The organism is Streptomyces sp. NPDC051064 (genome assembly GCF_044455985.1).
Taxonomy (GTDB): domain Bacteria; phylum Actinomycetota; class Actinomycetes; order Streptomycetales; family Streptomycetaceae; genus Streptomyces.
Window position 1 is genome coordinate 1 of the sequence record NZ_JBITFK010000019.1, and the last position, 54,601, is coordinate 54,601.

A 54,601-nucleotide genomic window follows, 5' to 3' on the forward strand; every position below is an offset into this window, starting at 1 on the left:
AATCATTTATGCGCGCGGACTCCTCCGGAGGAACGACGCACGACCCTACGGGTCGTAAAGACGATAAAGCCCTACGGGCTTTCAATCCCATTCCTCCGGAATGGGATTGGGAATTCCTCCGGAATTCCCGCATCGGTGCGGGAATTGGTGCGGGCGTGCTCGGCGGCTGCGGGTGTCGGGGGTGACACGAGGCCAGAAGGTGGTAGGGGCCTGCCCGCACGGCTCCGCAGTGCGGGCAGGCCGAGCCCGGAAAACACCTGCGGCAGCACCCGACGCACCGTCACAGACAACTACGCACCAACAAGAGGGGGGTCGGTCGTCTCGGCCGGAGCGTGAGCCGCGTGCATCATTCTCGGCGGTAGCTAAGAACTGGACTCAGCACACACCACCCTGCATCACTGGCAGCCCGGGGTAGAGACCGTTAATCTGCCCCACCGCCACCACGGACTTCGGCGTCACGAACCGAGGCTCTCCAGCTCCCTCCGGCGACACCGAAAAAGGCGTGCCGATTGGTTCTTGAATTCACGTCAGCATTCACCGTAAGGTTAGATCAGTCAGGAAGGGCGGCAACCTTTCCTGACGGTCAGTCCACTCGTCCAAATCAGGAGAAAAATCATGCAGATCATTCCCGCGTACATGCACTACTCGGAATTCAACTCCGGCTGGGTCGTGGCTGAGGACGCGATGCGTCTGCTGCTCGCGGAGCTGGCTCCGGGGTCGCACACCATGACGGTGGTCGTGGACGGCGAGTCGCTGACCCTGACGGACCGTCTGACCCTCACGGCTCAGGTCGAGGTCCCCACGGACGGCGGCGGGCACGTCGTCGACGAGGAGGCGTGGGAGGCCGTGATCTGCCTGCTGGCGGTCGGGGTGGCTGACGCGGAGCGGGAAGGGCAGATCGTGGTGGTCTCACCGGCCAGCAGCCACGTCACGCGCTCCTGGGACCTCTGGGAGGGCGAGATCACGCCCCTGCCGGTCGCGGCCCTGAGCGCCTAGCCCACGGGCGGTGGTGCGGCCCTCTCGGGGCGCACCACCGCACAGTCCGCGACCGGTGCGCCGCCATCCCTGCCGCAGCACCCGCCAGGTGCTGGCGAGGATTCCGGAGGAATCGGTTTCTGAACCCCGTAGGGGGTCTATCGTCTGACGACCCGTAGGGTCGTGCGCCGTTCCTCCGGAGGAGGCCGCGCGCATAAATGTTTTAGGCTGGCGGGGAATTACTGCAATTGGAATGGGCGGCAACCCGAATTCCAATTTAATTCCCCACCAGCTGCGCCCACTCGTCCGAGCGGAGCGCCTCCATTCTACGCATGGATCGGGAGCGGAATTGATGGAGCCGACCGGCGAAAATGATGTCCGTCTGCGTCGCGTCGTCGGGGGGAGGGCGCTGGTTAGTCGTGCGTGGATTACCCGGTACACCGGGGCGGGTCGCTCGACCGTGGCCCGGTGGTACGCGCTGCGCCACGAGCAGCCGCAGGAGCGCCGTCACCCGGAGCGGGTGGTCACGATCGACCGGGTCGACTACTACGACCAAGCCGAGGTGGAGCGGTTCTGGGCCGCACACCAGGAAGCCGTGGGAACGGCCCTGCTGGGCGTCTCCGGGCGCAAGAGCGGCGTGGAGCATGGAGAGCCCCGGGGAGGCCGTCCGGTGTCCGCAGAGCGCGCTCAGGCCGTCCAGGTCGCCCTCGGGGAGCTGCGCCGGGCCGGTGAGCACCAGCGGGGCCTGGCCGGGCGGCTGGCCCGCACGCACGGCGGGAACGAACGCACCTGGGCACGGGCCGTCACCGACGCGAGGGCGATCCACGCATCCGAGCTCGGTGCGGACAGCGAAGCGCAGCGGCCGGCGTCGCAGCCGAAGTAGGACCACCAGCACCGCCGCCTGGTCCTCGGTCTCGTCGCCGGTCCGGAGCCTGCGACGGGCCGGGAGAACGGGCCAGCGCAGCGCCGCCCGGTTCCCCGAAACCACGCCCGCCACCAGCCCACACCACCCACCCCACACAGCAGGACAGGCCAGGTAGAAGAGGGGAAGTCTGAGCACTCACCACGCGAAAACTGGGGCCTGACCTGCGGTTGCGCGAAGCACGGCGGGCGGGCGGTGTCACACATAGCGTCACAGATCTTGTCGCACATACCGTGACAGATGTCGTCACCCATAGCGTCGCAGCTGTTGTGCACGCCGCGCCCAGGGGTCCGGCGGGGCGAGGAGCACCAGGCGGTGCCGCCCTTCGGCGAGCAGGCGCCCCGCGCTGCGCCGGCCTCCGGTCCGGAGCTCCGCGACGGGCCGGAGACAAGGGCGAGCGCAGCGCCGCCGGTTCCCCGCCGCCGACCAGTCCAGCCCCCACCCACCCACCTCCATATCCAGAGCGGGCAGGCCAGGAGCCAAGGGGAAGTCTGAGTACTCACCACACGAAATCCGGGGGTTGACCTGCGGTTGTGCGGGCGGTGGGCGTGATCGTGCGCGTGGGATGTTGGGGGGAATGCTGGAGGGGATGTTGGGGGGGATGTTGCGCCCCGCCTGGGGCCCCTGTCCGCTGCGGCGCCCACCGGGCCGCCGCAGTCCCCCGTGAGGCCAGCGCAGCGCCGCCCGTCTTCCCCGAGACCACGCCCGCCCACCAGCCACCACCACCCCGCCCCCACAGCAGGACAGGCCGGGTAGAAGAGGGGAAGTCTGAGCACTCACCACACGAAAACAGGGGGTTGACCTGCCGTTATGCGGAGGTCCGCTCCCGGGAGGCGTCGGTCATAGTGTCGGTCATGCTCTCGGTCATACCGTCGGTCATGGTGTCGGGATTGGTGTCGGGCCCATGCCGGCTGCGCAGCGGACCGTCCGGCGCTTCAGCGGCGGTGCTCGAGGACCAGCGCGGGGCCGCGGCCCGGCAGACTCTGCGGTTGTCGTGTGGCAGGGTGTCGGGGCCCGGAGCGGGTGGCTGGTCTCTGGCGCCGGCGACGGAACTCCCGCTCCGGGCATCTGGCGATCGCCGCCCCTGTCGACCACCTGCGCGTCACGCGCCAGATTCGACAAGGATCGTTTCCAGTGAGCGGGGTGCCGTGGTGAGTGGCCGCGCACGCGTCTGACCTGCGGTGGTGAGTTTCCGACCGGGAAACTCACTACGCCCCGGGGCCTACTCACCATGGCGGGGTCCACTCACCGCGAAACTCACCACGGCTCGGCCGAACTCACCGTGAAAACTCACCATCGCTGGTCAGGGGCGTGCCGGGTCAGTTGACGACCTGGACCTCGTGGACGGCGGCGGTGAACGCCGTCTGCCGGGTCTCGGTGAACTGGCCGCCGTCGCCCAGGGCGGGGGCGGTCCAGGTGACGGTCCAGGTCGCGGTCGCGGTGCCCTGGTACCGGCCGCCCGGCTCTTCGTAGGAGGGCCGCTCGTACAGGTGCCCGCAGTCCGGCGATGAGGTCACCTCCTGCGACTTCCGGTACGGAGTCCCGGGGCCGCGGCAGGTGACGGTGGTGCCGTCGCCCATCGCCCACCGCACGCTCGTGACCCTGGCGGTGGCGCTCACGGTGACGCCGCCGGCCGTGGCCGAGGCGGTCGCCGGCCCGAACGTCGACGTCGAGGGCGTCGCCCACATCCACATCGGCATCCCGACCACATACGTCCCGGCCGCGCGAGGGCTGGCGACCTTCGGGCCGTCCAGGCGCATCGAGGCCACCGCCCGCCGGGCCAGGACCTCCGGGTCGATGACCGGCGCGGCGGTCGGCGCCTGGCCGTCCGCGATCCACACGGTCCGCGCTCCCTGCTGTCCCGGACAGTTCACCCCGTAGACGGAGCCCTTCTCCGAGCGGTCGTGTCCCTTCCAGAACATGTTCTCGGCCGGAGGCTGCGGGTCGAGGCGGGTGTACGTGCACGAGGGCGTCGACGAGCCCGTGCCCGGCGAGCTGGCGGGGGTGGCAGCGGCGCCGGCCGAACCGTGCGCGGCGGCGCTGTCCGAGGCGCAGACCGTGATGGTCAGCGCCGTCCCCTCGCAGACCCCGCCGCTCTTGCCGCCGTCGGCGTGCGCGGCCGGGGCGAGGACGCCCGCCAGGACCACCGCGGCCGCCGCCGCTCGCCTCAGCACGTCTGCGATCCGTCCGGGGTGAACTCGGTGATGATCCAGCCGTCGTCCCACTTCTCCGCCGTGGCCGTGGCGAGGTATCGGCGCGGCTGGTCGCTCGGCATGGGCAGCACCTGGTCCTTCTTGGTGCTGTACGTCTGCCACTTCGAGATGTCCATGCAGTCCTGAACCGTGGCCGTGGGCGTCTGCGCCTCCATGTCCACGGAAGTCACGGTGGTGTCGTCGTGGGCCAGGTCGCCGCGCACCACGGTCCCGGCCTCCTTCATCCGCGCCAAGTCGTTGCGGAACTGGCCGAGCGCCTCCGCCGTGACGTACCGCTCCAGCTCGGTGCCCTCGGCATCGGCCTTCCGGTACGCCTTCATCTGCTCCACCCACATCGACGAGTACGACGCCAGCACCGCGGCATTCACCGCCTCATCCGGATCCGCCGACGCCGACGCGGAGGGCGTGGCCGAGGAGGCCGCAGACGGAGCCGTCTGCGGCCTCGCATCGTCGCTGCCGCCACCGCAACCGGTCAGGGCCAGAGAGAGCCCCACGGCGCCACACAGCGCCATTGCGCGTGTGCCGGGCCGTGTCTGTCGAGCCGTCACCATCAGATCCCCCACGGGTTCGCAATCAGAATCCGATCACCGTAGCCGCCCGGTCGCGGGCAGTTACATGAATTCAGCCGGGCAACGAGCAAACGAAGCCGGGGGGCGTGGCGCGTCATCAGGTGGTCAGGGCGACGACGGCAACCAGGCCCACGACGATCGCGACGAGGACGCCGGCACCCCCGATCGCGACACCCAGCGGCTTCTCCAGGCGGGGGTGGCGGTGGGTGACATAGGCCAGGCCGGCCAGGACGAGACCGGACACCAGGACCAGGAGCAGCACGACGAACAGGGCGAGAGCGAACACGATCAGGGCGGGCGTGGACACGGCGGGATCTCCATTTCGGTGGTGCGCTCCGGTTGAGCGCGGGGCCACAGTCCGCGAACCAGCCCGTCGAATCGAGCTCTCGCGAAAATCCGTTCCGAGCCGTCGCAGAGCGGTCTCTGACGGGGCGTGGCACGGATTCGCGAGCGCTTGACGAACGGGTGTCGCGGGGTGGTGGGCAGCACTGTCGAATGCCGAGGGGTTAGCTCCGCAAGCCCGGTGCGAGGGAATCCAGATTTCCGGTCCAGCGCCTCCCGTTCAAGGTTTCCAATAGGCAAGATTCATACCTATATAAAGCCTTGAATGGACGACGTGGCGGTGCTACTGGCTGCGCCCTCGAAGTCTTCGAGGGAGTGGAACGCCCGGTACATCGAGGGGCACTGTTACTTGTACTGGGGGCGGGTGGTTCTCTGCGGATCCCGGCGCACCCGGGCCGGCCGCCAGGAGAGCAGCGAGTCCGGCGAGCCGGGCGGTGATATGCCGGGGCACCGGTACGCAGTGCTCATGGGCGGACCGCTGAACGGGCAGCGCATCAACGTCACCGGCTGACCGAAGAGCAGCTGCTGGACGGCGCGGCGCTCATCGCACTGCTCGGCGCCTACGGACCGGGCGGACGGTCCCACTACGAAGGACGGCCCGGCGACCCGGACCGCCTCCACTGGGTCGGCGACACCCCCTGACGCACTGTTGCGCAAAGTTGGACCGCAGCGACCCTGGTCCTCCGTCACAAGGACTTCGCGCAGATCACTGCTTCCCAGCCTGCTTCCTTCGAGCCCGGTAGGCCGCTTGCTTGCAGGCATTCGAGCAGTAGCGCTTGGGGCGGCCGCCAGTGGTGAGGAAGAAGCTCTCGGGCAGAAATTTGAGCCCACAGGGGCAGGTGACAACTATCGACTGGGCCACCGCGTTGGCCCACCTGCGAAGCTCCCGTGACCGGGCGACGGAGTCGCCATCGAGCTCTACCCGGAGGTTCGCCGCCATGCTGGGATGCCGGAGCCGGCTCAACGCATTGACCAGCAAATGCTGAGCCTGGGTCTCTGTGACACCCATGCGTCGGGCGGTGTCCTGGAGTGACAGCCCCCAGACCACCATGTGGATCACGACGCCGACCTCGCGGCGGTTTCTGATGCTGTTCAGCACAAGACCGATGCTGCTGGTGCTGGCCCGCTCTGCCGTGGTGTCGCGATAGGGACGCTGCCGCTTCATCGGTTCGCCTCCCCAGGAATAACAGGCGGGTTGATCGCGGGAGCCGTCGCCAGTTGGCCAGCCACGATAGTGACCGGCGCAGCCAGTGTCTCGCCGGGACTCGACTCGGCAGTCGTACTGTCCCGCGTCTTTCCCCAGGGAAGGAAGCAGGCAAGGCTGGCGACGACCTCGCCCAGTCCGGTCAGGACCGCAGGAAGATCTTCCGGACGTGCCTTGTCGACCACGCGCCGCACAATTACAAACACCAGCGTCGCTAGGAGCGCAAGCGCCGCGATCACGACGCAAGCGCCGCTTACGAACCACCACGGGTCGAACACGAAGGACCTCCGGAAACGAAAAAAGGCCCCGGGGAACCGGGGCCTGCTCATGGATACGGGCACAAAAAAAGCCCCCGTCTCAGGTAAGGAAGACGAGAGCATCATGTCTGCGGACAGAATCGTGCCGCACTGGGGTCAGTGTCGCCTGCCAGGGCTTGCCCTGTCAAGCCCTCCAAATCCGCAGGTAGTTGGCCTGAGGACCTGAACACCATGTCCACGCGGTTTCGTAACGCGCCCGCTTCGCGGGTCCGAGTGCATCCAGCGCCCCGGGTCAGCGACACCCCCTGCCCGGCTGACAGTCACCACACCTCCCCATGACTATCGCGTGAAGGAGGTGTCGGCGTGCGAGACCGGCTTGCCCACGAGGTCTGACCTGGGGAAACGACACGGTCCCGGAATGGGGGGTTCACACCTGCGGCCCTACCTCCGGTGCACCCCTGAATCCCCCTGTGGAGACAACGATGGGAGCAACCGTGGGAACAACCCCCACCAGGCCCCCAGGACGCCTCGACACGAGCCCACCCCCGGGCTTGCCCAGGGGTGGGCAAGCCCGGCTTGCCCACCACACCCGGAGGCTTGCCCAGTGGTCCCCGAGGCTTGCCCACCGGCCCGTACGAAGGGGCATCCTGTGAGACGTGAGCAGGAAAGCCTCGCGGTGCCGTCAGTGCGGAGCGCCTCTTCCCGATGGGTCGAGGAAGAGCCGCCGGTACTGCTCCGCGACGTGCAGAACAAGGGCCTGGCGCACGATGAAGGCGCGCCGCGAGGCGATCGAGGCCGGCGGGGCGGCCCTCAAAGCAGTCCTCGAAGGACGCCGCCATCCCTGGCCCCAATTCACGTGCCCGGAGTGCGGCAGCACCTGGTACTCCGCGGACACCCCGTTCGGGAAGACGAAGCGATCCGACAGCCGGTACTGCTCACCACGCTGCCGAACCCGCGCATGGCGCCGACGATCGCGTTCAACAGGCGTCACCGAGTGACGCCTCCTCGTGACGCCAACTCGGCCCGAGACCACCGCCACCCCTGCCCGTTTTGACCGTCATGCGACCGTCACCCTGCCCGTTTTGCACCGTCACGACCGCCGCCACCCGACCGGCCCCATCCGCGGATTTTTTTCGCCCTCAGGCAGGCCCCAGGGCGGGAAAAGCTCTCCACCCGACTCGCCGGGCGGTCCGGCGGGCTGCGAGGGCCCGTCGCGGCGGGCGGAAGGCCGGCTGCTTCCCCGGGCGATAGCGCCGGATCGTCCGTCCAGACATCTGCCAGGGGCCTGTCCGGAGAGCTCATTCATCTGTCCGCCGGACAGAGCCCGGACAGACCCCCGGCAGACCGTCGGCGGATGTCTGGACAGACCCCCACCGGCCGCCACGACGACTGCCCGCGCGGCCGTGTACGGCGATCTCCCGGAACGAGCCGCCCCCGACCGGACAGGGGAGAGGCCGGGGACGGCTGACGTGCGCTCAGAAGCGCGTCAGGGGCGGCTTGCGCGTTGATGTCGCCTGCTGCATGACGGACCGCTAGACGGGCGGGCCGCTTCTACGGCGCGCGAGACGAAGCGAGCCAGTCATCCACCATTGCTCGTAGGCAGGGTTCGAATGCGTAGAAGGCCGTCGATGCCGCCGGTGGCGAAGAGTCTGCTGTCGGGTGAGAACGCTGACGCCGTTACATGGCCGCTGTGGCCGATCTGCGGGCTGGGCAGTTCAGTCCAGGTGGTTGTGTCCCAGAGGTTGAAGCTGAAGTCCGGTTCTTCCGGTTCACCCGATACCCGGTCGCCGCTGATGGCTACGAGGAGATGCCCGTCCTGAGAGAACGCCATCTCCGTGACGGTGTCTCCTGAGCACGGCAGAGGTTCGTGCATCATCTGGTGTGTGCGCAGGTCCCACAGTTGGATGTCGTCACTGCCGGTGGCGAGCACGTCGCCGCTTGGGGCGAGGGCCAAGGCGGTGACGTCTGACGCATGGCCTCGTAGGGGCGCGTCAATCTTCTTCTGCTCCCGTGCATCCCAGAGCTGGGCCAGGCCTCCAGCGTGGCCGGTGATCAGCAGGCCATCAGGGGAAAGGACTGGCGCGCTGGTGAGGCCGTTGGCGAAGTGCTTCTCAGCCTTGCGTGGCCGGCGAGGGTCGGTGAGTTCCCACCGGCGGATCGAGCGGCCTATGACGTAAAGGGACTGGCCATCGGGAGTGAAGAGGAGGCTGTCGACGAAGCCAGCGCTGTCGAGCGGTTCTGTGACGAGGGTTCGGCTGTCCACGTTCCAGAGCCGGGCGGTTCCGTCGTGGCTCCCCGTTGCCAAGAGCCGGCCGTCAGGTGAGAAGGCCACGCTTGACACGCGATCCGTGTGTCCAAAGAGTGCTGGGCCTGCCCTGCGCTGTTCGACGGTGTTCCACAGCTGCACGGTTTTCGCGCCGTGGCCGGTGGCGAGGAGATGGCCGTCGGGAGAGAAAGCCATGGCCCAGACCCCGCCCAGTTCGGTGGCAGTCGGCGGCAGCTGGACGTGCTCACCTCGTCGTAGAGCGGCCAGAACCACCTGCTCGGACAGGGCAGCATGACTGCTGATCGGGAGGGCGGCTGGGGCGCGGTTGCTCTGTGCGTGGCGCAGCAGGGACAACCGCTGCCAGCGGTCGCGCCACTCAGGTATTTCCGGATGCTGAAGTGAAGCGATCTTGTTGGCGTCGTAGGCCAACAAGACGCGGACCAGCGTGAGGTAGTAGTCGCGGCTGGGCAGGCTGTGGCCTCGCAATGCCGCACTGATGCCTGACGGGGAAAGGCGTTGGCCCTGCGGGGCCCGGGCCACAATCTGTTCGAGCGCCGGGTCGCCGTGCCGTGCCCTGAGCGTGCGCAGTTCTGCAGCCGCGAGTTGCAGTTCTCGTCCGAAGTCGCCTCCAGCTGTACGCATGTCGCCCCCGTTACTCGTGTACGGCAGCAGCTCTTCCGACCATCCGCCAAGGTTGGAGAGCAGCTTCTGCAGATTGTCGAAAAGTACTGCAGTGTGCTGGAACCAGCTGGAGAACGGTGCAACTGCACGCCTGGCCAGCGCTCTGTGCATCCCTTCGCGCTGTGCGGAAGAACAGCCCCGGTCGGGCTCGAATGGCCACCAAGGAGGTAACACTTGATGACCACCCGCTATATGGCCGGGGCACCGAACGCACCGATCACCCCTATCCTGAAGACGCCACCCTGGGCCAGGGCCGAGACGCCACGGGGACGCTCTCAGGCAGAGAGCAGCAGGACCGCCGACCGCGCGGCGCACACTCCCGCGGACGACACCACACAGGTGTCCGTCGTCTCTGCTCCTCCGTCTTCAGGAGACTCCCGATGAACCGGGAACCGCATACCCCCGCACCAGCTCGCCCTCCGTCGCCAAGCCTGCCCGACACCAGGCGGCCGTCCGAAATGCCGCCGCTCCTGTCAACGCGCGCCACCGTCGTATTCCTGGCAGCCGGCTTCATCGGCGTAATCATGGGAGGGCTCATGTTCCTCTCCGAGAAGTCCGCGCCCAGGGCCATCGTCGCGGGCATCGCAGCTGCGGGCGCAAGCATCCCAGTACTCCACAACCTGATTGGATAGCCGTCAGCGGGTGCTGCTGTCTCGCAAGGCCGAGCCAGCAGCACCGCGTCATGGCCGCAACGGACTGCGGCAGTCCTGGTCGGGTCGGTGGTGGGACACTGCGGCGCATGTCTGGTTTCGCGAGAGATCCGAAGTACTACGGCGACCGGCTGGTGTACGAGCCGCTGGAGCGGAAGTGGGCCGGGTATCACGCCCGGCACTGCGGGTGCGGCCTGGACTGGCTCGAAGCCCATGCCGTCCCGGCCGGCTTCACGGTGATCCCGCGGGGCAAGACCGGCTACTACGGAATCGTCGGACCCGGCCTGACCGAAGGCGTCGACGAGGAGAAGCTGACGGCGGACGCCCTGTGGGAAGCGGTGACCGGCAAGCCGGGCACCCAGACCTGGTACGAGAGCGTGCACATCACCTGCCGCAGCCCGGAGTCGGAGGCGGCGCTCAAGGAGCACTACAAGCAGATCTACGCCCCCGCGCAGGAGCGGCGGAAGCAGGCGAAGACCCAGTCGGCCACCGAAGCGCAGGTGAAGTACCTGACCACGCTCGCGGAGAAAGTCGGCAAGGAGCGGTTCGACGCCGAGTTCGCCAAGGTCGTCAAGGGCAGCGACATCGCGCTGAGGGCTCCCCGGCAGCGGTGCGCGACGGCCGCGAAGCGGCTGACCAAAGAGAGGGCCCGCAAGCTCATCACCGCCCTGGTCGGCCACCCGTAACGCTGGCCTGCAATGCCACGGCAGACAGCGGGCACGGCGCGGTGGCTGCTAGGCCGTGTATCGAAAGTGGATCTTGGCCTGTGAATGATCACAGTTCATGGGTCGGGGTGATCTCACGGACGAGCAGTGGGCGGTATTGGAGCCGTTGCTACCGAAGGGAATGAGGGCGGGGCGGCCGCCCGTCTGGTCCCGGCGGCAGTTGATCGACGGCATACGCTTCCGAGTTCGGACCGGTGTTCCGTGGCGGGACGTCCCCGTCGAGTACGGACCGTGGGGCCGGGTCTACGACCTCTTCCGCCGGTGGCAGCGGAACGGAACCTGGCAGCGGATCCTTACCCGGCTCCAGTCCCTGGCCGACGCGAAGGGTGCGATCACGTGGGACCTGAGCGTCGACTCCACGGTCTGCCGCGCCCACCAGCACGCGGCCGGAGCCCGAAGGAAGGGCGGTCTGCAGAAGGAACCACCGGGCGGTGTCTTCGCAGAGCCCGGAGACCACGGACTGGGACGCTCGCGCGGCGGGTTCACCACCAAGCTGCACCTGGCTGTCGAGCAGGGCCAAAAGCCCATGTCGATCGTGATCACAGCCGGGCAACGCGGAGACTCGCCGCAGTTCGAACCGGTACTGGAGAAAGTCCGCGTGCCCCGCATCGGGCCGGGCCGGCCACGTGTCCGTCCTCATCGGGTGCGTGCCGACAAGGCGTACGCCTCCCGCAAAAACCGCGCTTACCTGCGGCGCCGGGGAATCCGCTGCACCATCCCCGACAAGGCCGACCAGGCCCGCAACCGCCAGAAGCTCGGCTCCAGCGGCGGCCGACCACCTCGTTTCGACCCGGCCGACTACCGCAAGCGCCACGCGGTCGAGTGCGGGATCAACCGCCTCAAGAGGCACCGCGCTGTCGCCACGCGCTACGACAAGCAGGCGGTCCGCTACGAGGCGACCGTCCTGATCGCCGCCATCAACGAGTGGCTGTGATCGGCACCCGTCGCTAGAGCTCATAGTCCTGGGCCAGTTCTTCCCAGCGAATGCTGCGCAGCACAAGGTCGGCGTCCTTGCCCGACGGGACATCCAAGCCGGTCTGGAACCAGACCACGGTGAGAGCGGAACGGTGCAGCACCGGGTCGAGTTCGGGGGCGACCGTTGTCGAGCGGAAGGCGCCGATGCAAGCCACGGAAGGCAGCACCTCAACGGGGCCGAAGGCGCCGGCAGTCTGGTCCGGGTACTCGCGGGAGGGGGGAACCAGATGGACCGGCGTGGAGGGGAACGCACGTTCAGCCTGCCGCTGGAGACTGCTGACCTTCATGTCATTGATGGGCTTGCACGGGTAGCCCTCCAGCATCCCTCCGTAGGTCGAAGACATTCGCAGCTCGGTGAGCTCGATCGAACGTCCGGACGAGGTGGCTATGTGGCTCAGTGACATGCCGTCACCCTATGTGCAAGATTCACTTCCGATACACGACCTAGGGAGCAGCCACATGCCGGCAGCCGTAGGACAGCGCCGTCGCGAAGCGGTTCTGATCAGGGCTTTACCTGGGGCCGAGCCGTCGGGTGATACCTGGCGTCCACCCCGTTGAGTCCCTGTCGCGAAGCGCTCTTGCGCACATGAGGGTTGTGGGTCACCTTGAGCGGATAACGACGGTTCAGGGGCACGGTGTGGTGCCAGGGGTGGGGGTCGGCTCTTGTCGAACGGGCGTGTGCGGCTCAGTGGCGGGGCAGAGTGGCAGACCGATTTCCGGCGCCGCACAACGGGCCGTCCGATGCTGAGCGCGATGGATATCGCGATGATTCGTCGCTCGCTGAACGGCACGCTCACCGAATTGCAGCGTGCGATCGACCGCTTCGACGTGACCAAGGCAGCGGACTTGTTCGAGTGGGCCTGGCATCAGGCCTCGCAGGCCCCGCCGCGCGAAACCCGGGAGCAGCGGGCCCAACTGAAGGACCTCAAGGAAGTGCTGGGCTCTCGCCGGTGGCGGGAGGAGGAGCGGCGCCTGGCCGCACAGGAGCCGCTGCCGCTGCCGGACAAGGCCCCGCCGGCTCCGAGTCAGAGGTCCACGAAGCGGCCGGTCTCCACACAGGCCCCCGTCGTGCGGCCGAGGACGGTGTGGTCCTCCGACGCACCTCGCGTCCCCGCGCCGACTCCGGTGCAATCCACGGTGCCGACGACGCCGCCCCCCGTGCCGGTGACCCGCGCTGCTCTGCCCATGCCTGCGCAGGGACGTCCCGTTCCTCGGGACGGTCAGCCAGGGCATCTGGGAGCGGGACGGCTCGCGGAGCTCGCGACCGACCTGCGGCCATTGCTGGAACAGACCGCCCGGGCCGGTAGCACCACCACGTGGACGGTGATCCGCAAGCGCCTGCCCGCCCTTACGAGTCTGCACCGCAACGACGAGAGCGTCCTGCTGTGGCTCGTCGACGACGACCGCGACCAGAGCGAGCCGCTGCTGTCAGCTCTGGTAACGGTCGGCGACCGGCAGATGCACCCCCGGTTCCCCACCATCGCCGAACAACTCGGAGTCCCGGCCGGCCACTCTTCGACGCAGCAGCGCTCCACCTGGAACTACGAGGTGCTGAAAGCGCACCAGCACTGGCGTCACCGGCACTGATGCCAGGCGCGCTGAACAGGCTCGGCGCTGTCCGTCTACCCGGGTGGTCCCGCAGCGGGTGACGGCGATCGCAGTCCCAAAGCTGGGGGCCAACAGTTGCCCTGTGGCGCCGGCCCCATCTCGCATGCGCACTTTCGTGAGAATCAGCGACCTGCCGCGGTTGCGACGTCAGGCGCCCCGTCCTTGGCAGCTGCAATACCGGAGACGAAGCGCTTGTACATCTGTTCAGGCGGCCCAGCCGATGGAGGAGACGTTGCTGTACGCGTCGTACTCGGAGCCGATGTCTTCGATGATCTGATCCCAGATCGCGTCAAGCTCGGCCAGGTCCTCCTCGAGCCAGGCGTCGACGGCGCGGTCCCATACGCCGCGGACGTTGATGCTGCGGCTGGCCACATCACGCTGGTGCCTGCGCTCGACCCCGGACTGGTCGACCGGGTTGATCTCCACCCGGGTACCCCGGCCCTCGTTGTTCAGCCGGTGCTTGAGGTCGGTGGCAACGTTGCGACGCCGCAGATCCCAGTACGCGGCATCCAGGCGGGTCCGGTTCGCCTTGTTCGGGGTGCGCTCCTCGGCAAGCCAGGCCATCAGGGTGCGCGGGGAGACGTGGATGCCGGCCCGGTCCATGGCCTCGTATCCGGCGTCCGTCTTGGTGAGGTAGCGCAGACGGGCGGAAAGACCGCGGTCGCTGTCCACCGGTGAGGTGATGCCGGTGACCATGTTCTCGATCGCCGCGCCCAACGCGTCCGCGCCCGGAACGCCGTGGGCGTTGTACATGCCCAGGTCCATCCAGCGGCCGGCCATCAGCGGGCCACCGTCCCAACCGTGTACTCACCGGACGCCTTGCCGTCACCGTGCTTGATCTTCATCTGCGAGACGCCCCGGCCCTCGGGGAACACCTTGCGCCAGTCGCCCGTCAGGTGGAGTTCGTCGGTGCCCATCATCGCGACGACATCCAGACCGGCCTGGCTGGCCTTGTACGCCTTGCCCCACAGGTTCGCGTACGCCTGCGAGTGGATGATGTGCATCCAATCCGGGCGGACCATCTCCCTGTTGTGGATCGACTCCCCCATGGTGCTGATGAACTTGCTGTACATCGCCTTGACGTACTCCAGGGTCAGGGTGTCATTGTCCTCGATCGCCTCGTCGCGGGCGGCGGACAGCAGCTTGCGCAGCGCGTCCAGGAAGTTCTCCGTCGCGCCGGACGTCCACGACTCGTGGATGACCGGAGCGTCCGTGAGGCCGTACTTCGGACCGGAAAGGCGCTGCAACAGGCGCAGCGTGCTGTTCGTGACCCACAGGGCGCCGGGCTCGTCGCGGTCGCCGATCGGGTCCGGCAGGTGCGGGTGCGTCCACTCGGCGGGGGTGATCAGGTGGACCCCGGAACGCTTCGGCTCGACACCATCACTGCCGGTGCTGTGCTCCAGCTTCCCGATCGGCAGCCAGCACTTGAGCGCGGACAAGTAGGCCGCGTTCACGTCCAGCGCGGTCACCCGAATATCGCCCGGGGCGCGCAGGGAGTAGCCGGGGTGGTGGAACTTGGGGCGGGCCTCCCAGATCTGATCAGGGTCCTTCTTGGACGGCTTCTTCAGGATGTCCGGGAGGGCCGGGTAGGCGGTGTAGTCGTAGCGGGCGGTGGCCCGGGTCTCGTTGAACAGGTGCATCACATCGGGAATCGCCCTTTTGATGAGCGCCTTCAGTGCCGCTTCCTCGTCCCCGCCGGCGCGCTCGGCTTCCTCCTGGACAGCGCGGCTGATGAGGAGGGTGGTGTCGGCCTGGGCGCGGGCGGCGCTGCGGGCGCGGCGCTCCGGCCGGTTAGGCAGGGGCGCCGGGGTCGGTGAGGCGGGGGCGGGCGCCGCCGCAGAGCTGGCGACGGCGGGGGCGGTCTGCGGGGCGGCGGGGCCGGCGGGCTGACACAAGCCGCCGGAGTGCAGCGGGCGGCCGTCCGTCGACTGGTAGGTCGTCTCGACACCGCACCGGATGCAGGGGCCGGGGTCACCCTCGATAGCCCGCCCATCCGGGCCGCGCAGCGTCTCCGGGGCCGCGAACGCGGGCGGCACCGGATCCGCGGTGGATTCAGGGGCGGCTCCGGGGGTGGCTGCGGCTGCGGAGGTGGCCGGGTAGATCTCGGCCAGGCCCTTCAGCAGCTTCAGGTACGGCAGGCGTCCGGGCGGGGTCGGATCCGAGTGACCGGTCTCCCAGTTGGCAACCGTGGTGCGCCCGACACCGACGGCTGCGGCGACCTGGGCGCGAGACAGGTTTGCGGCCTCGCGCAGACGCTGACGCTCAGCGGGAGACGGGATCGAGGCGTTCAGGCGTGCTTCCTCAAGCAGCGCTTCCACGCTGTTCTCTTGGCTCATACCGCGACCCTAGCGCGCTTGAACGACTTCCGGCGTCAGATTGGACGTTTAGTAAACAAGTTTTGTGCGAGTGCGCTACGGTCGTCGTCAGCACAACGGAACGGCGCTGCGGGAAGCAATGGCGTCCCGTGCTTCGGATGTCGATCTCGGGAGTGATGGGTATGCAGGGCGTTATCTCGCTTCGGCCGCATCAGGTCGAGGCCGTGGACTCGATCATCGAGGGCCTGTCGCTCCCCACGGGCGGCTCCGTGCCGGCGCCGGGTCAGCGCGGACAGGTCCACATGTCCACCGGCTCCGGCAAGACGATCACTGCGGCCGTGGCCGCCCTGCGCATGGTCCCCCGGGGCGTGGTCGGCGTCCTGGTCCCGACCCTCGATCTCCTGACCCAGACCGTGGAAGCCTGGCGGGCGGTCGGGCATAAGGCCCCGGCGGTTGCGGTGTGCAGCCTCGGCGCCGATCCACTGCTGGACGCCCTCGATGTGCGGTGCACGACCAACCCCACCCAACTCGCCCTCTGGACCGCGCAGCACGGGCCCATGCTCGTGTTCGCGACGTACGCCAGCCTGTCCCCACAGGGCCTCATCGACGACCAGGACGACGAGGAAAACGGCGCGGCACCCGGCGCCCTGGAGAGGGCCCTGCGCGGCTCGTACGGGCAGCGGATGCGGCCCTTCGACCTCCTGGTGGTCGACGAGGCGCACCGCACCTCGGGTGATCTTGGGAAGGCGTGGGGGGCCGTGCATGACCAGGCGCGGATCCCTGCGGAGCGGCGCCTGTACATGACGGCCACCCCCCGCTTGTGGGAGGCCGCGCCCGGGAGTGCCGGCGCGGACGAGACGGGCGGGCGCCTGGTGGCGTCGATGGACGACGTCGGTCTGTACGGGCCGGTGCTGTTCGAGTTCGGGCTGATGGAAAGTGTCGAGCGCGGCGTCCTCGCCCGCTTCGAGATCGACGTCCTGGAGATCCGCGACCCGCAGGCACCCGGACCGGACGCCGCCCCGGAGGAGCGGCGCGGCCGGCGGCTCGCCGCACTCCAGGAAGCGCTGCTCAAGCACGCCGACACCACCGGGGTGCGGTCGTTCATGACGTTCCACGCCCGGACCCTGGACGCCATGGCCTTTGCCCGTGCGCTGCCGGAGACGGCGGCGGAGCTCCACGCCACGGACCCGGTCGCCTATCCGGGGCGGGTTGGTGCGGAGTGGCTGTGCGGCGAGCACCCAGCCGCGCACCGCCGGGTCGTGCTGGACCGGTTCGCGGACGGCATCGACGTGGACGGCTGGGTCACCGAGCTCGGTGTCCTCTCCAGCTGCCGCGTCCTCGGTGAAGGCGTCGACATCCGAGGCAAGCGCGGCGTCGGCGCCGTCGTCTTCGCCGACACCCGCAGCTCGCCCGTAGAGATCGTGCAGATCATCGGGCGGGGCCTGCGCCAGGACCCCGGCGAGGGCAAGATCAGCCGCATCATCGTGCCCGTCTTCCTGGAGCCCGGCGAGGACCCCAACGACATGATGGCGTCCTCCAGCTATCGCAGCCTTGTCGCTGTCCTCCAAGGACTCCGGGCGCATGACGAGAGGGTCATCGAGCGCATGGCGCTGGGCACCACGACCGCCCGGGGACAGGCCACGGATGTCGTCTCGCTTGATCCGGGCCGCAAGAGCGTCGACGCGGACCACAACGACGTCCAGGAGGACGACGCCGACCACGACATCGAGGCGACAGCCGGCACCGAGAGCGCCACGGACGAGGAGGTGGCAGAGGCAGCCGCCCAGGACGGTACGGACGACGACGCGGCCGAGGAGGAACACCCCGGTAGCGGCGTGCCGTTGCTGCGGTTCTCCCTCCCTCGCGATCCGGGAGCGGTCGCGCTGTTCCTGCGCACCCGGGTCCTGCACCCCGACTCCGAGATCTGGCTCACCGGCTACAACGCTCTGCGGACCTGGGTGCGCGAGCACCACGACGCCCAGGTGCCGCTGGACGCGTCCGTAGAGCTGGGCGAAGACGGCATCCCGTATGTGCTGGGCGCATGGGTCAGCGAGCAGCGCAGGGCGTTCCGGCTCGGCACGCTCAAAGCGTGGCGGGCCGAGCTGCTGAATGAGCTGGGCATGGTGTGGTCGGTCGCGGACGCCGGATTCTGGCGCAACCTCACCGCGGCTCGCGCCTTCCACGAGGTGCACGGCAGCCTCGCCGCTCCGAAGGACGCCGTGGTCGAGGGGGTGGCGGTCGGTCAGTGGCTGGCCAATCTCAGGAAGGCCGGCGGGCTGGGCAAGGACGAGGAGCGGGCCGCCGAGCGGCGGGCGGCGCTGGAGAGTATTGACCCGGACTGGAATCCCGAGTGGTCCACCGAGTGGCAGCGTAACTACGCCACCGCCCGCGCCCTCCTGGCCGAGGAACGGGGGCTGACCGAGGTGCTGCCGGGTGTCGTCGTCCACGGGTGCGACGTCGGCGCGTGGATCAACCGGCAGCGCGAACACACCGCGTGGGAGAACCTGCTCCCCGAGCAGCGCCAGCGGCTGGAAGTTCTGGGACTGACGCCGCTGCCCGCAGCTCCGGCAGTCAAGGGGAAGGCGACGGGTACTGGGGCGTTCGAGCGAGGTGTCCTCGCGCTGGAGCAGTACCGGGCCCGGACCGGGAGCGTGACCGTGCCCCGAGCCCACATCGAAACCGTGGTCGTCGACGGCGAGGAACACCCGGTCAAGCTGGGGGTGTTTCTGACAAATTCCAAGACCAGGCGGGCCAAGCTCGCCGCCGACAAACTGGCCGTGCTCGCCGCCCTCGGACTGGAATGGGCGGCCTGACCAGTCAGTTCCGCGCCCGCCCCGGAGACGTACTCGGGGCGGGCACGGCGTCGGTGCTGCTGTCTGTGGCGGCCTGAGCGGCGCGGCCGAGGAAGCGGGCATATCCGCGATCGGCACGCGCCACGAGCGCCGCAGACGGCAGACCGAAAGCGGGACTACGTCCGGGCCGGCCCGGCTCACGGCCGGCGGTCGCAGGTTCGCCCATCGTTACTTCCTCCGCTCGTGTGTCCGCCGGCTCGTCCCTTGTGCGGGGGCGGGGCGGCCCCGGCCGTACTACGTCCCGTCACGGGGACCGGGGCCTGTCCCGCACACTCCATACCGGCACGGGCCGCGAGCAAGCCTAATCCGGCACAGTCACGCAAGTTGCCGAAGCGGGCCTGGCAGAAGTTGTCCGCTGGGGCAGGCGCGAAGGGCCACCGCCTCTACGACCGGGCCGTCATCGACATTGCCGACCCCGGCCCTGGGCACCGTCAACTGCTGATCCGCCGCAACCGCACCACCGGCGAACTCGCCTACTACCGCTGCTATTCGCCCCAGACCGTGCCGCTGACCACCCTCCGATCGGGTTCGCATTGACCCGTCACGCAGAAGAAGTTCCGCCTTCTTGGCGTAGCTGAGTGGCCACCTGTTCCAGGATGGCGGCCAGCGCGGTTCGGTTTTCTGCGGTCAGTTCGCCCTGCATGTCGGCCACTACATCGTCTACCCCTCGGCTGATCTGGAAGTACCGAAGGATGAAGGCGCTGCGTTGGGTGGAGTTGAGTCGTGCGAAGACGGTATCCATGACGGCTGCTCCGTCGGCCCATGGCATCCGCCCGGCGTCGACATCCTGCTGCGCGGGTGTCGAGGATGGGGGGATGCTGGAGGAGGCGGGCGCTGATGTCGGTACTGCCGCGTTTGCTGGCTTGGCTGCGGATTCGGCTGGGGTGCTTACGGCGTAAGCACCCTGCTTGCGGATTGTCTTCTTCAGCTCGCGCTTCGCGAGGGCTGCTTCCGCGGCGCCACCCTGTTGTTGTTCGGGGAGCTGGCCGACTGTACGGGCTACCTCTACCGGCAGCTTCTTGTCTTCGACGGCTTGCTGCAGGTCGGGTGTGAGCTTTAGCAGTGCCAGACGCTGTGTGACCCAGCCGCTGGATTTGCCGAGTGACCGCGCGACGGCGCGCTGAGATCCGTGAACCTCGACGAGGCGTTGCAAGGCCTTGGCTTCATCTAGCGGATCAAGGTCTTCGTGTTGGACAGCCGCGGTAAGGGCTGTCTCAAGCAGGGTGTCGGCGTCGTCTGCGAGGGAGTCGTCGATGTGGACGGGGACATCGTCTATTCCGGCGACCTTCGCACCCGCGAGGCGCCGGTTTCCGTCCACGACGACGTACTGGGCTGTTCCGAGGGCTTCGTCCTGGCCGGGGTGGGCGGCGAGGAAGGCGCTGCGGGTGACGACGGTGAGGGGTTGGATGATGCCGCGTCCGGTCAGGCTGTCGGCCATCTCTTCGATGGCTTTGAGCTCTTCGCGGGGGTTGTAGGGGTTGCGGGCGATGGCACGGATCGGCAGTCGGGGGGATGCCGTCGGAGCTTCGGTTCCCGTGTCGCCGGGGGCGGGAGGGGCGTCCTGTCCCGCGAAGCGTGCGAATGATGCTGCGCGGCTGCTGATGGGCTGTGCCACGGCTTCGAAGGTGGCGCTGCCACCGAGGGAGTCGGCTTTGCTCATGTCTTCTTCAGTCCCTTGGCGATCTGGCGCATGGCGTGCGACTGCTCAGAGTTGGGTGCGTAGGACAGGAGCGCCTTCTGCAGGCGCACTGCCTCGCGCTGCTCCTTGAGGTCCGGCACGACGGCGAGGACGGGCGGGGTGCCGAGCTGCATCCATTTGTCCCGGGACGAGGTGGCGATGTAGCCGCGGCGAGAGTCGAACTTGTTGACCACCAGGCCGAGCTGGTCGATCTGAATGTCGTAGTCCCGCGCTAGGGAGTCGACCTGGTTGATGAGCATGCCGTAGGCCTGGGCCGAGGTGTCCTCAGCCTCTACAGGGATAATCAGGCCCGAGGCTCCGGGCCTTTCGTCGTCGCGCTGGCGCCCGTAGTAGAGGCCGGCGTCCATGGAGAGGCCCAGGCTCGGGGGCGAGTCGATGACGATGACGTCGAAGTGCTCTTCGACGGGGGCGAGCGCTCGCTCGAGTGCGGCGTGCCTGGGGCCCCGGAAGATGGTCAGGCCGGAGTCGAGCAGGAAGGCGTCGAACGCGGCCGGGAGAATGTGGAGTCGGTCGCCGAAGCGCTCACCGTCTATGGGGATGGTGAGGTCGAGCAGGGAGTGCTGCACCTGGTCTCGGTGGAGCATGTGGGTGACGAGGCTTTCCTCACCGGCGGGGATGGCTTTGAGTCCGAGCTGGTGAGAGAGGTGACCTTGGGGGTCGTAGTCGATTAGGAGAACACGCTGCCCGCCCGCCTGGGCCAGCGTATGCGCGTCTTCCTTCGACAGGCCTGCGGCCAGGGACGCCTTCAAAATGTGCTCGGGCCCTTCGGCCAGAGCTTGGGCCAAGCCGGCCGCGACGGAGGTCTTGCCGACGCCGCCCTTCTGGTTGCAGACGACGAGGCGTCGGACTGACTGGGCTGCATCTGCCGGGTTCTGTGCCAGCCAAAGGGCAACAGACTGCGCCAACCCTTGGATATACGACACTTCGCGTACGCGGCAGTCCGCCTTGAAGTCGTCGTAGAGGCCCTCGGGCAGGTACGTGCCGAAGGACTCTGCGCCTGCGGTGTCGACTGCGGGAAGCTGGTCGGGATGCTCTCGCCAGGCTTGGATGCCGGCGGCAACAGCGTCTTGGACGTCTGTGCTGAGCTGCGCAGCACGGACTTTGAGTGCCTGTCGGAGTGTGGCGGGCAGCTTCGAGACCAGCTTCTCCCGCTCACCCCCGGGGTACGGAGATGCCATGACGGCAGCTTACTGTCATGGCATCCGATTCCTGCGCACCCTTGCGCACGTTTCATTCCAGAACTTCGTTAGTAGATGCAGGCCAAGGTGCTTACGCCGTAAGCACCTGCGGGTCCCTGACAGGTGCTTACGGCGTAAGCACCTGTGTCTGACGGCCAACCCGTCTTCACTTAAGTTGAGGAGCCCAGGCCAAACCTGCCGCCAACGCAAAAAGGCTCCGCCACCCCCTTCGTGAGGGCAGCGGAGCCTTTGGCGTCGTGGTTCAGGGGGTGAGATAGGCCGCTGCTCTGTCGACGAAGTGGTCGTGCGCGGCCCGCGCTTCCTCTCGGGCGGCAGTGAGTGCTTCTGTGCTGGTATCAGCGTCACGCATTCGGTATGCCGTGATGACCATGGCCTTGGCAGCGTCTGTGACGGCGGGGTCAGGGATGAGGATCTGCACGGCTACCAGCGGGCGGGTGATCGCGGAGCGGGTGACGTGAGAGGCGAGGCGCAGTCCTTCGAGTTGGGGAGCCGGCTGGTCGTTGAGTTTGGCCTCTCCCCGCATCCACAGGGCTCGGCGGTGATCCGAGCCTACGGATGCGAGAGCGGTCACCGCCTCCAGGCGGTCGCGCCTGAGCTGCTCGGCACGTGCAGCTCCTTCAGCACGGCTGGTGTTCTTCTGCTGGAAGACCCCGGCAACGACTGCGCCGAGCAGTGTCCCGAGGACGGCTATGGCGGTGGTGAGCATGGTCTGTCTCCGGTATGACAAGGTGGCGTGGCCCGGGGTGGGTGGCTGGTGCCCGGTACCGGTGACGGAACTCCCGCCCCGGGTTTTTCGTGTGTCAGGCGTGGTCGTCGTCCGTGCGGCGGCGTGGACGTGCGTCGGACCCGAAGCGTGCCTCACCGGGGTGCCGGGTGTTCCAGTCTTCGGCGCAGACCTTGTGTACGGCCTCGCCCGCGTGGGAGCGCAGAGGCGTCGGTTTGCGGCAGAGGACGCAAGGGGCATCGCGACGGAACTGCAGGCTGGCGCGCCAGGCGAGCAGCACCGGCTGCCCAGGCATGCTCATCGCCGGGTTGTTGTGCGCGCCGCCGTTCCTGGGCGGCCTTGCCTGCGGCCGTTGATGCTGGGTGTCTGGGCGTGACCGCGGTGGGCCTGGACGATGGTGCCGGTGTGCTTGCCCTCGTACATCGCGGCGTCGGCTGCCCTCATCAGGGTGGGCAGGTCACTGATGGCGAGGTCGTCCGTGGTGGCAGCGCCGACGGACACGCTCAGCGGCAGCAGGCCGCCCTCGTACGGGACGGGCCGGGCCATCAGGCGTGCGAGGTGGTCCAGGCGCAGCGCGTGGTGGCGGGGCTCAATGTGGGTGAGGGCGGCGAATTCGTCGCCTCCGAGTCGGCCGGCGACCCCGTGGGGTCCGGCCCATTCGGTCAGGCGGGCGCCGATCGAAGCGAGTGCGGTGTCACCTGCGGCATGCCCGAAATCGTCGTTGAGCCGCTTGAAATGATCGGCGTCCGCGAGGACCAGGACCGTCTCGTCGGGGTGGTGCGCCAGGAGCCTCTGCGCCCGGTCGGTGAATGCCTCTCGGCGCCATGTGCCGGTGAGCGGGTCGCGCTGGGCTTGCACGAGGCGGCGGCGCAGGACGGTGGTGTGCAGGGTCCATCCGGCCAGCGGGAGGGCCATGGCGGTGATGTGGAGCGCGGTCCTCGGTAAGGCTGTGGTGGTCATACTGGGTACTTCCTTCTCGTCTCGTGCACGGGATGGAAAAGCCCAGAGCTGCCGGTGCTACGGCGGCCCTGGGCGTTTTTGTGTGAGGGGTGGGTCAGGCGGCCAGGTCGTGGCGGGCCGGGGGTGCGGTGTAGCTCGTCGGGTCGGCGGGGGTCCCGTCGTGGCACTCCAGGCATGAACCGATCGTGCGAAGGGGCAGACAGTGGTGGAACCTGCGACGGCACTGCGGGCACGTGGATCGCTTCGCCATCGCCCGGTCCAGGGCGGCTTCTTTGGCGAGGGTCATAGGCCTCACGGGCAGGGCGAGGTCGATGCGGTAGAGGTAGGCCATGCGCGTGCAGGTGCGGGCCGGCTTCGTACGGCAGGCCCGGCACCGCAGCTGTGCGACGGGGTCGTGGCCGCCGGGCCGTAGGCCGAGCGCCCGCAGCTGGCGGCGCGTGGCCAGGCCGTCTGGAGATGCCTGCCAGTCGAACGTCTCGATGGTCACTGACGGGGCCGTGGCGTACGGGTCGACGTCGACCACGGCCGTCTCCGAGCCGCTCTTCACGCTCATGACGCGTCCCGGGTGCCGGGCAGACGACGGTGGGGCGGGAGCGGGTGGCGGGGGCCGGGCAGGATCGGCCTCGGGCGGCCGGTGTGCTTGGCAGGACGCAGGGCAGAAGGCATGACGATCACTCCTCTGAGCAGGGGTGAAAAGGGCGCGCCAGAACCTGGGGAGGTCGAGGCGCGCCCTTTGCCTGTGTGGTGTGAGCAGGCCGGGCGGCCTGGCCCGCGCCCGACCCGTGTGCGGGTTCGGGTGCGAGGCAGGTGGCCCGGAGCGGCGGTCGGGGCTATTGGCCGCGGTTGTCGGCGAGGGCGGCGGCCTGGCCGAGCATTCGCATCGGGACCCGGCCGTCAGCCCAGCGGTCGTTGAAGACGGGCACGGAGTCCGCGTCGGTGAAGTCGGCGCGGATGGCGTCCATCAGGACCTCAAGGCCGCGTGCTTCCAGGCTTCGGTCGCCGGCGGCTTCGACGCGGATGGCGCCGTAGAGGCAGCGGGCTCCGTCCTCACGGATCTGGGATCCGGCGCACCAGCCGTCGGTCAGCAGACGCTGGCGGGCGCGTTGAAGGAGGGCTGCGACGGGCGATCCGTGCGGGGTGGTGGGCTGGAGGGTCGGGGTGAGCGGGACTGTGAGGATGTCGGCCAGGTCGACGGGGTCGATCTGGATGTGGGCGGTGCGGACCTCGTAGGCGACGGCGGCCTCGTCCAGGGCCACGGTCATCGCGGCTTCGACGGCAGCCAGTCGCGACTCCAGCGACAGCACCGCCGGAGTCGTGGTCGGCAGAGTGGGCGCGCTCTGGGTGTGGGTGGTGGGCATGGCGGGCTCCTCGAGGAACCGGGCGGGTGGGGGCAGGGGTGAGGGCCCGGCCGCGATGCGGGCGGGCCCTCAGGGGAGCGGTGCGGGTTAGGCGTTGGTGAAGCTGCGGATGGCGTCCAGCGCCTGGCGGGGAGAGGAGACGGCGTCGCGGCGCGGATCGCTCTTCCTGCCGCTGCGGGGCTTGCCGCCGCCGCGCTTCTTGGGCGCGTCCTCGTCGCCGTCCTCGTCGTCCGGCTCTGGTCCGAACTCGCCGGGCCTGGGGGGCTCGGTCCAGTCGAACCACAGGTCCCGCAGTTCGAGCTCGCGGATCTCGTAGTCGGTGAGGGTGGCGATGGTGTCGGGGAAGTAGTCGTCGAGGCCGGCCTTGAAGTCCATGTAGAGCGTGCGCAGGACCTCGGGGTGTTTCGCTTCGACAATCCACCCGGCACCGCCGGTGTTGGAGTCGGCGGGCGGCTCCGGCTCTCCCGCCATGACTCGCTCGATCCGTCCGGCCTCAGCGGGGGAGAAGGACCGGGGGAGGGGATCGGGGGTGTTCTCGGAGGCGATTCCCAGGGCCGTGAACATGGCGGTCACCTTCTTCGGGGCGACCTTCAGCACGACAGGGATGCAGTTCTCCCTCAGGTTCTCGCACAGCAGCTGCGTGAACCCGTCCTGCACATAGATGGACTGACCCGCCACCTTGAGGCCGATGCCGTACTTGCGGCCCTTGACCGACACCTTCTCCGCGAGGTCCATGATCTCCGCGCCGTAGTCGCCGTGGCGGGCGGCGGAGAGGAACTCATCCAGGTACGCGGACAGCATCCGGTAGGGGCAGCCCGGCAGGCTGGGGTCCCAGTCATAAAGCCGTCCGTCCGCCCACAGCATGGAGCCGCGGATCTCCATCAGCGCGTCCACGGCCCGCAGGAGCCGGATCATGTAGAGGGCGCCGACACCATAGCGGTCGGTGTACCCGCCCAGCATGGCCGCCTTCTCATCCGGTGCCTCCGCAGCCAGCCAGACCACCGCGCCGAACAGGGCGTCGGCCGCGACGTGCAGGCCCATCAGCTGAGTCTTGCCACCGCCGGACGGGGCGACGAACAACCCGTGGGCCGCACCCCGGTCGGTGTAGACCCTGTTCCGGGCGGGCTGGCCGTTGCCAAGGTAGCCGGTCACCCACCGCCCATCCGCATCCGGAGTCAGCAGCTCGCGGGTGGCGGGAAAGACCTGCGCCAACGGACTGGAGTCCCACAGCGAGACCAGAACCTGGGCGCCGTCGATCGTGACGAACAGGCGGCCCTCGTCGTACTTCGTCTTCAGCGCTGCGGCCAGCGCGTGCAGATTGACGCGCGGCTCGCCCAGTTCGTCGGGGACCTGGGCGATGTAGTGGGTGACCTTGCGCTGCTTGTCGCGGACCTGCTTGACGAACACGCTGCCCGGGACGGGGCCGGTCTCGCTGCCGACCCGGGCGGCCCACCACTCGTGCTCGGTGGGCGCCTGGCGGCGGCGCAGTGCCTCGTCCGGCGTCAGGTGGACCTCCAGCCAGCCCGGCCCACCCTGCCGTCCGGGCTGCTGCACCACGGGTGCGAACCGCACGACGTCCGGGTTGTCATCGACGCCGAAAGCGGCCGCGACTCCGGCCTCGGACAGGCCGCTGATCGGGCGGCCGGGCTCGGCGGCGCGCAGCAGCATGGTGAGGTCGTGGTTCGTGCCGGGGTGGCGGTCGGCGTGCACGACCATGGTGCGGCCGGGGTTTCCGGCCCGCTCCCACAGCAGCCGCACGTCCCGGGTGAACGCGTCCGCGCCGTCGTCCACCACGGTCGGCGTCGGCACGGGTGCGATGCGAGCAGGCTGGGGGAGGGGGGCGAGGGCAGGGCGGTGGTGGCGGCGCTCGCTGCGGGAGAGCGGCAGCAGGCACCAGCCGGCCGCAGCCCACGCGGCGGCCAGGGCGGCGTCCCAGCCCCAGCCCGTGGTGTACATCGCCGCGGCGTCGATCGCCGCCCCGAAGACCACGGGGGAGAGCCGGACCAGCTTGCGGCCGGTGCCCTCACGGGACTGCACGGCGAGAACCGCTCCGCCGACACCGGCCGCGCCGGCCAGGAGCACGCCCGTGCTGACGAACCCGTCGGGCGACATGTTCGGGGCCGCGGCGAGGACCGGCGCGGTCAGGGTGTAGGCGATTCGTTCGAGGGCGACGCTGCGCGGAACGGACACCGGGGCTCCTTCAAGGACAGGGCTGGACGGGGTGGCAGGCGGGGGAGGGATGACGGAAGGGCGGCCCCGCAGGTGCGGGGCCGCCCTTCCAGGTGGGGCGGTACAGGTGGGTCAGCGGGCGAAGAAGCCGGGCTTGGGGGTGCGTTCCTTGCGGCCGGAGCGGACGGTGTCCAGGCCCTCGTACAGACGGGCGTGGGTGCGCCGGGTGTCGTGGGCGAGGCCGGCAACTTCCTGGGCCGTCTCGTGGAGTTTGTGGACTTCGACGGCGGCGCCGCCCAGGGCGACGGACACCTGGCCGGTCATCTCCACGAACTTGCGGTCGAGTTCGGCGTTGGCGATGTCCACGGCCAGGGCCTCAGCGCGCTGGGCGTTCATGCGCATCCCGCGCAGCAGCGCTTCGAGTTCGTTGCCGGCCAGGTCCATGGCCGTGCCCAGCGTCTTGAGCTGGTGCTGGACAGCCTTGTACCGGTGGTCGCCGTCCGTGCGGGCCGCCGGGCCGCCGGTGTGGTGCTGAAGCTCGCTCATCGGCGAACCTGCCTTCCTCAGTCGTGGTGGGTGGCGGACGAGGCGTGGGCCAGGCCCGCGTCGTCCATGGCCTGCAGGTCCTCGCTGTAGGTCCTGCCGACCGCCGTGGCGGCGAGCCGGGCGGCCTGCGAGGCGGTCTCGCACTCGGTGGCGCACCGTTCGGCCAGCTGCTTCATGCGGGCTGCTGCGTCGGCGAGGTCGGTGATCCGGTCGACGACGGTGGTGGCGATGTTGTGGTCCCCGACCAGGTCGGCCGCCATGTCCCGCAGGGCGTCGGCGACCTTCCCGAGCGCGCCCGCGAGTTCCTGGGCGCGCTCCTGGTCGGCGCTGGCGGCGATCGCGATGTTCACGATGTCCGTCAGGTACTCGCCGAAGGTGATGTCGGTGCGGTGCTGGGAGGCCATGCCGCTCTGCGCCGATGCCGTGGTGGTGGGGTGGGTCACGTGCGGCTCCTGTTCAGGGGGTCGGGTGGTGCCGGGACGGGCGGTATGGGGCAGCGGGGCCGGGGGTAGGGCGGCGGGCTCGATGATGACCGCGTCCGGGTAGTCGTCCTGGCCGCCTGCCTGCGTCCGGGGAGGGGGCTGCTTGCGGGTTTCGTGACCAGGCCACTCCGGGGTCACCGTGCGGTTTCCGGGCCAGCCCGGGCCGTCCGCTGACGCGCCACCAGGACCCGGAGCAGTACCGCCCTTCGATGTCGCCCCACCGCCAGCCCCACCGCCAGCACCGGACCCGCCTGCGGCGGCTCCAGCAGCCCTGGAAGCACCGCCCGGACCCTTCGGACCAGGACCACTCGAAGGGCCTGCTGTGGGACGTTCAGGGCCCCGCTTGGGGGCTTCCGTACCTTTGGTGTCGGTGCCGCCAGTCGAGCCCTTCGGACCCGACGTACCCTTCCCTCCCGGGCCGCCTGACGTCCCGTCGGTGCCCTTCGAGCTACCGCCCGGCCCCTTGGCGCCCGGACCGGGTTTGGTGCTGCCCTTGACCCCGTCAGAGCCGTTTCCGGGCAGGGTCTTTCCGCCCGGGCCGGGCCCCTTCGGGCCCTTCCCGTCACCACCCCCGCCGGGCGTCTTCGTCCCCCCGCCCTTGCCCTTCGACAAGTCGACCTTCGGACGGGTCTTGTCGCCAGGCCCGTGCTGCTCCTTGGGAGCGGGCCCCTTGTGCGGCAGCGGCTTCGGAGCCGGTCCCTTCCCGGGCTGCTCCTTGGGAGCAGGCCCCTTCTGGCGGGTCGGCTTGGGCGACGTCTGCTTCTGCAACTGCTCCTTGGGGCCCGGCTTCTGCTTGGGCTGCTCCTTGGGAGCAGGCCCCTTCTGCGGCAGCTGCTTCGGAGCCGGGCTCTTCCTGGGCTGCTCCTTGGGAGCAGGGCCCTGCTTCTGCGGCGTGGGCTTCGGCGCGGGGGCCGGCGACTTCGTCGGCTGCTGAGGCTTGGGCTGCTGCCTGGGCGATGGACCCTGCGGACTGTTCTTGCGCCCGCCCTTGTCACCGCCCAGGCCGGACCCGCCCCTGCCACCGCCCCCCTTGGCCCCGGCCGCTTCGCCCTTGCCGCGGGCCGCCGTCTGGTCGGCGCGTGCCTTCAGCTGTGCTGCGCGCAGTTTGTTGTGCTGCTCCAGCAGTCCGACTTCCCGGGCCGTTTTCGCATTCAGCAGCTCGACTTTCCGCGCGATTTCCGCCTCCCGGAAAGGCGCCTCACTCTCAATTCGCGACTGCCCGAGCGCGATCCGGTATTCCAGCCAGTCACCCAGCCTTTCAGCGAGCGACCGGCGATGCACATATTCACCACCGTCGCCCTCACCGGATTCACCATCGATTTCCGGAGCGGAAAAACCCTCGGACCTGAGCGCCATTTCCGGGGCCATGGGGCGCGGAATTACGGGCAGTTCCATGGTGGTTTCTTCCGGGGACTCCGGCGGTGTTTCCGGCTCTTCTCGTACCGGAGGGAAAAGGCGCCCGGGGTCCGGGAGTTCGGGCGGCCGGTTGAGGACGTCACCCGCTACGGGGAAATTGATGAGCCGACCTTCGGTGTCGTCGGTGGACACGAGATGCTCCCTCCCGGGGGCTTGACAACGAGTGACTGCCTCGCGTACGCGTGTGCGCGCCTGGGCGTGTGGGTGTGTGGGCGCCTGGGCGTTGGGGATACATCGAGGGCCGCCGCTCGGTGAGCGACGGCCCTCGTGGACTCGCAGGCTGGTTACGCGGTGTGCTTGAGGTAGAGCGCGTGCAGGTCGTGTGCCAGCGACCGGAGGGCGGCGGTGTCGCCGCGCTTGAGCGCTTTCCTGCCGTGCGTCTGGACCAGCATGACGAGGAAGTAGAAAGCGCCGAGGTCCTCGCCGTGTTTCTCAATGAACGCGTTCCGCTGCTGGAGGAGATATTCGCGGGAGCGTTGCGCTTTAAGTTCGGCTTTCAGGAGCGGCCTGGTCACGCTGACTTCCTACCGAGGTCGTAAATCGACGCAGGACCACCATAGCCAGTATTCTGGCCGCTGTCACGCTCTTCTCCGGGATTGGGTGCGGCCTGGATCGGCTGCGGGTTGTTCTTCCGCGCCTTTTCCAGCTCCTTTTCCTTGCGGACCTTTCCGGTATTCACGACCGCCTCGTCGTGGGAGCGGCGCTTGTAGGCGCTCTTTTCCAGGCCGTCCGTCAGCGAATTGAGAGCCCTCAGGACGTCCTTGAGGGCCTTTTCGACCGGGAGGGCGCGCAGCCGGGCGTGGTAGAAGCGGTCGCCTTCCACGCTGGTGCTGCGGCAGTGGACGCGGGTCTCGCGGGCGAGGATCTCGAGGTTGGCGCCCATGTCGAGCAGGACGCGCTGCATGTCGGCGAGGTAGCGGGCGGTGGCCTCTGCGTTCTGCGCGACGTCGCGCAGCGGGGAGTGGTTCGGTTCGTTGCTGTTCACGAGGTCAGCCCTCCTGGGCGGGTCGGGTCTGCTGTACTTGGGGGTGACTGCTTCCGGCAGTCGCAGCGAGGGCCAGCCCATTACTGGTGGGCTGGCCCTCACTGGTGTGTGCCGGACGGTTGCGGATGTGCCGGCCTTCCGGCGGGTCCGCTGAGTGGTGTTGCGCGTCAGGGCTGCGCGCTCGTTGGTGGGCGATATGAGCCGTGTGATCTCACGAGACGTTCTTGAAGCGGGTCCGTGCGATCTCAAGACGGCGGCCGGCGGTGGCGCGTGAGACACCGAGAACGTCCTTGGCTTCGTCGACTGAGACGGTCTCGGCGCCCTGGCGCCGGTACATGAGACTGAGCAGCGAGGTGATCTGTCCCTCGATCTCAGCGTCCCGGGCGAGCGGGGGACGGTTGGTCTCAGCCGGGCGCAGCCGAAGCGGAGTGGCGCCGCCGTTCGAAGAGGCCGTCTCACCGTCTGACCTGTGTGTCTCACCCGCGTGAGACGCCGTCTCAGTCGTGCTCACCGGAGCGTTCGTCTCGGTGGTGCCCGTCTCAAGGGCCCGGGGGGTCTCACTCCCGTTCGTCTCGGCAAGGAGTGCTGGAGCGGTACGGGGGTGGGGGAGCGTCTCACCGAGGCCGCCGGGATCGGCGGCCCGGGTGTGCTCTGTCTCATCGCCGGGTGCGGTGCGCCTCGTCTCATCCGGCCCGGCTCCGTTGTCGGGGCCGGTCTCACTGGAGGCCGTCTCACCGGGCTCCTTGGTGATCTGGTGGATGCGCCACATCACCCAGGGGGCGATGGCGGCGACGCTGACGATGAGCCACCACAGCGGGGCGCCCTTCTTGTCGACGCCGACGAGACCGGCTTCCGCGAGGTGGTAGATCGCGTTCGCGGCGACCATGAGGACCAGCGCGCCCGCGACGTCGCGGTGCCGGCGGAACGCCTGCACGACGTAGACGTCGATCGCCAGCGGCAGCGCCCAGGCGACCTCGGCGGGCCAGCCGCTCAGCTTGGCCAGGGCGAACTCCCCGCTCGCGGTGAGGACGATTGTCGCGCCCAGGGCCACGCGCGGCCCCCAGGTGTTGACGAAGTTCCTCCGCTGCTCCTGGCGCTCGATGAGCGCCTGGGCCCGGGTCACCTCCTGGCGGGTGGCCTCCAGCTCCTGGCGGGCCGTGTGCTGCTCGGCATGGGCGCGGGTGCGGACCTGCTCGGCCTCCTGCTTGGCGGCGGCGACCAGGCGGGCCGCCTCCTTCTCGGCCCTGGTGATCCGCTCGGACGCCGCAGCCTCCGCTCCGGAGACGGCGCCGGCCGCCTTGGCCTCCGCGAGGGAGCGGACCTTGAGAACGTCCTCTTCGGCTTGCGCCTGGGCGGCCTCGAGGACCTGCAGCGCCTCGCCGCGTGTGTCGTCGGCGTCCTGCTCTGCCTCGCGCAGTACTTCGGCGGCCTGGCCGCGGGCGTGGTCCAGGAGCCGGGCCGCGTCCTCTTCCGCCGTCGCGACGTCCTCGCGGGCCCGGGTGCGCAGGTGCTCGGAGTCCTTCTCCGCCTGCTGGCGCATCTCGGTCGCGGCCTCGCGCCGGGCGTGGGCATCAGCTTCGGCGGCGGCCACCAGATCGGCTGCCCGCTGCTTGGCTTCCTCCACCAGGTGCGTGGCGTGGGCGGCGGTGGCGTCGGTCTCGGCCTGGACGCGGTCCTTGTCTTGCTCGGCCTCGGTGCGCATCTGTTGGGCGCGGGCGCGGGCGGTTTCCACGATCCGGGCGGCCTCGGCTTCCGCTTCCGCCTGGAGTTTCTCCGCTGCCTGGCGGCGGCGGGCGAGGGTCTGCTCGGCCGCCGCGAGGTCGCCGTCGGCGATCGTGCGGGCGCGCTGCACGGTGTCCTCAGCCGCCGCGATCTGCTCGTCGGCGAGCTTGCGCATCCGTGCCGCCTGGTCCTTGGCGACGCTGAGAATGCTGTCGGCTTCCGCCTGGGCCTGCTGCGCGGCGCTGTCGGCGTCGGCCGTCTGCCGGCGGGCCTGCGCGAGCAGGGCCTCGGACTCGCTGCGGGCGGCGGCGAGCAGCTGGTCGGCCTCCGCGCGGGCGGCGGTCACGACTGCCTGGGTGTCGACCACCGGTGCGGTGTCCACCGTCGTCTTCGCGGTCTCGCTCGGGCTGGCCGTCGCGGCTGTCTTGGTGGCCGTGGTCGTCGTCTTCTTCGCGGCAGCCTTACGGGCGGGCTGGCGTCGGGTTGTCACAACAGCGGTCCTTTCATGCGGTGGGCCGGGGCGGTCCGGGCTGTCCGGCTCCCCGTCACCGCGAAGCGCCCTGCACCGGTGGCCGGTGGGGGCGCTTCGCGGATCAGGCAGCCTGCAGACCGGTGTCACCAACCGTTGAGATGGGCCTCGAAAGCGGGCCAGCCCATACGGGCGGCTGCGGCGAGCTCGTGGGACTCCTGGGCGCTGCGCTGCCAGATACCGGCCGCGTCCTTACGGCCCTGATTGGCCAGGCGGTCGGCCATCAGCTGCTGGCGCTGCGCCCACTGCTCGTACTCGGCGCCCATGGTCTGCATCTGGGCGTAGGTATAGGGGAGCGGCTCCGGCGGGGCCATGTCTGCGATGTCGAGGTAGCTGTCGATGTCGGCGGGCATCCAGGTGGCCGGGTCGCCGTGGTCGTCGCGGTACTGATCGAGGGTGAGCACGTGGTCTCCGATCGGGTCAGGTGGAGCGGCGGCGGTTCAGGTAGGCGTCCTGGAGGCGGCCGAACCGCTCGAAGAGCGGGCCGCCGATCTCGCAGGGGGTGCCGTGCTGGCAGGTGGTGCAGCCCGTGCGGTGAGCCCGCCAGGTGGCGGCGGCGTCCATGTAGCGGGCGTGCAGGTCATCGGCCATCGGGGGTGGTGCCTCTCAGCGGTGCGCGGGTGAATGTCGTGCACGGGGTGCCCGGCGTCCCAGGCCCGGGCGGCCGCCGTGGCGGCGGCCGCGAGCAGGGCGAGGGTGAGCGGGTGAGCCAGCCCGCGCAGGGTGATGGCCCGTGCCGCGAGGTGCTGCGCGGCGCGGGCGGCGCGTATGTGCCGGGTCAGAGCTGGTGCCGCTCGGGTACCGCAGCGTGCGGCCGAGCGGGCGCCGGGGGCGGCTCCGTGCGGCCGTCGCGCTCGTGCGGGGTCGGCCGCATCGGCAATGCGCCGCCCTGGAGTTGCTTGCAGGCGGGGCAGGTCCAGCCGGTGAAACCGAACCATCCCGAGCACACGTCGCACTGCAACTGGCCGCTGCTCTCGGTGGGCGCCGGGGCAGCGACGCCGGGCGGGCAGTCATGCCCACCGCAGTTCCACCGGAGGCAGAGCGGGCACGCGTCGTTCGCCGACCGGAAGTCGAGCGGCAGGGTGAGAAGGAGTACCGGCTGGCGCTCGTAGCCAGGGGCCATCTCGGCGAGGGTGCGGCGTGCCTGGCGGCCGGCGGACCGGGCGCGAGTGTCGCCGTCGTCGACCAGGCGGTCGACGAGCCGGTGGAACTGGTCGGTCTCGTCACGCTCGAAACCGCGCTGGTTGTCGTCGCGCTCCTGGTCCTCCAGCCACCCCGCTCGAGGGGGAAGAGTGGTGACACTCATGCCGCCACCCCCCAGCCGGCACGTGCCCGGCGGGTGGTGCGGATCTGGCGGATCTGCGCGGCGAGGGCACGGAGTCGGTCGTTCTGGGCGGCGGTCCTGGCGGCCATCGAGCGGACGCCGCCGTTGCGGTTGGAGTCGGGGTTCGTACCCGCCTCGCGCTGAAGCTGGGTCGTCAGCGTGTCGAGCTGACGTCCCTCGGTGTCGCGGTCCGCGTCGACCGCGGCCGCCAGGCGCTCAGCGTGGGCGGCCCGGACAGCGGCGAGTTCACGGCCGGTCAGCCCGGCGCGCACCATCTCGTCCGCGTCGGGTCGTCCGTCGCCGTCGCGCAGGGCGAGTTCCTCGCACGCGGCCCTCACGGGGCAGCCGGTGCAGAGGTTGATCGCCTTGGTACGGCGGGCCCGCCATGCGGCGAGTCCCTCGTCGTCGGCGCGGAAGAAGAGGTCCGGGTCGATGTCGGCGCCGTGACAGCGTGCGCCGGCGTCGACCGCGGCCTGGAGTACGGCCCGGCGTGTGTGCCTGGCCTGAGTGGATGTCATCCTGTGCATGCGCGTTTGCCCTTCTAGAGAGGGTGATCTGCGAAGACGAACCCCCGGGCATGCCCGCCTGGGGGTTCGTCGTGTTCAGGGCCGGTGGCCCTGGGCTGCTGTACGAGCAGCCACGGCCCCGGCCGCCCCCTTACTGCGGGGCGGCCGGGGCCGTGGTCGTTCGTCTCGGTAGCGGGTCAGCTCGCCTCGGGGCGCAGCGTCTTGCGCGGCACCGGCGGCGCGCCCAGCGGCGATTCACCGGCGGGCAGCTGCGCGCGCCGGATGTCGGCGTTGCGTACAGCGGATTCGGTCGACGCCCACTGCTCCTTGCGCAGCAGCCACTGGGGCCGGCCGTCGCCGGGCTCGTCATCAGCAGTCGGAGTCCGCTTCTGCGCGGCGATCTGGCTGACGGCCGGGGCCGGTACGACCTTGGGCTTGCGCAGGACGGTGGTCGGGCGGCGGTGGACGGTCTCCGAGTTGCCGTCCGTCAGGCGCTCCTCCCACTTCCTGGCCGTGACGTCGACCGTGACCAGGCGGTTGCTACCCAGTCGGCAACGGACGGCCGGGGCCTTGCCCGCTCGACCGGTGTCGTGCGGCACCACCTTGGCCTTCTTGGTGAGGCCGGTGATCGGCACCCACGTCTTGCAGTCGGGGCAGACCAGCGATGCGCAGGTAGGGCGCAGGTCGTACTGGTGGGGCTTGAGAGTGGAGATGGCAAGCGCCGGACGGCTGTTGATGGTCCGGGAGCGGGTCCGGCTCCGGCGGAGGCGGGCGGTGCACTCAAGGGTCGAAGCAGACATCTGAACTCCTCGTGACGGAGCGGCAGGGGAAGCGTCGCGATGCTCTCTCCGCCCTCCAGGCCGCACGGCACAAGGCCGGCGTCCCGCAGGACAGACAGCGCACAGCGCTGCGACGTGCACACAGTCGTCGCGGCCGTCAGGCTCCGGGGGAGTTCGATGGTGCTCTCGCGCCCTCAGTGACCTGAGGGCTACCCCGGCCGCCCCGAAGGGCGGACGACTACTGCGGTCTTGCGATGGTGCTGCGGGCGTAAGCCCGTACGGCGCATAGCTGCACGCCCCAAGGGGCGTGGATAACCATGTCGACTTTGGTACCTAACTTTCATCGACAGGCATGACGGTACACGACTTAGGCACCGTCAGGTCAATAGTTAGGTACGGAAGTTGAGGACACGACGCCCAAGTGGACCTAGTTGTGTACCTAAATCGCGGCAAGGGGTACTGTGCTCGGCATGACGCCGAAGACTGAGCGCCGGACCACGGCACGAGCGATCGCAGATGACCTGCGTGAACAGATCCGGACCGGTCAACTGCCCCCTGGGTCCGCGCTGCCCACAAGCCGCGAACTCTCAGAGGGGTACGGCGTCACCACGAAAACGGTGAGCGCTGGCATCGATCTACTCAAGCTCGAGGGCCTTGTGGTCGGCGAGCAGGGAGGCCGGCGCCGCGTTCGTTCCGACCGCCCAATCACCTGGAACCTGACCAGCTTCGAGCGCGGACAACGACGCGATTCGAGAGCTATGGACGACTGGTCTGCTGCCATCAAGATGGCAGGCCGAGTTCCTGCTCAGCAGGTATCGGTGAGCACCGAGCCAGCTCCAGCCGAGGTCGCCGACTGGCTCCAGATCAGGCCGGGGGAACCAGTCGTTACGCGCACACGCCTACGCACAGTGGACGATCGCCCGTTTCAGCTGAGCACCAGTTGGTTCCCAGGAGCCATCGCCTCGGGAACGCTTCTTGAGGAAAAGGGAGACGTTGCTGTACCTGGGGGGATCCTGAAGGCGATCGGTCATCCCCAGCGGCATGTTCGAGACGAGATCAGCATTCGGATGCCCACGCCTGAAGAGTCCGAACAGTTGCAGCTTCCGCCTGGCACGCCTGTGGCCCAGCACGTTCGGGTCGGTTATGGCGAGCTCGCTCCAGTGCGAGTGATGCGGACTATCGCACCTGGAGATCGCCATGTGCTTGTTTACGAAATGGATGTAACCGGATGATGATTCGTCCCGCTAGCATTGCCGACGCTGAAGCTCTAATGAACCTGCGCCTTGAAGCCGAACGGTGGCTCGCCGACGCAGGTATCGACCAGTGGCGCAACCCCCAGACCCGGCAGCCCGCCCTGGAAAAATGGAAGACGGACATAGCAGCTGGGCGAACATGGGTCGTGGAGGAGCAGGGGGACGCCGTCGCAACGGTGACCCTCGCCCCGCCCGACCTAGACTTCTGGACTGCCAACGACGAACCCGACGAAGCCGTGTACGTCGCCAAACTCATCACGTCGCGGTCCGTCGCAGGCAGGAATCTCGGCGGCCAACTGCTGGATTGGGTCGGAAGCCAAGCCCGTCAGCAGGGGAAGCCATGGGTCAGGTTGGACTGCTGGCGCAGCAACACAAAGCTTCAGGACTTCTACAAGGGGGAGGGTTTTCAGCACGTGCGTACTGAGGCCCCAACCCACCGTCTGTCGGGATGGCTCGGCCAACGTGCCTCCAGCGTTGTGCGCCACCCAGAGTCCCTGCTACCAGGAGGAAGCCAAGCAGTACAAAGCGCTGCCTACACCAGCTAAACGACGAAGCCGCCCCCTCCTGGCCGGGAGGGAACGGCTCCTTAAGTCGACTCGCAGGCCTACCAAGCTCTGAGTCGTGCCGGTGAGGTGACCTCGCCGGGGTGATGCCCGTGGACCCAAGGGCCCGCGCAGTCACCTGTACCCAGAATAAGCGGACCGCGTCGCGGATCGCCACCATCTGGGTCTCCTGTCAGGTCACATCTGCTGGTCACGGCTCCCCTATCAAGGGGAGATCCACCACATGCACCACCTGTACTGCCCGCGCCGCCGGCCTCCAGCCGCGGCTCGACGAACTTTTCCCGACCGAACTGTCACACCGCCGCTCGGGACGAAGCCGGTAGCAGGCGTGACCGCGTCAACGTCTGCTCCTACCAGCCGCATTGCCATGCCTTCGTCGGGAGGTGTCGCATGAACCAGTTCGGCGAAGCCCTCTTCGGTCGCGGCTACGAAGTCCCGGATGATGTGACGGTCACTCGCCCCGTTGCGGAGACGCCCGGGCTCCAGCCTGAGGACATTGGGGTGCTTGTCCATTTGTTGCTCCTTCCTCCGGATACGGCTGCTACCGCCAAGGACCTCGCCGCAGGTATGCGGGAGCATCTGGGCTGGAAGATGAGCGTGGACCGGTTCGAGGTCATCGCCAAGCGCCTGACAAAGGCCGGGCATCTGATGCGCAAGTCGGTCTACAACGACGCGTCGAAGCGCCCGCAGTGGCGCTACTGGGCCTTCCGGAACCCGGCGAAGAACCCTGAGCACGTCGCGGCAGAGGCTGAGACGTTGTCGCAGGTCAGAGCCGGAATCGGGAAAAACCCGGTTCCGGGCCAGGTCGACCCGAGGGAAACCGGGGAAAACCCCATTTCGCCTGGTCAGAGCCGGAATCAGGTTTTTCCCGACTTCGAAGCGGAACCGGGAAAAACCCGTTTTCCCTCAGACCACGTTGTCGCAGGTCAGAGCCGGAATCGGGAAAAACCCGATTCCCCTTCGTCCCCCCCCCAGACCCCCCCCGGTGGGTTGGTAAACCCCCCTACCGTCCCCCCACGGTCAACGACTCCCGAGTCGGTGGTTGCTGCCGGGGCGGGTGGGGACGCCATGCGCATCGCGCAGAACTACAACCCCGCGACGGCGGAGATCGCCGTGAGCGATGCGGAGGTCGAGGCGGCCGGGGTGTTCCTGGCGAACCTGCCGGGCCGGTGGGCGTGCGGTGCAGAGGACATCGCGAAGTACGCTCGCCTGCTCGCTGAGTCCGCGAAGCGTTGGGGCTGGCCGCTTGGTGAGGAGCTGGAAGCCCGCCTCACGGACATGACCGGCACCAGTCAAAAGATCCGCGGTCACTACCCGAGGGTGATCCCGGCCCGTCTGAAGCGCCTGCCGCTGTACGCGGCCTTCAAGCGGGGAGACGTCGCTCCGGCCTCCGGGCAGGGGCAGCGGCCTCCGCTCGAGGGTGCGTGCCCAAACCATCCGCACCGTTCCGCGGAGCAGTGCCTGCCGTGCCAGGCCGACGACGATCACGACGCACCCGCTGAGCGTTCCGCCCGCCCGGTCCCGGACGAGGCCATCGCGGCAGCTCGGGCGCTCATCGGCTCCGGGAAGACGCGTGGGCGCCAGGGCGAGAAAACGCCGCGCAGTGAGGCCAGGGCGCGCCGGCAGTCCGTGGCCGCGCGGTCTGCTCAGGCTGAGGCGGAAGCCGAGGAGAACCGGCTCAAGGCGGCCGCGCTCCTGCGGGTCGACGCCACGGGTGCGCTGGGCTCCGGCGGTATCCCCGACCAGGCCGACCGGATGGAAACCGCGCAGCAGCGGTGATCGCCCGCTCCCGCCACACATGCGTGGGGGCGTCCGTTGCACCGGACGCCCCGCTGCGCCCCCTGCCAGCTCTGACCGATCAGGAGTGCACATGACCACCGTAGAGGCCAACGCCTTCACCGACTCGCACGGCTACGACCACGACGCCGGCCCCGGCCCTGGCGTGCGTGGCTTCGACCGTGTGCCGCCGCAGGACATCGACGCCGAACAGTGCGTGGTCGGCGCCATGCTGCTGTCCAAGGACGCGATCGGCGAAGTCGTCGAGATCCTCACCGCGGCCCACTTCTACAAGCCCGCTCACGCCATCGTGTTTGCGACCGTGCTGGACCTGTACGGGCGAGGTGAGCCGGCCGACCCGATCACCGTGGCGGCCGAGCTGGTCAAACGCGGCGACCTCACCCGGGCCGGCGGCGCCCCGTACCTCCACACCCTCGTGCAGGCCGTGCCCAGCGCCGCGAACGCGACCTACTACGCCGCCATCGTCCACAGCCTGGCCCGCAAGCGCCGCCTGGTCGAAGCAGGCACAAAGATCATGAACCTGGGCTACGGCGACGGTGACGCCGACGAGGTCACCGACGCGGCCGGCGCCGAGTTCAACTCGGCTGTCGACATCAAAGACGACACCGCCAGCTTCCGCCCGCGTGAGCGTTCCGAATCCCTCATGGACCGTCTCGAAGCACGCAGCCGGGGCGAGGTCACCAGGGGCGTACCCACCGGCCTCGTCGACCTCGACAACCTGACCAACGGCTTCCACGGCGGCCAGGTCATCGTGGTCGCCGCCCGCCCCGCGATGGGCAAATCCACCCTCGCCGTGGACTTCCTGCGCGCCGCCACCATCAAGCACAACTACTCCGGCGCCCTGTTCAGCCTCGAAATGGGCGGCGACGACATCCACGAACGCATCGTGTCCGCCGACGCCAAGGTCGCCTTCCACAAGATGCAGACCGGCGAGCTCACCGATGAGGACTGGGCCCGCCTCGGCCGCAGCGTCCAACGCCTGGAGGACGCCGACCTGCACATCTTCGAAGACGCCAGCCTCACCGCCACCCAGATCAAGGCCCACTGCCGACGCCTCCAGCAGCGCGGCGGACTCGACATCATCGCCGTGGACTACCTCCAGCTCATGCAGTCCACCGGTCGCCGCGCCGAGAACCGGCAGGTCGAGGTCTCCGAGATGAGCCGCCAGTTCAAACTCCTGGCCAAGGAACTCAATATCCCCGTCGTGCTCCTGTCCCAGCTCAACCGCGGACCCGAACAGCGCACCGACCACAAGCCAGTGGTCTCCGACCTGCGCGAGTCCGGATCCATCGAGCAGGACGCCGACATGGTGATCCTGCTGCACCGCGAGGACGCCTACGAGAAGGAGTCACCCCGGGCCGGCGAAGCCGACCTCATCATCGGCAAGAACCGCAACGGACCGACCGCGACCATCACCGTCGCCTTCCAAGGCCACTACAGCCGCTTCGTCGACATGAGCAAGACCTGACCACCCCACCTTGGCCAGCAGCCCCATGAGGGACCTCGCGTACCCCTCTCGCTGGCGATCACCGCCTCGGATGGGAATCCCCCCACCGTGGGTGGAGATCGCCGCCCACGGCGCCGCGTAGACGATCTTCTCGGTGTCCGCGGCCGACGGCTACAGACCTCACCTCTGATCAAAAGGAGCATCCATGACCGCCGACCTTCGTACCGACGAGATCTTTACCGGGCTGTCCGACTTCGACGCTTTAGCCGGCCCGATCCCTCGCGGTCGCGTCACCCTCGTCGCAGCACGCTCGTCCACGGGCACGACCGCGTTTGCCCTGAGCGTGGCCCGCCACAACGACGAAGTGGGCCGCCAGGTCGTGATTGCCAGCTTCGAAAGTGGCACTGACACGCTCATGGGTAACCTGGTCGCCGCCACCACGTCGGTCAACGTGGACCGCCCCTTGTCCATCAACAAGGGCCGCCGCGCCCGCATCGAGCGGGGCCGCACGGCGATGGAGCAGTCCCGGTTGTCGATGTGGAGCAGCGAACTCAAGGCCGGCCGGTGGCCCTTCAGGGATCTATCCGAGCAGCTGGCCGCCCGGCCAGGGCTCGATCTCATCATCGTGGACGGCTACGGACTGGCCTCCAACGACGAACCTTCCGAGGGTGCCACCTTTGCTGTGCTGCAACGTCTCGCCAACGAGCGCAACATCGCCGTCCTGGTGACCGCCTACCTGACGCCGCAGGACGATACCCCTGAGACCGATCTGCCCGCGCTCACGGAACTGAGCCGACTGGACGGCTCAGTGACAGAAGCAGAGACCGTCATGCTCCTTCATCGCCCTGACCGCAACGGCACCGTTCCGCAGCGACGCGGCGAAGTAGACCTCATCGCGGTCCGAGGCTGGGAAGGGACCGGCAGCGCGACCGTTCACTTCGAGCCCGAATACCACCGGTTCGTCGACCTGCCCAACGCTTGACCTGCGCTGGGTGCCCACTCAGCCCGCCGCCGGGCAGAGAGCACACCCTCAAGCCCACGATCGCCGCAGTAATGCAGGAGAGCGCCAGGCCGACCTCGCCGCCCAAAGCTGCCTCAGCCCGACCAGGTCAGCCTTCACCCATCAAATCCCAGGGGGGACCATGACCGACACCACCACCGAGAACCAAGCCTTCGACGAGGCTGGGCCCGACAAGACCAGCGTCATCGGAGACCTCCTCGGGAACCTCCTAGACGACGTAGCGAACATCGTTGAAGAACCCGACAGATACTCCAGCCTCCGCGGCCTGCCGACCGGCTTCCAGGACCTTGACCTGGTAACCGGCGGGCTCACCCCCGGATCCCTCACCGTCATCGCGTCCCGCCCCCAGGTCGGTCGGACAACACTCCTCACCGACATCTGCCGGAACACAGCGATCCGAAACAACATTCCGACCGCGGTCTACTCCCTCGAAGAGACCGGCGAGTTCTTCCTCATGCGCGTCCTGGCCGCCGAAGCCCGCGTCGCCCGGCATCACATCATCTGCGGCACGATGAAGGACGAGGACTGGACCCGCCTGGCCCGCCGCGTCCCGGACGTTTCCGCAGCCCCGCTCCACGTCAGGACCCCCAGCCGCCTCACCATGGCCACCCTTGAAACCGAAGTCCGTGAGCTCGTTGAGGAACACGGTGTGGCGCTCCTCGCCGTCGACGGCATCCAAGACATCCGTCCGGCGAAGCGCAGTGACCTCCGCGAACGCGAAGTCGGCGACATCGTCCGCGACCTGAAGACCCTCGCCCGAGAACTGAACATCCCAGTCGTCGCCACCAGCCACCTGAACCGCAATCCCGAGCAGCGGTATGACCGCCTGCCCAAGCTGGACGACCTCCGCGAGTCCGGAGCCATCACGTTTGCCGCGGACACAATCCTGCTGCTCCACCGGGAGGACGCCTACACCCGGGACACTCCACGGGCCGGCGAAGCGGACTTCTACGTGGCGAAACACCGCCAGGGACCCACTGTGGTGATCACCACTGCGTTCCAGGGCCACTACGGACGGTTCGTGGACATGCAGCAGACCTGACCCATGGCGCACAGAAGCCTCCGGAGCCTGTGTGGCTGCGGAAGTTTCTTGGGGCCGGAGCCACTGGCATTGGCTCCGGCCCTCTCCATCCGGCGGGCGAGGCCGGTCAGTCGGTGTCCTCATGGGGTTCGAGCAGCGCGAAGTACGTCTCGCGTTGCTCGTCGGTCAGCTTCCCGCTGTCGAGGGAGAGGTCCCGGCGCAGCACGCGCAGTGTGTCGGCCGCTGGTGCGCCCCAGGCGCTGTGGGCCTGGCGCTGGATCTCGCCGATGGTCGCGTACGCCTCCCCGGGGAAGTGACGGATGAACCAGACGAGCATCTTGCCCACCGACGGGGTCAGGTTCAGCAGGAACCAGGACTCCTTCTCCTTGGCTTCCTCGGCGTAGTCGCCGAGGTCGCGCAGCACGGCGCCCTGGATGACCTGGCCGAGGTCCTGAGTGGGGATGATGCGGTCCAGGCTGGCCGCGACGGACCAGGAGAGCTCGTTGGCCACCTCGGTGACCGACTCCTTGTTGCGGTGGCGCAGCACCCATCGCTTGCGTACGTCGGGCCGGTCGAACAGCGTGTGCTGGAAGTCGGCGGCGAACCGGTCGCGGACCTCGGCCGCGCCGGGCGAGAGGCTGTCGCGGTCCCCGGCGGACATCGCCTCGCCGACCCCCTCGTAGGAACGCTGGCGGGCCTCGGCCCAGTCCTGGACCACCGCGCGGGCCCACTGGTCTCGGCCGCCGACGACGGCCTGCGGCAGCGGCACCTCGCTGTTGCCGCGTGAGATGTAGGCGCGCAGCGTGGAGGCGGTGATGCCGCCCAGTTCCGCCATCTCCGGGGCGCCGATCAGCTGGGCCCCGGTCAGTTCGGGGCTGGAGAGGTCGGCCACGCACCGCTCCAGCGGCAGCGCGCCATCGCGTTCCTGGTGGCGGGCGGCCCACAGCGCCAGGTGGTCGAGCCAGTTGTCCGGCTTGGCGGCGTCCAGGTCGAAGGTGGCTACCTTGCCGAGGTAGGCCCGGCCCGGGTCGGCACGGCCGTCGAGCATGTCGGCGGCGCTGACGGTCACCGCCAGGCGGGCCTTGCGCCGCTCGTGGTCCTGGGCGACGGGGTCCCAGACCTGTCCGGGCCGGTACCAGCTGGCCCCGTCCCACCAGTAGCCGCCGGCGCGGAACAGCAGAGGACCGCCGCCCCACTGGGTGTGCAGATGGGAGGTGTCGTTGTCGCGGACCAGCAGTACGGTCCGGCCGTGTTCGGGGTGGTGGCGGACCGCCCAGCCGAGCGTGTGGTTGATCGGGTCGGTGGTGAAGGCGCGCCAGCCGCCGTCGGCGCGGTTCTTGTCCCAGCGGCCCCACATGCCGCTGGCCTCGTGGCGGCCGACGGCTTCGATGGCCTCGGGGCCGTCGTCGAGGGGGAGGTGGGAGTCGTCGACGAACGGCAGGCCCGGCACCGGGTGGTCGGTGCGCAGTCCGTTGGCGAGCGGGAGAACGTGGCTCAAGGCTGATTCCTCAGTTCGCTGCGAGTGCTGCATTCTTCGTGCAGCACTGAACGTACCCCCTTATGCATGCGCAGCAATCCTTGTCATGCAGCCTTTTTCTGGCCAACCCTGCCGGACAGGCGTTCGCGAGGGGCGGCCAGTCGTGATCGCGCCATAGAGTCAACCGGGTGCGTCAGGTTGCCCCTGACGGATGAGAGAGTCCGGAAAAGCCTGACGACACCTTGCGTCAGGTGTAGCTTGACGGCATGCCTGACACCCCCGAGCGTCCGCACGTGCTCTCACCGCGCGACGAAGCCCGCGTGCTGTTCGCCTCTGAGGTCGAACGCCTCCGCCAGGAGGCACTCGTTCTGCTGCCCATCGACCCCGCTGCGCCGCACGGCGAGCGGCTGCGCCGCGCCCTGGCGCTGAAGAAGCTGGTGGACGACGTTGTGGAACGCGCCGTCATCGCCGAACGCGAGGAGGGCACCACCTGGTCCCAGGTGGCCGCAGCCGCCGGCATCAGCAAGCAGGCCGCCCACGAACGCTGGACCGGAGACGTCAACGCCTGGGCCAGCAACGGCCGCACCATGTTCCCGCGGGACACCGCCCACTCCACCCTGGAGGCAGCCCGGCTCCTGGACCGCGTGTACGCCGCCCACGATCCCCGCCACCCGCAGGACGCGGTCAGCTCCGGCTTGGATGCCGTCCGCTTCCCCGGCGCGGTCGCCGCCGAGGCCGCCCGCCGGGAGCGCGCGACGGGCCTGCACGCCCGGCTCGCCGTATTCAACAAGCAGCTCTCCACCGCGTACTCGGACTGGAGCCTCCTCAACGATGCCGGTGCCCGCCCGGAGGCCCGAGCGGAGGTACTGACCCGGCTGGCCGCGATCCACGAAGAGGCCGCCGCCCTGTACGAGGAACTGACCGGGGTCGAGCCGGAACTCGCCGACGAGCATCGCGACAACGCCGAGCAGGCCCGCAGAAACAGCGCCTCCCATCGCGAGCACGCCGAGCTGCTGGCTGTTGCGGTACCCACGGAGGCGGCCTCGGCGGATGCGGCATCAGGCGCCGATCGCGGCGTCGCCGAGGAGGCGTCGACCACAGGGAGGGAAGCGCACGGGTGAGCGAATCTGAGGGGCCGCGACTACGTCCACGACGGACGTGTCGACCGGGGACGCGCCGACGAGAGCGCCAGCACCCTCGGCGTCATCCAGGCGAAGCTGCGCCGCCTGAAGGCCCGTCAGCTACTGAGGGGCGACGGCAAGAGGTGCGATTTGCTGGCAGGAGCAGCGGCGTGTGCATGGGCCGCAACACGGAGCGTGCCTTGCGTCGTTAGTGCCGCACGGGGTGGTGATCGGCGCTCAGCCGTCCGTACAGGGCGATAACGCAAGGGCCAGAACCTGATGGTTCTGGCCCTTGCGGGCGAGGGGTGAGCCAACACCCGTTCGCGAAGTCCCTGGTCAGCAATGGTTGGAGCCAGCAGTCAGGGCCGCGCCCGTTTAGCAGGCGCTGGCTGGATGGTCGCATTGCTGTATAGGTAGCGGCAAGCGAAGTGTGCCAAGAATGGGTGAATGTGTGGTCGCACCCATCGGAGGACCGTGTTCCTCATAGAGGTCACTCGGTATTACCTGGTCGGTCTTTCCGTCCCGTCACTCAGACGGCCACCTATGGCCAACGAATAAGTGGCACTTGCCAAGTTGGGCCCTCCCGAACGCGCGGGACAGATATGTATTAAGTACTGGAAGGTGGCGCTCAGGCCCGCTCATCACTGGCACGATTCTGTCCACCGCAGCACGGCGGAGCCAACCGCCTGCGGCATCTGGTTGGAGCCAGAGTTCGTGCACGTCGGTGGGCGCCGGCGTGAGTCAGAAAGGGCCCTTCATGTCTTCCCCTCAGTCCGTATCAGCGTGTGTCACTGGTACCCGACGCCGTCTCGGCCTCGGAGAGAGCGCGGTCATCATCGTCATCATCGTGATGACGGTCCTCCTGATCACCCGCGGCACACCTCTGCCGGAAGCCGCCACCATTCTGGGAAGCTCCGGGCTTCTGGCTGTGCTGGTGACCCGGTACGCCCAGGCCGGCCCGCGTACCGCTGTGATGCGCCGCGCCGGCCGTGCCCTGCTGTTCCCGGCGCAGGCGTAAAGGGACCAGACCCATGCCGGATCGACGGGGGCGCCCGATGGCGCCGATTGACGACCCGAACCACGGTGTTGGCCGCCTCGCCCGAGCCTTGCGCGACGGACGCTCTCGCCGCGGCCTGAGTCGACGACAGCTGGCTGCGGAGATCGACCGCTCGGTGACGACCATTCAGCGTGCCGAAGCGGGTGAGGTGAGACCGACGCTGCTGGTGAGCCAGCAGATAGCCGATGCGTGCGGCATTGACCACGACGAGATCGAGGCGTTGTGGAGGAAGGCAGCCCGACTGGGGAGAGGTCATCGCGTCACAGACGCGCCCCGCCTGAAGCTCGTACGGACGTCAGCCGACCTTGCCGCGGCACTGAGACGAGTCTGGGAGGAGAACGGAGAGCCTTCCTCCAGGCACATGGAGGAGCGAGCTGAGGCCAGGGCCAGAGAATTTGCGCCGCTGTCACGGATGTCCGCGTGGCGCATCCGTGAGCGGAAGCAGCCCGTCACCTCTGTACGGCAGTTGTATGCCTACCTGATCGCCTGTGAAGTGCCAGAAGGGACCTTTCCGGCCTGGGCCAAGGCATGGCAACGGGCCAAGCGCGACGACCGCTGGACACCCAAAATTGTCCCCGCGCCCCATCCGAGCCACCCGCGTCGCAGAGTCACGCCTTCCGAGGCCGTCGACTTCATGATCAGATCCGGACTCCGCCCCATCGACCCGTATCCCGGCCACGCCGCGCCCTGGACCGCTCAGTGCATGGCGTGCAGCTCGATCAGCCGCGTTCGGTACTCCAAGGTAAAGACAGGCGCGGGCGGCTGCCGAGTCTGCCGCCGAAACCAGATGGCAGCCTGATCATTGCGTGCACCGACCTTGTCTGTCCGTGGCCCGGAGAAGGGGGCAGACGAGGTCGGGGTCGGCGAACTCGGTGACCGCACAGCGATCGGGCCGTCATGATTGGGCCCCGGGCCTGACCTCGCGCCACGCGGCCGCAGGCTTGTGTACTACAGGAGAGAACGTGCCCAAGAAGAAGCGCCGCCCCCGTCAGCCGGCCCACCGGGCGCGCACCACCGTCGTGAGGCAGGCTTCCGAGCCGGACCAGGAGCGGGAGTACGTGGACGAATTCCAACCGCTCCTCGATCGCTACCCCACCGTGCAGGACGCTGTCCAGGCGGCGGAAGCCGGGGAGAGCGTCGAGTGGACAGGCAGCATCGGGGGACTGCCGATGCGCCACCGCGTCGTCCTGGCGCCGGAGCAGCTCATGGTCGAGCAAGCGATCCTTGCAGGATGGCCCCTCGACTACATGATCCGTTGCGCATGGTTTCAGTCCGACGCGCACGTCGATACCGAGAAGGCCGTTCTCAAGACACTGGACGAGCTCCACGAATTGACCCGTCCTCTCCTCGAGGAACAGGTTCGTGCTGTCCGGCCGGACTACGAGGCGGTGGCGCTCAGCGCCTTCGCGGAGCCCAGCGACCGCGGGGTGCCGACCTTCGGCTGGCGCGCCCGGTACCCCGTGATCGAAGGGCTCACTTGGCAGAGCACCCGCGACACCGCTGCCTGGAACCTGTCGGGCTGCTTCGACGCCATTGACCCCATCGTCGACATCCCAGAACTTGGCAGGCCCGCCATCGCGGCACGGCTGAGCCGTAACGGCGCCCCGCTGATGGTGTGCAAGGGATGCGACCTGCCCCTCACAGACCGCCACCCCCGCTGGACGCGAGTATGGGTAGGGCCAGACGGGCCCAGGTGCGAGGAACCCGCCGTGAGCGATGACGGGGCGCAGGCCGGCTGGGACGAAGAGGACTTTGGCTACCCGCACCACCCACGGCCCGCATAAAGACCGTCAGTACATGGAGAGCTGTTCGTGCTCGGGACTCCTCCGTCTCCTTCTTGGCCCGGCGTTCGGCCTCCTCCGCTTTCTGGATTCGCTCCTTCTCCTCCAGCTCCTTGCGCCGACGCTCCGCCTCCTCCTCCCGCTCCCGCTGGCGCGCCTCACGCTCCTCCTTGGCCGCATCATGACGCCGCCGCATAGACTCGTGCCTTGTCTGCACGTCGGCCGACTGCAGGGACGTCCACCACCGGCCCCGGCGAAACTGCTGCCGTTGGAAGCCAGCGCTCTGCGGCTGCGCCTCGGTTGTACTGGACCCCACTACCTTGTTGATGGCGGGTCTGTCTCACGTATGGCATATGCGGCGACCACGGTCTCGTCCGGGGGTAGCTTCAGTTGTAGCGCAGGATCAGTCCCCCACGAGCCGACATGTCGAGGGGCGGCTGCTCGAGCCGTGAACCACGACCCGGCCACCTGCTACCTCTCCGTTCGCCGCGGCTGCCTCAGGGCGTGCCCGCATTACCCATGGGATAGCAGGGCCTGAGCTTTACTGTCGGCGTGGACCTCAGTTCTGACCACACACATCGGTGGTCGAACTGAGTGGACGTCATCCACGTTCGACCCCTGGATCACGAGGGACTTGAACGGGTGGACTCCATCATTCTCTGGCTGCTCGCTGCCTCTGGCGTGCTGAGCATCTTCTTGTTCGTCGCCCGGGGGCTGCTCGATCAGCTGCCCGACCTCATCACCGCCTGGCGCAAGGTCCAGCGCATGTACCAGAGCGCTGACCGGAACGTCGACGACTCGAGGGGCACTGACGTATGAGAGGGCTGGAGAGCCGTAGCAGGCACCGTGGGCGGCCCCGGACGGTGGAGACGTCGGTCGTACTGGAGAGCTAGTCGCCCGCTTACACCCACTGCATCCCAACGGCGGACGCTGCTTCGCGGTGACTGCGGGCGACCGGCGGGTCAACCTCTGTGGGCTGCAGGTGACGTCCTTGGGCCCCCTCGTGAGCGGCGTAGCTTGCTGATTTGGACAACTTTCCTTGCTAAGAAAAGTCCCACGCATCGTGAACCTTGCTGAATCTGCCAACTTAACGACGAGAGGAAAGTTAACGAAATCGGCAAGTTTTTCGATGATAGCCCACTTGTCATGGCATGCTGATGGGTATGGAGACGAGCGCACACCAGAGGGAGAAGGACCTGCTTGAGCAGGGGCGTACGCATCTGCAGCAGTTGCTCGGACCCGAGTGGGAAGTCGCTCTGCGACCCGACCAGCTCCCCGGCGGGGACCACGGCTGGGATGCAATGCTCCAGATCAAGTCCGATGACGGCGTCTACATCTCGCTACTTGTCGAGGCCCGGCAAAGAGTCACCCCGAAGGACGCCGGCGGAGTCCTGACGTCTATGGCGCATCTCGTACGGCGGGTGAACTCGCACACCCGGCTTCTGGTGATCTCTCCGTGGATTAGCCCGCTGGCGCAGGAAGCGCTGCGGGCGAACGGAATCGACTACCTGGACCTGACCGGCAACGTTTCCCTGCGTGTGAGCCGGCCCGCCATTGTCATCCACACCCAGGGAGCTGATCGTGCTCCCGCCGGGCACAGGCCGCCGTCCAGCAAGCCGCTGCTCACCGGCCTCAAGGCCGGCCGACTTGTACGGCTTCTGGCCGACTTTGCTCCGCCCTACCGTGCTTCAGCACTGGCCAACGGGGCCAACTTGAGCCTGCCCTACGTGTCGCGGTTGCTCGACACCCTGGACGATCAACTGCTGATCGAACGCGAGGGCAGGAACATCGTTTCGGTTGACTGGCAGGGGCTGCTGCGGGCCAGGGCTAACCAGACGGATCTCCTGCGCACCGCTGAGCCGACCGGCATGCTCGCCCCGAACGGCATCAAAGCAGTGCTGCGCAAGCTGGCGAGTATGGCCGACGACAGCACTAACAGTATTCGGCGCGAGGTTCTGGTCACCGGCTCTTACGCGGCCAGATCCCTGGCCCCGCTGTCCGTCGGAGGACAGCTCATGCTCTACGTCCAGGAGCACGAGCTCAACGTGGAGGCATGGGCAGATGCGCTCGGTCTCATGCCCGTGCCGGAAGGCGCTGATGTGCTGATCCTGCGAGCGAAGGACGACAGCGTGTGGCAGCGGCCGATGTTCGTTGGGGGTGTGTGGCAGGTCGGGCTGAGCCAGCTTGCGACGGACTGCCTCTCGGGGCCGGGCCGCATGCCGGCCGAGGGAGAAAAAATCCTGGAATTCATGGCCGACCACGAACATGTCTGGCGCAGATCTGATCTTTCACGCCGGGACGAGTCCACCCGCTTCTAGACTTGCGCCACGTCCGGAGGGGGAACGATGTCGCAAGCCGCAGCAGGCACCGATGAAGACGAACTGAACCTAGCCGCCCGCAAGGTGCTCCTGGACGCGCTCATCGCCTTGGAGGACCACCGAGAGGCGCTCACCGTCGTCGGTGCCCAGGCCGTGTACCTCCGCACCATCGAAGCGGCGATCAGCAGCGCCTCCTACACCTCCGACGGCGACATCAGCATCGACCCAGAAGTCCTGGGCGAACAGCCGCTGCTCGAGGAAGCAATGCACGCAGCCGGCTTCACCCTCAAGCTCGACAAGAACGGCAAGCAGCAGGTTGGCCTATGGGAGCGCACCGAGCAGGTGGGCGAGGTTGAAGTCGGCGTAGAGGTCGATCTCCTCGTCCCCTCGAACCTGGCGCCGGGCTCGAAGACCAGGCGCCGCACCGAGATGCCGCCACACGACGGCTGGGCCGCCAAGAAGGTCCCCGGCCTCGAGGTGGCAGCCGTGGACCGCTCGCTGATGACCATCTCCAGCCTCACACCGGACGACGACCGCAGCGTGCAAGCGTACGTAGCCGGTCCTGTGGCGCTTCTTGTGGCCAAGGCGTTCAAGCTGCACGAACGGATCGCCGACGCCGAGAAGGGGAAAACGAACCGCGTGTCCGCCAAGGACGCCGGCGATGTCTACCGGATCATGGCCACGATTCGTGCCAGCCAGATAGCGGCATCCTTCACCGATCTTTGCGCGGACCCGCGGGTCGGCGCTGTCGCTACTGAAGGACTGCGCCTCCTTCGTCAACTCTTTGGCGCGGCTGCCACACCCGGCACTGAACTCGCAGTCCAAGCTCTGGCCGGGGACATCCCCGAAAGCCGTATCCGCGTACTCGTCCCGACCTTTGTTTCCAACTTGCCGGACACTGGTTCAGCCACAGGACCCACTCCCCGGATCGGCCTACAGCACGCGCCAGAGTAGAAACACACCCAGCCAGACCCGAAAGGCTGCTCGGCTCCTCGGCCGGGCGGCCGCGGTGCCGCCGGACGACGTGCAGCACCCTCTCGACGTGCCCGGTTGACCACACAGATGTGGGTCACGTCCTTCTCGTTCTTCAGCAGACGGATGTGGTGGCGGGCTCGGACGAGGCACCCTTCGACATGCGCGAGGGTGCTCTCCTCGTGCGTCGAGTTCCTGGTAGCACTCGGGGCGTGTTCCTCGCGGCGGGCGTCATCAGCAAGCGGGTCGACAAGTTCGGCGAGCGAACGGGGCCCGGTCGCGCGGACATCCACGTGGACGATCGGGAGGGCCGCCGTTTCCATAGTCATGCCCGACATTGCCAAGCTGCCCGGCCGCAGCATCCCTCACTTCGGGCTGGCCGCCCGGACATACCGGTCCCGGCATGGTCACCCTTGTCGTGTATCGAGGACGACTGGTCAATACTGGTTCCGCCGTTGGAAAACTACTGCCCACGGGCGACTTGGGCAGCTAGTTTCAGGCCGTATGAACAAGCATCTCTCCCTGCGTGAGGCCGTGTTGTCGTGGCTGGAGTACGCAGGCAGCCTTTCGCCGACACCTCAGTCCATCGTGGTGCTGATGCTCCAGCCCCACTGGGAGGACGTGGTGAAAGCGGTGGCCGCCGCAGCGCCCAGGGAAGAGCACCCCGACCTCTATTCCAAGGTCGACGGAGACCTGAACCCCTTAATTCTGCTGGAGGAGTCGGGCCTGGGCGAGGCGGCACGTCTCATTTCCTATGGTGAGCCCATCGTCGCCGCCGAGGTCGCGGACAACTTCGTCACCTTCTGCACCGCCCCGGCCCCGGTCCACGAGCGATGGCTGCTCCTCAACGGCACCTTCCCCCAAGGGACCAGGATCCCGCTGGGCCGGCACACCCTGCAGACCTTTACTGCGGACGAGCTCCGTCAGACGGTTCCGATGCCGGCGCTGAACGTTCTACAGCGCCGGAGCCATGATCTCGGCCTGATCACCGGCGCACCGTTCCTTTATGTGCCGGATCCCGGCCGCACGGTCACCCGTCGTCCGACCTGGTTCGACTTCACTGGCCCTCGCGCGGAGGCCCAGCACTGGCAGGCCCTCCTTCCCTTGATGTTGTGGGACAGCGAACTTCTCCGAGTGGAATCGGTTTTCAGCGTCGCGCGCGGACGCCGCTTCGAACTGGACCTCAGAGATGTGCCGACCACAATCCAAGTGTATGAAGGCCGGCGCGGAAGACGGGAAGAGGTTGAGGTCCGCGACACCGGCGACTTCCATGTCTCGGCCTCAGACCTTGAGGCCCTGACTGACTTCTGCACAGCGATCTCGGCGAAAATCAACGCAGTCATGTCAGGCGCGACGCACGAGCGAAGCATGGTTAAAAAGCGTGCCCGCCGCCTTGAACGCGCTGCCCGGCACGTCTTGGCCGCATACCAGCGCACCTATCACGACTACGGCGTCTGGGAGGTAGAGGCCGACGAACTGCACCTCGACTACGTCATCGCCCTGGAAGCCCTGCTGATCAGCCCCAACGACAAACGCGAGGGCACCGCCGATAACATCCGTTCCCGCGCGGCCGCCCTGTTTTCTACCCCTGGCCAACAAGAAGAGGCCAGGGCCATTGTTCAACGTGCCTACAAGGCCCGATCTACCTACGTACACGGCGACGTGATCAAAGACCAGACACCACAGGAGAAACTGGAGGAGCTGCGAACCCTCCGGCTCCTCACCTTGCAGGTCATCCTGCGCTGGATCGTTCTCACCCCCTCCGACACCGACGACCTTGCGTCCCTGCTCGATGCCGGTGTCGCCCAGGGCACAGATCGCCAACACCACATCGACCAGCCGCTGCGCACCTTTTTCACCACCACCCCGCCACGCAGCCGACCCGCCGACATCACCGCCACCTGACCCCTGCGTGAAGCAGCGGCTGGCCGCGGTGCGCTCGTACCCGGAGATGGTCGAGCGAGAGCGGGCGCTCGCCGGGTACCAGGTCTGGCTCACCCACGAGCTCGGAGGCACCTCTCCGAGGCGTCCGAGACGCAGCTCCTCCCGATCACGATGGCGCCCCACGGCTACACCGTTCAGGAGGCGCTGGCCCTCCCGTCGAAGCGGGAGCGCGAGGCGGCGGAGCGCCAGGGCAGGAGGCGGAGCGCCAGCGGAAGCGTGCCAAGGAGGAACGGATCGCGGCCCTGACCGACGAGGCCGACATCGCCGAGGCGGAGCACCAGGTGGCCGCCCGTACCGGCACGGCCGCCGCGCAGGCGACCGCCGCCACCGCCCAGGCACAGGCGGAGGCCGCGAAGACGAGGGCGTAGCTCCAGAAGACGGCGGCGGAGCGCCAGGCCCGCGCCGAGGCCGACGCGATGGAGTCGGCGGAGGTCGCCGCCACTCGCCGCGACGCCGCCCAGGCGGAGCTCCGCGAGGAGCAGACGGAGCGCGCTGCCGCCCAGCGCGCCGACCGCCGTCTCCAGCAGGCCCAGACCGAGCACCCGGCCGCCGAGATGGAGCTGCGCACCATCCAGCTCCGCGAGCAGGTCGCCCGCGTCGAGGCCGCCGCCCAGGAAGCCGAGGACTACGCCCGCCTCTCCCCCCGCGAGCGCTCCGAGCGCCGCGGAGCCCACCTGCTGCTCGACGCCACCCCGGCCGGCGAGGAAGTCCAGATCGAGGCCGTCTCCCTGGCCACCATTCAGGACAAGCTCTCCATCGGCCGGACCACCGCGAGCGAGCTGCGCATAGTCGCGCTCGGGCCTCATCCAGGGCGGCTACCGCCCCTGACGCGGCACCAAGACGACGGAGGGCGGCACCCGCATCGGGCGCCGCCCTCCGACGTGCGTGGAGGGTGCGGCCGAGGCCGGCGGCACGGCCAGGCGCTCATGGAGGATCGGCCCGCATGGCCATGATCCTGGTGCCTCTGGAGTCTTAACGAAGTCGACGGTCCAGATTCCGCTTAGCGCGTTCATTCGGGGGATGTCTAGACCTGTCAGGGGTTCTCGGACCGTGGGCGCACCGACAGGGGTGTGTCACAAGTCACATACCTTTGGAGGGCGCAAAAGGCACAAAAAGTAACTTGTGGGCTGCTCGACGCCCCCTGACGGTCACGACGACGTCGCTTCAAGAGTCCCGAAGGTTGCCCGCGGAGGATCGCCGTCGAGGGCAGGGAGGCACCCACACGGTCCTGGACCTCTCTCCCTAGCTCCCTCCGTTTCGAGATAGACGGGCTCCCGACATCCCAGAATCAGAAGCTGACGAACGCAGAGATCACGACGCAGAGTTCGTCTCGTCCGCCAGCCTCAGCAGGTGCCAGAGACGCCGAAACCGAAGATTCGCCAAGCCTTGTCCCGCCTCGCTGAGGTCAGTTCTTCTCAGGCCAGTAACGCGTCAGCTCAGAGCACCGGTGACCTTCCCGCAGCGCTACTGCCTCTCTCTGTTTTGTTGGTGTGGGGGTCGTCTTTTCTGGGTGAGCCGCGGTTGGGCATGGGGTCCTGCGCCCGGTGTCGCGCCCAGGTGTGCCGGTGCGGCAGGACAGCAGCCGGCCCTCAGAGGCCTCGTGCGAGACGCCGCTCCTGGCGGTGGGACTTCCACTCTCACGTCGGTGGGGCGAGACCTGGCGGTGGGACTTCCACTCTCACGTCGGAGGAGCGAGACCTGACTCTGAGACCTCCACCCTCACGTCGGAGGTGAGACGAGCAGCGCGCTTTGAGCGCGCGCTCCACCCTGTGAAGGCGCGCCTTGAGCGCGCGCTCCACCCTGTGAAGGCGCGCCTTGAGCGCGCGCTCCACCCTGTGAAGGCGCGCCTTGAGCGCGCGCTCCACCCTGTGAAGGCG

Annotated in this window: 51 protein-coding genes and 1 pseudogene; 22 read left to right on the plus strand and 30 right to left on the minus strand. The window is 68.5% G+C overall.

Annotation, left to right across the window (positions count from 1 at the left end):
- The first annotated feature begins 615 nt into the window (after positions 1–615).
- Positions 616–996, plus strand: coding sequence for a hypothetical protein (locus tag ACIBCU_RS37460; protein ID WP_399237043.1), 381 nt, complete (start codon positions 616–618; stop codon positions 994–996).
- A 439-nt stretch (positions 997–1,435) separates the two neighbouring features.
- Positions 1,436–1,858, plus strand: coding sequence for a hypothetical protein (locus ACIBCU_RS37465; protein WP_399237045.1), 423 nt, complete (start codon positions 1,436–1,438; stop codon positions 1,856–1,858).
- A 1,358-nt stretch (positions 1,859–3,216) separates the two neighbouring features.
- Here the strand turns inward: ACIBCU_RS37465 and ACIBCU_RS37470 are convergent.
- From ACIBCU_RS37470 to ACIBCU_RS37480, 3 genes are all read right to left on the minus strand, one after another.
- On the minus strand, positions 3,217–4,071 hold the full coding sequence (locus tag ACIBCU_RS37470) for an ATP/GTP-binding protein (RefSeq protein WP_399237047.1): 855 nt from the start codon (positions 4,069–4,071) through the stop codon (positions 3,217–3,219).
- Positions 4,065–4,478, minus strand: coding sequence for a hypothetical protein (locus tag ACIBCU_RS37475; RefSeq protein WP_399237049.1), 414 nt, complete (start codon positions 4,476–4,478; stop codon positions 4,065–4,067). The genes ACIBCU_RS37470 and ACIBCU_RS37475 overlap by 7 nt, the downstream gene beginning before the upstream one ends.
- 298 nt (positions 4,479–4,776) lie before the next feature.
- Entirely contained in the window at positions 4,777–4,986 is a 210-nt protein-coding gene (locus ACIBCU_RS37480) for a hypothetical protein (protein ID WP_399237050.1), read from the minus strand.
- Between the two features lie 300 nt (positions 4,987–5,286).
- On the opposite strand from ACIBCU_RS37480, the gene ACIBCU_RS37485 reads away from it, so the two are divergent.
- Positions 5,287–5,532: a hypothetical protein gene (locus ACIBCU_RS37485; RefSeq protein ID WP_399237052.1), complete on the plus strand. Its 246-nt coding sequence runs from the start codon at positions 5,287–5,289 to the stop codon at positions 5,530–5,532.
- Between the two features lie 195 nt (positions 5,533–5,727).
- On the opposite strand, the gene ACIBCU_RS37490 is transcribed toward ACIBCU_RS37485, so the two are convergent.
- From ACIBCU_RS37490 to ACIBCU_RS37500, 3 genes are all read right to left on the minus strand, one after another.
- A complete protein-coding gene (locus tag ACIBCU_RS37490) occupies positions 5,728–6,186 on the minus strand; it encodes a hypothetical protein (protein ID WP_399237054.1) in 459 nt (152 codons plus the stop codon).
- The gene (locus ACIBCU_RS37495) at positions 6,183–6,503 is read right to left on the minus strand and encodes a hypothetical protein (protein ID WP_399237056.1); all 321 of its coding nucleotides are present in this window, start codon (positions 6,501–6,503) and stop codon (positions 6,183–6,185) included. The genes ACIBCU_RS37490 and ACIBCU_RS37495 overlap by 4 nt, the downstream gene beginning before the upstream one ends.
- Before the next feature lie 1,558 nt (positions 6,504–8,061).
- Positions 8,062–9,540, minus strand: a complete 1,479-nt coding sequence (locus ACIBCU_RS37500; protein WP_399237058.1) for a WD40 repeat domain-containing protein — start codon at positions 9,538–9,540, stop codon at positions 8,062–8,064.
- 628 nt (positions 9,541–10,168) lie between these two features.
- On the opposite strand from ACIBCU_RS37500, the gene ACIBCU_RS37505 reads away from it, so the two are divergent.
- Both ACIBCU_RS37505 and ACIBCU_RS37510 read left to right on the plus strand, forming a co-directional pair.
- Positions 10,169–10,765 (plus strand): hypothetical protein, encoded by a 597-nt coding sequence (locus tag ACIBCU_RS37505; RefSeq protein ID WP_399237060.1) that lies wholly within the window; start codon positions 10,169–10,171, stop codon positions 10,763–10,765.
- A gap of 97 nt (positions 10,766–10,862) precedes the next feature.
- Complete coding sequence (locus tag ACIBCU_RS37510; protein WP_399237061.1) at positions 10,863–11,738, plus strand: IS5 family transposase; 876 nt, start codon at positions 10,863–10,865, stop codon at positions 11,736–11,738.
- A 13-nt stretch (positions 11,739–11,751) separates the two neighbouring features.
- Here the strand turns inward: ACIBCU_RS37510 and ACIBCU_RS37515 are convergent, their stop codons facing one another.
- Positions 11,752–12,183 carry a hypothetical protein gene (locus ACIBCU_RS37515; protein ID WP_362939323.1) on the minus strand — a complete coding sequence of 144 codons (432 nt, stop codon included), beginning with the start codon at positions 12,181–12,183 and terminating at the stop codon, positions 11,752–11,754.
- Positions 12,184–12,520: 337 nt separating this feature from the next.
- On the opposite strand from ACIBCU_RS37515, the gene ACIBCU_RS37520 reads away from it, so the two are divergent.
- Positions 12,521–13,366 (plus strand): hypothetical protein, encoded by an 846-nt coding sequence (locus ACIBCU_RS37520; RefSeq protein WP_399237064.1) that lies wholly within the window; start codon positions 12,521–12,523, stop codon positions 13,364–13,366.
- Between the two features lie 225 nt (positions 13,367–13,591).
- Here ACIBCU_RS37520 and ACIBCU_RS37525 read toward each other — a convergent pair whose 3' ends face one another.
- Entirely contained in the window at positions 13,592–14,167 is a 576-nt protein-coding gene (locus ACIBCU_RS37525) for a transcriptional regulator (RefSeq protein ID WP_399237066.1), read from the minus strand.
- Positions 14,167–15,723, minus strand: coding sequence for a helix-turn-helix domain-containing protein (locus tag ACIBCU_RS37530; RefSeq protein WP_399237068.1), 1,557 nt, complete (start codon positions 15,721–15,723; stop codon positions 14,167–14,169). The genes ACIBCU_RS37525 and ACIBCU_RS37530 overlap by 1 nt, the downstream gene beginning before the upstream one ends.
- 161 nt (positions 15,724–15,884) lie before the next feature.
- Here ACIBCU_RS37530 and ACIBCU_RS37535 point away from each other — a divergent pair, with 161 nt between their 5' ends.
- Together ACIBCU_RS37535 and ACIBCU_RS37540 are read left to right on the plus strand one after the other, a co-directional pair.
- Positions 15,885–18,515, plus strand: a complete 2,631-nt coding sequence (locus tag ACIBCU_RS37535) for a Helicase associated domain protein (RefSeq protein ID WP_399237070.1) — start codon at positions 15,885–15,887, stop codon at positions 18,513–18,515.
- A gap of 288 nt (positions 18,516–18,803) precedes the next feature.
- Positions 18,804–19,073 (plus strand): annotated as a pseudogene (locus ACIBCU_RS37540) (IS701 family transposase); the annotation flags it as partial.
- A gap of 22 nt (positions 19,074–19,095) precedes the next feature.
- Here the strand turns inward: ACIBCU_RS37540 and ACIBCU_RS37545 are convergent.
- From ACIBCU_RS37545 to ACIBCU_RS37630, 18 genes are all read right to left on the minus strand, one after another.
- On the minus strand, positions 19,096–20,214 hold the full coding sequence (locus ACIBCU_RS37545) for a ParB/RepB/Spo0J family partition protein (protein WP_399237072.1): 1,119 nt from the start codon (positions 20,212–20,214) through the stop codon (positions 19,096–19,098).
- Entirely contained in the window at positions 20,211–21,431 is a 1,221-nt protein-coding gene (locus ACIBCU_RS37550) for a ParA family protein (RefSeq protein ID WP_399237074.1), read from the minus strand. The genes ACIBCU_RS37545 and ACIBCU_RS37550 overlap by 4 nt, the downstream gene beginning before the upstream one ends.
- Positions 21,432–21,693: 262 nt before the next feature.
- The gene (locus ACIBCU_RS37555) at positions 21,694–22,158 is read right to left on the minus strand and encodes a hypothetical protein (RefSeq protein ID WP_399237076.1); all 465 of its coding nucleotides are present in this window, start codon (positions 22,156–22,158) and stop codon (positions 21,694–21,696) included.
- Positions 22,159–22,252: 94 nt separating this feature from the next.
- A complete protein-coding gene (locus ACIBCU_RS37560; protein WP_399237078.1) occupies positions 22,253–22,477 on the minus strand; it encodes a hypothetical protein in 225 nt (74 codons plus the stop codon).
- A complete protein-coding gene (locus tag ACIBCU_RS37565) occupies positions 22,474–23,136 on the minus strand; it encodes a GGDEF domain-containing protein (RefSeq protein ID WP_399237080.1) in 663 nt (220 codons plus the stop codon). The genes ACIBCU_RS37560 and ACIBCU_RS37565 overlap by 4 nt, the downstream gene beginning before the upstream one ends.
- Positions 23,137–23,230: 94 nt before the next feature.
- The gene (locus ACIBCU_RS37570) at positions 23,231–23,689 is read right to left on the minus strand and encodes an RRQRL motif-containing zinc-binding protein (RefSeq protein WP_399237082.1); all 459 of its coding nucleotides are present in this window, start codon (positions 23,687–23,689) and stop codon (positions 23,231–23,233) included.
- Positions 23,690–23,966: 277 nt separating this feature from the next.
- A complete protein-coding gene (locus ACIBCU_RS37575; protein WP_399237084.1) occupies positions 23,967–24,494 on the minus strand; it encodes a hypothetical protein in 528 nt (175 codons plus the stop codon).
- 87 nt (positions 24,495–24,581) lie between these two features.
- A complete protein-coding gene (locus ACIBCU_RS37580) occupies positions 24,582–26,684 on the minus strand; it encodes a chromosome segregation protein ParM (protein WP_399237086.1) in 2,103 nt (700 codons plus the stop codon).
- A gap of 111 nt (positions 26,685–26,795) precedes the next feature.
- Positions 26,796–27,209 (minus strand): conjugal transfer protein TraB, encoded by a 414-nt coding sequence (locus tag ACIBCU_RS37585; RefSeq protein WP_399237088.1) that lies wholly within the window; start codon positions 27,207–27,209, stop codon positions 26,796–26,798.
- 17 nt (positions 27,210–27,226) lie between these two features.
- The gene (locus ACIBCU_RS37590; RefSeq protein ID WP_399237090.1) at positions 27,227–27,652 is read right to left on the minus strand and encodes a hypothetical protein; all 426 of its coding nucleotides are present in this window, start codon (positions 27,650–27,652) and stop codon (positions 27,227–27,229) included.
- A 1,739-nt stretch (positions 27,653–29,391) separates the two neighbouring features.
- Positions 29,392–29,622: a carbohydrate ABC transporter gene (locus ACIBCU_RS37595; RefSeq protein ID WP_399237092.1), complete on the minus strand. Its 231-nt coding sequence runs from the start codon at positions 29,620–29,622 to the stop codon at positions 29,392–29,394.
- Complete coding sequence (locus ACIBCU_RS37600; protein WP_399237094.1) at positions 29,619–30,092, minus strand: hypothetical protein; 474 nt, start codon at positions 30,090–30,092, stop codon at positions 29,619–29,621. The genes ACIBCU_RS37595 and ACIBCU_RS37600 overlap by 4 nt, the downstream gene beginning before the upstream one ends.
- Positions 30,093–30,303: 211 nt before the next feature.
- Entirely contained in the window at positions 30,304–32,304 is a 2,001-nt protein-coding gene (locus ACIBCU_RS37605) for a hypothetical protein (protein ID WP_399237096.1), read from the minus strand.
- 125 nt (positions 32,305–32,429) lie between these two features.
- Complete coding sequence (locus ACIBCU_RS37610; RefSeq protein ID WP_399237098.1) at positions 32,430–32,747, minus strand: hypothetical protein; 318 nt, start codon at positions 32,745–32,747, stop codon at positions 32,430–32,432.
- 16 nt (positions 32,748–32,763) lie between these two features.
- Positions 32,764–32,934, minus strand: a complete 171-nt coding sequence (locus ACIBCU_RS37615; RefSeq protein ID WP_399237100.1) for a hypothetical protein — start codon at positions 32,932–32,934, stop codon at positions 32,764–32,766.
- A 187-nt stretch (positions 32,935–33,121) separates the two neighbouring features.
- Positions 33,122–33,649, minus strand: a complete 528-nt coding sequence (locus tag ACIBCU_RS37620; RefSeq protein ID WP_399237102.1) for a hypothetical protein — start codon at positions 33,647–33,649, stop codon at positions 33,122–33,124.
- Positions 33,646–34,185, minus strand: coding sequence for a WhiB family transcriptional regulator (locus ACIBCU_RS37625; RefSeq protein ID WP_399237104.1), 540 nt, complete (start codon positions 34,183–34,185; stop codon positions 33,646–33,648). Before ACIBCU_RS37625 ends, ACIBCU_RS37620 begins: the two co-directional genes overlap by 4 nt.
- 185 nt (positions 34,186–34,370) lie before the next feature.
- Positions 34,371–34,973, minus strand: coding sequence for a hypothetical protein (locus tag ACIBCU_RS37630; protein ID WP_399237106.1), 603 nt, complete (start codon positions 34,971–34,973; stop codon positions 34,371–34,373).
- A gap of 449 nt (positions 34,974–35,422) precedes the next feature.
- On the opposite strand from ACIBCU_RS37630, the gene ACIBCU_RS37635 reads away from it, so the two are divergent.
- The 6 genes from ACIBCU_RS37635 (at position 35,423) to ACIBCU_RS37660 (ending at position 42,075) form a co-directional block, all read left to right on the plus strand.
- Entirely contained in the window at positions 35,423–36,184 is a 762-nt protein-coding gene (locus ACIBCU_RS37635) for a GntR family transcriptional regulator (RefSeq protein WP_399237108.1), read from the plus strand.
- A gap of 38 nt (positions 36,185–36,222) precedes the next feature.
- The gene (locus ACIBCU_RS37640) at positions 36,223–36,750 is read left to right on the plus strand and encodes a GNAT family N-acetyltransferase (protein ID WP_399237140.1); all 528 of its coding nucleotides are present in this window, start codon (positions 36,223–36,225) and stop codon (positions 36,748–36,750) included.
- 408 nt (positions 36,751–37,158) lie between these two features.
- Complete coding sequence (locus tag ACIBCU_RS37645; protein ID WP_399237110.1) at positions 37,159–38,547, plus strand: hypothetical protein; 1,389 nt, start codon at positions 37,159–37,161, stop codon at positions 38,545–38,547.
- 91 nt (positions 38,548–38,638) lie between these two features.
- Positions 38,639–40,033 carry a replicative DNA helicase gene (gene dnaB, locus ACIBCU_RS37650; RefSeq protein ID WP_399237112.1) on the plus strand — a complete coding sequence of 465 codons (1,395 nt, stop codon included), beginning with the start codon at positions 38,639–38,641 and terminating at the stop codon, positions 40,031–40,033.
- Between the two features lie 184 nt (positions 40,034–40,217).
- The gene (locus tag ACIBCU_RS37655) at positions 40,218–40,994 is read left to right on the plus strand and encodes a DnaB-like helicase C-terminal domain-containing protein (protein WP_399237114.1); all 777 of its coding nucleotides are present in this window, start codon (positions 40,218–40,220) and stop codon (positions 40,992–40,994) included.
- Positions 40,995–41,154: 160 nt separating this feature from the next.
- Entirely contained in the window at positions 41,155–42,075 is a 921-nt protein-coding gene (locus ACIBCU_RS37660; RefSeq protein WP_399237116.1) for a replicative DNA helicase, read from the plus strand.
- Positions 42,076–42,181: 106 nt separating this feature from the next.
- On the opposite strand, the gene ACIBCU_RS37665 is transcribed toward ACIBCU_RS37660, so the two are convergent.
- Entirely contained in the window at positions 42,182–43,552 is a 1,371-nt protein-coding gene (locus tag ACIBCU_RS37665; protein ID WP_399237118.1) for a hypothetical protein, read from the minus strand.
- Positions 43,553–43,797: 245 nt separating this feature from the next.
- Between ACIBCU_RS37665 and ACIBCU_RS37670 the strand changes: the two genes are divergently transcribed.
- The 8 genes from ACIBCU_RS37670 (at position 43,798) to ACIBCU_RS37705 (ending at position 52,685) form a co-directional block, all read left to right on the plus strand.
- Complete coding sequence (locus tag ACIBCU_RS37670; protein ID WP_399237120.1) at positions 43,798–44,652, plus strand: hypothetical protein; 855 nt, start codon at positions 43,798–43,800, stop codon at positions 44,650–44,652.
- Positions 44,653–45,409: 757 nt separating this feature from the next.
- Entirely contained in the window at positions 45,410–45,670 is a 261-nt protein-coding gene (locus tag ACIBCU_RS37675; protein ID WP_399237122.1) for a hypothetical protein, read from the plus strand.
- Between the two features lie 37 nt (positions 45,671–45,707).
- Positions 45,708–46,508: a helix-turn-helix domain-containing protein gene (locus ACIBCU_RS37680; protein ID WP_399237124.1), complete on the plus strand. Its 801-nt coding sequence runs from the start codon at positions 45,708–45,710 to the stop codon at positions 46,506–46,508.
- A gap of 163 nt (positions 46,509–46,671) precedes the next feature.
- A complete protein-coding gene (locus ACIBCU_RS37685; RefSeq protein WP_399237126.1) occupies positions 46,672–47,493 on the plus strand; it encodes a hypothetical protein in 822 nt (273 codons plus the stop codon).
- A 639-nt stretch (positions 47,494–48,132) separates the two neighbouring features.
- On the plus strand, positions 48,133–48,309 hold the full coding sequence (locus ACIBCU_RS37690) for a hypothetical protein (protein WP_399237128.1): 177 nt from the start codon (positions 48,133–48,135) through the stop codon (positions 48,307–48,309).
- Between the two features lie 344 nt (positions 48,310–48,653).
- The gene (locus ACIBCU_RS37695) at positions 48,654–49,808 is read left to right on the plus strand and encodes a hypothetical protein (RefSeq protein ID WP_399237130.1); all 1,155 of its coding nucleotides are present in this window, start codon (positions 48,654–48,656) and stop codon (positions 49,806–49,808) included.
- 27 nt (positions 49,809–49,835) lie between these two features.
- A complete protein-coding gene (locus ACIBCU_RS37700; protein ID WP_399237132.1) occupies positions 49,836–50,762 on the plus strand; it encodes a hypothetical protein in 927 nt (308 codons plus the stop codon).
- Positions 50,763–51,284: 522 nt separating this feature from the next.
- Positions 51,285–52,685, plus strand: a complete 1,401-nt coding sequence (locus ACIBCU_RS37705; RefSeq protein WP_399237134.1) for a hypothetical protein — start codon at positions 51,285–51,287, stop codon at positions 52,683–52,685.
- A 173-nt stretch (positions 52,686–52,858) separates the two neighbouring features.
- On the opposite strand, the gene ACIBCU_RS37710 is transcribed toward ACIBCU_RS37705, so the two are convergent.
- Positions 52,859–53,530 (minus strand): hypothetical protein, encoded by a 672-nt coding sequence (locus ACIBCU_RS37710; protein WP_399237136.1) that lies wholly within the window; start codon positions 53,528–53,530, stop codon positions 52,859–52,861.
- A gap of 831 nt (positions 53,531–54,361) precedes the next feature.
- Positions 54,362–54,601: hypothetical protein (locus ACIBCU_RS37715; protein WP_399237138.1), on the minus strand; the 240-nt coding region annotated here is incomplete at its 5' end.

Coding starts and splice junctions, on each gene's coding strand:
- ACIBCU_RS37555 (WP_399237076.1), bottom strand. CDS start 22,158: ATGCTCACCACCGCCATAGCCGTCCTCGGGACACTGCTCGGCGCAGTC.
- ACIBCU_RS37515 (WP_362939323.1), bottom strand. CDS start 12,183: ATGTCACTGAGCCACATAGCCACCTCGTCCGGACGTTCGATCGAGCTC.
- ACIBCU_RS37700 (WP_399237132.1), top strand. CDS start 49,836: ATGTCGCAAGCCGCAGCAGGCACCGATGAAGACGAACTGAACCTAGCC.
- dnaB (WP_399237112.1), top strand. CDS start 38,639: ATGACCACCGTAGAGGCCAACGCCTTCACCGACTCGCACGGCTACGAC.
- ACIBCU_RS37645 (WP_399237110.1), top strand. CDS start 37,159: ATGAACCAGTTCGGCGAAGCCCTCTTCGGTCGCGGCTACGAAGTCCCG.
- ACIBCU_RS37640 (WP_399237140.1), top strand. CDS start 36,223: ATGAACCTGCGCCTTGAAGCCGAACGGTGGCTCGCCGACGCAGGTATC.
- ACIBCU_RS37705 (WP_399237134.1), top strand. CDS start 51,285: ATGAACAAGCATCTCTCCCTGCGTGAGGCCGTGTTGTCGTGGCTGGAG.
- ACIBCU_RS37505 (WP_399237060.1), top strand. CDS start 10,169: ATGTCTGGTTTCGCGAGAGATCCGAAGTACTACGGCGACCGGCTGGTG.
- ACIBCU_RS37570 (WP_399237082.1), bottom strand. CDS start 23,689: ATGAGCGTGAAGAGCGGCTCGGAGACGGCCGTGGTCGACGTCGACCCG.
- ACIBCU_RS37675 (WP_399237122.1), top strand. CDS start 45,410: ATGTCTTCCCCTCAGTCCGTATCAGCGTGTGTCACTGGTACCCGACGC.
- ACIBCU_RS37510 (WP_399237061.1), top strand. CDS start 10,863: ATGGGTCGGGGTGATCTCACGGACGAGCAGTGGGCGGTATTGGAGCCG.
- ACIBCU_RS37490 (WP_399237054.1), bottom strand. CDS start 6,186: ATGAAGCGGCAGCGTCCCTATCGCGACACCACGGCAGAGCGGGCCAGC.
- ACIBCU_RS37520 (WP_399237064.1), top strand. CDS start 12,521: ATGCTGAGCGCGATGGATATCGCGATGATTCGTCGCTCGCTGAACGGC.
- ACIBCU_RS37655 (WP_399237114.1), top strand. CDS start 40,218: ATGACCGCCGACCTTCGTACCGACGAGATCTTTACCGGGCTGTCCGAC.
- ACIBCU_RS37625 (WP_399237104.1), bottom strand. CDS start 34,185: ATGACATCCACTCAGGCCAGGCACACACGCCGGGCCGTACTCCAGGCC.
- ACIBCU_RS37500 (WP_399237058.1), bottom strand. CDS start 9,540: ATGCACAGAGCGCTGGCCAGGCGTGCAGTTGCACCGTTCTCCAGCTGG.
- ACIBCU_RS37535 (WP_399237070.1), top strand. CDS start 15,885: ATGCAGGGCGTTATCTCGCTTCGGCCGCATCAGGTCGAGGCCGTGGAC.
- ACIBCU_RS37460 (WP_399237043.1), top strand. CDS start 616: ATGCAGATCATTCCCGCGTACATGCACTACTCGGAATTCAACTCCGGC.
- ACIBCU_RS37560 (WP_399237078.1), bottom strand. CDS start 22,477: ATGAGCATGCCTGGGCAGCCGGTGCTGCTCGCCTGGCGCGCCAGCCTG.
- ACIBCU_RS37660 (WP_399237116.1), top strand. CDS start 41,155: ATGACCGACACCACCACCGAGAACCAAGCCTTCGACGAGGCTGGGCCC.
- ACIBCU_RS37525 (WP_399237066.1), bottom strand. CDS start 14,167: ATGGCCGGCCGCTGGATGGACCTGGGCATGTACAACGCCCACGGCGTT.
- ACIBCU_RS37615 (WP_399237100.1), bottom strand. CDS start 32,934: ATGGCCGATGACCTGCACGCCCGCTACATGGACGCCGCCGCCACCTGG.
- ACIBCU_RS37585 (WP_399237088.1), bottom strand. CDS start 27,209: ATGAGCGAGCTTCAGCACCACACCGGCGGCCCGGCGGCCCGCACGGAC.
- ACIBCU_RS37680 (WP_399237124.1), top strand. CDS start 45,708: ATGGCGCCGATTGACGACCCGAACCACGGTGTTGGCCGCCTCGCCCGA.
- ACIBCU_RS37635 (WP_399237108.1), top strand. CDS start 35,423: ATGACGCCGAAGACTGAGCGCCGGACCACGGCACGAGCGATCGCAGAT.
- ACIBCU_RS37710 (WP_399237136.1), bottom strand. CDS start 53,530: ATGAGGCCCGAGCGCGACTATGCGCAGCTCGCTCGCGGTGGTCCGGCC.
- ACIBCU_RS37530 (WP_399237068.1), bottom strand. CDS start 15,723: ATGAGCCAAGAGAACAGCGTGGAAGCGCTGCTTGAGGAAGCACGCCTG.
- ACIBCU_RS37575 (WP_399237084.1), bottom strand. CDS start 24,494: ATGCCCACCACCCACACCCAGAGCGCGCCCACTCTGCCGACCACGACT.
- ACIBCU_RS37670 (WP_399237120.1), top strand. CDS start 43,798: ATGCCTGACACCCCCGAGCGTCCGCACGTGCTCTCACCGCGCGACGAA.
- ACIBCU_RS37550 (WP_399237074.1), bottom strand. CDS start 21,431: ATGGCATCTCCGTACCCCGGGGGTGAGCGGGAGAAGCTGGTCTCGAAG.
- ACIBCU_RS37545 (WP_399237072.1), bottom strand. CDS start 20,214: ATGAGCAAAGCCGACTCCCTCGGTGGCAGCGCCACCTTCGAAGCCGTG.
- ACIBCU_RS37630 (WP_399237106.1), bottom strand. CDS start 34,973: ATGTCTGCTTCGACCCTTGAGTGCACCGCCCGCCTCCGCCGGAGCCGG.
- ACIBCU_RS37620 (WP_399237102.1), bottom strand. CDS start 33,649: ATGAGTGTCACCACTCTTCCCCCTCGAGCGGGGTGGCTGGAGGACCAG.
- ACIBCU_RS37485 (WP_399237052.1), top strand. CDS start 5,287: ATGGACGACGTGGCGGTGCTACTGGCTGCGCCCTCGAAGTCTTCGAGG.
- ACIBCU_RS37565 (WP_399237080.1), bottom strand. CDS start 23,136: ATGACCACCACAGCCTTACCGAGGACCGCGCTCCACATCACCGCCATG.
- ACIBCU_RS37695 (WP_399237130.1), top strand. CDS start 48,654: ATGGAGACGAGCGCACACCAGAGGGAGAAGGACCTGCTTGAGCAGGGG.